We start from the raw sequence: 42,485 nt of genomic DNA, 5'->3' as shown, positions 1-42,485 counted from the left end.
GGCGCACAACTACCCAGTCGCCATCGCAAATCGCAGCGTCAACCATTGAATCGCCGGAAACCTTGAGCATGAACAGTTCGCCGTGGCCTACGAGCTGACGAGGCAACGAGAAAACATCTTCGACGGACTGTTCGGCAAGGATCGGACCGCCGGCAGCGATACGGCCAACCAGGGGAACCATGGTGGTGTCAGCGGAAGTGCTCAATTCAATGATCTTGGCGTCTTCGCTGGCATCTGGCTCGACCGGCTTCGAAACTTCGGCCTTCTCGGCGTCTTCGGCCAGCTGCAGAGGCAGCAGGATTTCCATTGCGCGCGGACGGCGTGGATCTCGACGGATATAGCCGAGCTTTTCCAGCTGGCTCAGCTGGTGGGTGACGCTCGAAAGGCTCTTGAGCCCTACTGCGTCACCAATCTCACGCATCGATGGTGGATAACCGTTCTTGCCGATTGACCGCTGGATCGTCTCCAGGATCTTCTTTTGGCGAATCGTCAGCGAACGTGCATTCGATCGGGGAGTGCGTTGTGAAGCTGACATGAGATTTTGCCTTCCCTAGCAATCATTCGAAAGTTCGTAAGTCCAAACTGTCGGCGCTAGATGGTGAGATGTTTTCATTGCTCGTCTACTTCGAAATCTTAGTAGATAAGCGAGCTTCTTTCAAAGATTTGTTCGAAAACTTCTGGACAAGTTCCGCAAACCTCTGTTAGAACAGATATACGAGGTTCGAACAAGTTTTCGAATCTACGCTTTCGAATACAAATTCGCATCACTTGAATTTCTTGAGGAGACAAAGTCATGGCAACCGTCGCACTTGACTCAAATCAGACCCAGGCACCACTGAAGATCCGCATCAACCGTCGCGGATGGGCCGTGCTTGTGGGTATGCCCATTTTCGCACTCACCATCGCCGCAGCTTTCTTCATCTCCATGTTTGCCTCTGACGCGCATGCCGCAGCCGATACTCCTGTTGGAGTCGGAACCGTTGATGTCACCGTTATTCCAGGGGATACGCTGTGGAGCCTGGCCCGGGATTACGCCACCGGTTACGACGTGACCTCGGCAGTGGGCCACATCGCCGAACTCAATGCCCTGACCGGCAGCGAAATCCAGGTTGGCGAAACCTTGTCGATTCCGGTCCTTGCCGGCTAGCTTCCCCAGCCTGCTTCGAGTTTGTTACCTGTGGCCGTAGCGGATTCACTGGCAGGCGCGCTGCGCACGTAGACTTGATGCGTGAATGACCGCAGTGAACTTTTGAGTCAGCTGCCCTTGCGTGAGAATCTCCGCGGGCTATCCCCTTATGGCGCACCACAAATTGACGTGCCCATCCAGCTGAACGTCAACGAGAACACCCATCCGTTGCCACCGACAGTCGTCGATGCCATTGCACAAGAGGTGGCCAAGGCGGCGGCAATGTTGAACCGGTATCCGGACCGCGAGTTCACCGAGCTTCGCGAACTCCTAGCCGATTACCTCGGCCACTCGCTCACCAAGGACAATATCTGGGCCGCTAACGGTTCCAATGAAATCCTGCAGCAAATCCTGCAAGCCTTTGGCGGCCCCGGCCGTGCCGTGATGAGCTTCGGCCCAACCTACTCCATGTACCCGCTGCTTGCCAGTGGTACTGACACGAAATATATCGCCGGTGAACGCGCCGCAGATTTCACGTTGTCCGCCGATTCCGCAGCCGCACAGGTTCGCGAGCACAAGCCGAACATCGTTTTCCTCTGCTCTCCGAATAACCCCACCGGCACGGCCCTTGGCCTGGACGTCATCACCGCGGTATATGAAGCCATGAGCGAGCATAACGGCATGGTGATCGTGGATGAGGCGTACGCCGAGTTCTCCTTGGCCAGCACCACCTCGGCGCTGAGCCTGCTCGAAGGCCGCCAGCGGCTGATTGTCTCGCGCACCATGTCCAAGGCTTTCGGCCTGGCCGGTGCGCGCGTAGGCTACCTGGCCGCTGCGCCAGAAGTCACCGATGCCATCCGCTTGGTGCGACTGCCGTACCACCTGTCGGCAGTGACCCAGGCAACCGCCATCGCGGCCTTGAAGAACATCGAGTTGCTGTTGGCCCAGGTCGAGGACATCAAGTCCCAGCGGGACCGCATCGTCGCGCGCCTGAAGGAACTTGGCCTCAAGCCATCGGTCTCCGACTCCAACTTCGTCTTCTTCGGTGGCGTCGAAGACCCCCACAAGATTTGGGAAGGCCTGTTGGAAGCCGGCATCATCATCCGCGACAATGGAATCCCGGGAACCTTGCGTGTTACGGCAGGAACCGAATCGGAAACCACAGCCTTCTTGGAACGACTTGCCGAACTGCTCGGCTCGCAGAAGTAATCAAAGACAAGCGAAGGAAGACATGTCTGCCGAATTGATTGGCGCACGTCGCGCCCGCATGGAACGCGTGACCAGCGAATCGTCCGTATTCGTTGAACTGGACCTCGATGGCACCGGTGTCTCTGAGATCAGCACCTCGGTGCCGTTCTACGACCACATGCTGACTGCGCTATCCAAGCATTCGCTCATCGATCTCACCGTGCGTGCCACCGGCGATACCCACATCGACGTTCACCACACCGTCGAGGACACCGCGATCACCATTGGCGAAGTACTGCGCGTGGCACTGGGCAACAAGGCCGGCATCCGCCGCTTCGGCACCTCCTACGCTCCACTGGACGAAGCCCTGTCCCGTTCGGTAGTCGATGTGTCGGGCCGGCCATACCTCGTGCACTCCGGCGAGCCTGCGGGCCAGGAATACCACCTGATCGGTGGTCACTTCACCGGTTCGATGACCCGTCACGTCTTCGAAGCCATCACTTTCCACGCACAGATCTGTGCTCACATCGAGGTGCTCTCGGGTCGCGACCCGCACCACATCGTTGAAGCGCAGTTCAAGTCCTTCGCGCGCGCATTGCGCGAAGCGGTAGAGCGCGATGAGCGCATGGGCGACAAGATCCCATCCACGAAGGGTGCACTGTAAGTGGAAAAGAAAACAGTAGTTGTCCTGGATTATGGTTCCGGCAACGTCCGCTCCGCTGTGCGCGCTTTGGAAGCCGCCGGCGCCGAAGTGGAACTGACCGCAGATCCGAAGAAGATCGTGGCCGCCGACGGCCTGGTAGTCCCCGGTGTTGGCGCCTACGCCTCGGTCATGGAGCAGCTGGCCAAAACCGGTTCCCTGCGCTGGATCGGTCGCCGCATTGCCGGGGGCCTGCCGGTTTTGGGTATCTGCGTGGGACACCAGGTCTTCTTTGAAGAAGGCGTGGAACACGGTGTGAAAACCGAAGGCATTGGCGAATGGCCGGGCAAGGTTGAACGCCTGCAGTCAGATGTCATCCCGCACATGGGCTGGAACACGGTACGCCCGCCGGAGGGATCCAAGCTGTTCGCCGGCATCGAGGGTGAACGATTCTACTTCGTGCACTCCTACGCTGTTCAGAAGTGGGAATTCGACGTAACGCAGCCAGCGATGACCCCGCCACAGGTGACCTGGTCGACGCACGGAACGCCCTTCGTGGCCGCCGTCGAGAACGGCCCGCTATCGGCAGTGCAGTTCCACCCGGAGAAGTCCGGGGACGCTGGCGCGCAGCTGCTTCGCAATTGGTTGGGGACGCTCTAGGCATGTGGACCCTTATTCTGGGCGTTGTCGGGGCCTTCCTGATTGGCGGAGCCATTTCGCTGAAGAGCCAGAAGGCCCATATCTCATGGATCATCGCGCTGTGGGTACTTGCAGGCCTGAGCCTGATCGCAGCCTGGTCCTTGACCTACTAATCACATTACTTCTTCACTAAGGACATCATGAGCGAGCAACCAATCCTCGAACTTTTGCCTGCAGTAGATATCGCTGGCGGACAGGCAGTGCGCCTGGTCCAGGGCGAAGCCGGTTCCGAGACCGGATACGGCGACCCGCTGCAAGCTGCGCTCTCCTGGCAGAATGCCGGCGCTGAATGGCTGCACCTGGTCGACCTGGACGCAGCCTTTGACCGTGGCAGCAATGTTGAGATTGTCCAGCGCATTGCCAAGGAACTGGATATCAAGGTCGAGCTCTCCGGCGGTATCCGCGATGACGCTTCACTTGACCGGGCCCTGGAATTCGGTGCTACCCGCGTCAACCTCGGAACCGCCGCGCTAGAGAACCCGGAATGGACCAAGCAGGCCATTGCCCGCCACGGCGACAAGATCGCCGTGGGCATGGACGTGCGCGGAACCACCTTGTCCGGCCACGGCTGGACCAAGGACGGAGGCGACCTGTGGGATGTTCTGGCCCGCCTCGAAGATGCCGGATGCGCCCGTTACGTCGTCACCGACGTGACCAAGGACGGCACCCTACGCGGACCGAACGTTGAACTATTGCGCGAAATCGCTGCCAAGACCAGCAAGCCGATTGTCGCCTCGGGCGGCATCTCCTCGCTCGAAGACCTCCGGGTCTTGCGCGAGCTGGTTCCAGAAGGCATCGAAGGAGCCATCATGGGCAAGGCGCTGTACTCGGGCCAATTCACCTTGCAAGAAGCGCTCGATGTAGCAGGTCGCCGCTAGGCCCCATGCTGCAGCAGGGAAAGACGATTCAGAAGCTCGCGCTTTTGAATCGTCTTTTTTTATTCGTGAAAGCGGATCCCGGTCTTTCCCTCCTCGGGCCCGCGACTGCGCGCAGGTGCTGGGAAAGAAATCTGAAATCATCGGATAGGGGTGTCCAAGCTCATGACTGCAGTTTTGAAACTTCCCTCCAACAACCCCGAAACCACCGATAGCATGGAGCTATGAGTACCGAGCAACCTGAATCTGCACCCAAACGCCACCTGCCGGGACATATTGTCGCTGCACTGGCGCAGGCAGGCTCTAGCACCGACTCTGCCGGTCAGGACTGGGAAGGCCGGGACCTGAGCGGTGAAGGCAACCCCCTGCATAATTTCGACAAGGACGACGGCAAGGCCGACGCCAACGTCGTTGCCGCACTGGCGGCCTTGCGCGATGGCAGCGCAGGGGAGGGCGAGGTACATAAATCCTTGTCCGAGGCACGCGTTTTCGTTGCGGTGGTAGCCCAGCTCGGCGAAGAAGCCATGACGGAACACGGCTTCGCATCCGACAAGGAAGCCGATATGGCGCTGGTGAAAATCAAGGCTCCAGATGGCCGCATGGCCCTGCCGATCTTCACGACCGTCGAACGATTGCAGGCTTGGCACAAGGAAGCTCGACCAGTGGCGGTTTACGCCCCGCGGGCGGCCCTCTCGGCAGTCAGCGAGGAATGCCAGCTGCTGGTACTCGATCCCGGAAGCGAATTCACCTTCGTGCTTCGACGACCGGGGGTCTGGAACCTGGCCAAGCAGATCGACTGGATTCCGAGTTATCAGAACCAGCAGATCGCCAACCTGGTGCAGGATGCAACCGAAGGCTTTGGCCAGTTGCAGACCGTCAAGGTTGCCCCGGGCAGGGGAGTCGGCTCACGCAGCAAGGACGGGCAAGTGGTCCTTGGCGGAGGTCCCGGACCGGAACTGAACTTGCAGTTTGTTTTTGCTCCCGGAACGAGCGAGAACGACGCTCGCGAGACGACTCGCGCAATCCACGGACGTTTGTCCCAAAACACCGAATTCGCTGAAGCAGTGGATTCCCTCGAACTCAGTTTGCACAGCGCGCCGAACTAAACCGGCGGGCTCCTTTCGACCAGACAAGGAACTTTCCGGGCATGAAAAGCTATTGGCAGATTTTGCGTCAACCGCAGATCTCACTTTTGTTGCTGATTGGCATGATTGCCCGACTTCCGCACTCCGCATTGAGCATGCTGCTGCTCCTGCATCTGGTGAACAACCTCGGCCAATCCTGGGTTTCGGCCGGTCTGGTCACGGCCGTCATGACCTTGGGCATCGCCATTGGCGCCCCGTGGCGCGGTGCCCGCGTAGATGTCTGGGGATTGCGCCGCGCGATGATCCCATCGGTGATCGTCGAAACACTCGTCTGGTGCACGGTGCCGCATGTTCCACTGGTCTGGGTGTACCCGCTGGCCTTCATCGGCGGACTCTTCGCGCTACCGGTCTTCTCAGTGGTGCGTACCGCGCTGGGCATCATGACCACCGGCGAACAACGCCGTACCGCCTTCGCCTTGGATGCCACCGCCACCGAACTGGTGTTCATCGTCGGACCTGCAAGCGCCGGCATTGTCGCCACCCAGATCAGCAGCGTCATTGGATTGAGCGTCATCGGCGTGACCTCGACGGTTGCCGGGTTGGCGCTGATGATCCTGAATCCGCCAACGCGCAGCGATGATCCCAAGGCGATCGCCTCGCGGGCCAACGTGCACGAGGAACGCTTGGGCGCGGAGGCCAGCTTCATTGCGGCCGCGCCGATGGGTGTACCCGAAGTCGAGGGCGAGCTGATCGCAGCCGGCATGAAGTCTGCCCGCGCCCGCATCAAGCAGCGTGGCCGAAACTTCAAGAACCGTTTCAACTGGGTCAGCGCTTCGGTCCTGGCGGTATTCATTGCCGCGGCAGGAGCAGGCATGCTGCTCACCGGCACAGAAGTGGCCATCGTGGCCGAACTGGACGCGTCGGCGCAGAGCCACCAGCTGGGTCTGGTGTTCTTCTTCTGGTGCGGAGCCTCGCTGGTCGGCGGCCTGATCTACGGGTCGATGAAGCGGGTTATTTCTCCACTGGTGCTGCTGCTGAGCATGGCCGTGCTGACGATCCCCATGTACTTCGCGTGGGATACCTGGTCGTTGGCGCTGTTCTCCGCGCTCCCCGGCTTCCTGTGCGCGCCGACGCTGTCGGCGGCCTCTGAGTGGCTCACCGACTTGGTGGCCGAAAAGCGTCGCGGCGAAGCCATGGGCTGGTATGGCTCTGCGATGACCGCTGGCACCGCGTTGGGATCGCCGATCACCGGCATATTCGTCGACAACCTCGGACCCGCCCCGGCCTTCCTTGGCATCGGCGCCATGGCTGCAGTGGTCGTGGTGATTGCCTTGATTGCGCAGCAGATCCGCCGCCGCGTTCGCCGCGCCCGCCGCCGTCGCCTGGAAACGGTCGCCTAGGCTGGTGGAGCTGCCCTGAGCCGCGAGTACATGTACATGTCCCTGCGTGCGGTGCCCACCTGTTCCCAGCTGCGCAGCAAGCCTTCACGCTGGAAGCCGCACGCTTCAGCGGCCCGCCACGACCCCTCGTTCCACGGCTCCACGTAGAGCTCGATCCGGTCGATTCCCGGATGCTCCAATGCCCAGGCGCCGAGCGCTGCCAACGCATGCTTGGCAATGCCGCGCCTGCGGTGCTCCGGTGCGATCCAGTATCCGATGCTGGCCCTGCCGTGGTCGGCATTGCGCAGCCACAAGCCGATTTGCCCAACGGCACGATCCGTGGCCGTTTCGGCTATGGCAAACGAATACCCGCTGCCCTCGGCCACCCGGCGGTGCTGGCGCGCGATGAATGCCGCATAGCCGGCTTCAGTTCCTTGCGCCGGGACCGTGGTGATTTGCGTAATGTAGGGGTCCGTGGAGGCCTGCCTCACGGCAGGAATGTCGCTGGGCTGGAAGGGGCGGAGCCGGAAAGCACCGGCGTCGATCACTGGTTGTTCGAGCATCTGCATGATTCCAACCTAGCTTGGTGATCCAAACAAGAAATGGACCCGTTTCCCTGGGGAAACGAGTCCATGATGTTAATCTCTTAAAATTCAGCCAATATTACCTAGTTGACCGGTCCGGTGAACTTCTCGCCCGGGCCCTTGCCTGGTGCATCCGGGATGATTGAAGCTTCGCGGAAGGCCAGCTGCAGGCTGCGCAGGCCGTCACGCAAAGGCGCTGCGTGCTGCGAGCCGATCTCGGGCGCACCGGCGGTGACTAGGCCTGCCAGTGCGGTGATCAGCTTGCGGGCCTCATCGAGATCCTTCAGCTCATTGGCATCTTCGCCCTCTGCAAGTCCGCACTTGACTGCTGCTGCACTCATCAGGTGGACGGCGGCCGTGGTGATGATTTCAACGGCTGCAACTTCTGCGATATCGCGCACCTGCTGGTCGACAGCGTGCTGGTGCGAGTTGGTGTCTTCGTTAGTCATACTGCTAAGCTTGTCACAGACCGACTCGATGCCGGTACTTCTCGCAGTTCTCCAGCTAGCACTGGATGAGGGATTCGTACTAGTATTGAGCCATGCAAGTGGAGGCCAACTCCCACCCGCTGTCGCCGTTTCCAGGCTTCCGGGTATTTCGGCAGGATTGCAGCAATGCATTCCCCAAGCGCTTACGCAGGAGCAATCCCGTGTTCGGCTTTGTCGTTCTTTTTGGCCTTCGCCTGCAATCGCAGACGGGGGCCTTCTTTGTTTGCGGTCATGGATTACGAATTTCAGGAGTGACACATCAGCGATCCACGCATTAATGAGCGCATTCGCGTGCCAGAGGTACGTCTCGTCGGCCCTAATGGCGAGCAGGTAGGCATCGTCCGTATCGAGGACGCGCTTCGTCTTGCTCTCGAGTCCGATCTGGACTTGGTCGAGGTGGCACCCAGCGCCAAGCCTCCAGTGTGCAAATTGATGGATTTCGGCAAGTACAAGTACGAAGCCGCTGTCAAGGCTCGCGAAGCTCGTAAGAACCAGACCAACACGGTCTTGAAGGAAGTCCGCTTCCGCCTGAAGATCGACACCCACGACTACGAGACCAAGGTCGGCCACGCACTGCGCTTCCTGGGCGCCGGCGACAAGGTCAAGGCCATGATCCAGTTCCGTGGTCGTGAGCAGCAGCGTCCAGAGATGGGCATTCGCTTGCTTGAAAAGTTTGCAGCAGACGTCGCCGAAGTTGGAATCATTGAATCCAGCCCGCGCATCGATGGCCGAAACATGGTCATGGTTGTTGGTCCGCTGAAGAACAAGGCAGAGGCTCGCCGCGAACAGCAGCAGAAGTCGGGTGGCCGCAGCGCGGCCAAGCGCAAGATCCGCACCGACGCTCCGGCTGAGACCGAGGGCCAGAATGTCGCAGCTTCCATGGATGATGAAGCCCGCGCCAAGTTGGAGCAGGCACGTCAGGCAGCTGAAGGCGACGCCTAGCCAAGCCTGTTGGGCTTTCGAGCCCGTCACCGTTCACGGTGAAGGATCTTCTTCCGGGAAGGTCCAACTACAAGAGAACAACAGCGGTCACCTTTATCGGGGCCCGCTTCGGATGATCCCCACCCGGTGCTTTACCGGGTGGAGCACGTAAGGAGAACGGCAGCTATGCCGAAGTTCAAGACTCACAGTGGCGCCAAGAAGCGCTTCAAGCTCACCGGTAGCGGTAAGCTCGCTCGCCAGCAGGCCAACCGTCGCCACTACCTGGAGCACAAGTCCTCGCGCGTTACCCGTCGCCTGGCTTCTGACCAGATCGTCGCTAAGGCCGATGTAAAGACCATCAAGCGGATGCTGGGCCTCTAAGCTCTCCCTTTCGCAATACGGGGAAGCAATACCCCACCACCCATAGATTTCACCCATCCCGCAAAATCGCGGGCACTGGGGAACTGACTTGAAGGAGTACACACGTGGCACGTGTGAAGCGGGCAGTAAACGCCCACAAGAAGCGTCGCGTCGTTCTGGAACGCGCAAAGGGTTACCGCGGTCAGCGTTCGCGCCTGTACCGTAAGGCCAAGGAGCAGCTGCTCCACTCGTTCGTTTACAGCTTCAACGACCGCCGTAAGCGCAAGGGCGACTTCCGCCGCCTGTGGATCCAGCGCATCAACGCTGCATCCCGCGCCAACGGCATGACCTACAACCGTCTGATCCAGGGCCTGAAGGCTGCTCAGATCGAGGTTGACCGTCGTATGCTCGCAGAGCTGGCTGTTTCGGACTCGAACGCTTTCGCTACCCTGGTAAAGCTTGCCAAGGATGCACTTCCAGCTGACGTCAACGCCCCAAAGGCTGCCGCTGCTGAGGTTGCTGCACCTAAGGCTGCCAAGGCTCCAAAGGCTGCTGCCAAGTCCGTCGAGGGCGAAGGCGTAGTCAAGGCCGTTGAAGGCGAAGACGCACCTGAGGGCTTCATCATCAAGGGCAACGCCGGCTCGAACAAGTACCACGTTCCAGGCTCGACCTGGTACGACCAGACCGAAGCCGAGTTCTGGTTCAACTCCATCGAAGCTGCCAAGGCTGCAGGCTTCGAACCAGCTGGCGGCGAATCCCGTCAGCAGATGAAGTAAATCTCTTCTCCCTTTGAGCTGAGGCTCAGGTAGGACAGATCACACCGAAGGGTGGGTCCCGCGCACAGCGCGGACCCGCCCTTTGCGTGTTTCTACCGGTATTCTCGAGACATGAGCAGTTTTCCTCCAGAAGTGATGTCCAATCCACGCGCCGAACGAGTCAAGGCCATCGCGCGTCTGGCCAAGAGCAAGGGGCGCGAAGCCACCGGCGAATACCTCGTTGAGGGCCCGCAGGCGGTACGCGAAGCACTCAAGGCCCATCTGGAGGACGACAACCTGGTCCAGGGCGTCTATGTTGTCGGCGGCTTTCTGGAGAGCCACGAAGAATTCGTGCAGCTGCTCGATAGCGCCAAGGTTCCAACCCGCATCGTCACCGGCGAAGTGCTGCACGCCATGGCTGACACCCAGACCCCGCAGGGCATTCTTGCCGTGGTCGCCATGTCCCAGCCGCAGCTGAGCGAGGTGCTGGACACCAAACCGAAGCTGATCGCCGTGCTCTGCCGCATCCAGGACCCGGGCAATGCCGGCACCATCCTGCGTGCCGCCGATGCCGCCGGAGCCGATGCGGTGATCCTGACCAAGGGCAGCGTGGATATCTACAATCCGAAGGCCGTGCGCTCCACCGCCGGCTCGCTGTTCCACGTACCGGTGCTGAACAACATCGAATTCGACCACCTGGTCGCCGCCGCGAAGACCACCGGAAGCCAGATCCTGGCCGCCGACGGCTATGCGGCGCACAACCTGGACACCCTGCAGGATGCCGCCGTGCTGCGTGCAAGCCAGCCAGGCACCGAAGCGCCAGAAGCACAGCCGGTGCTGGAAGCGCCAACCCTGTGGCTGTTCGGCAATGAAGGCCAGGGGCTGGAGGAGCACGAGAAGGACGCCGCCGACTACCGCGTGGCCGTGCCGCTCTACGGTGTTGCCGAATCCCTGAACGTGGGTACCGCATCCACCGTCTGCCTGTACGCTTCGGCCCGCGCCCAGCGCTCAGCGAATCGGAGCGCACTGGACTCCCATGGCAGCTGAACTCAAGCAAATTGTTGCCGTGGCCATCGTCGATGACCTGGCCCGGCCCACCAGGCTGCTTGCCGCGCGCCGCAACCGCCCTCAAGCCCTTGCCGGGCTCTGGGAATTCCCCGGTGGAAAAGTCGAACCCGGCGAGAGCGAAGTCCAGGCCGTGCACCGCGAGCTGCGCGAGGAACTCGGGGTGCAGATGCGTCTTGGCGCGCCCATCCCAGGCCCGCATCCCCAAGGGTGGCAGCTGAACGAGAAGGCCGCCATGCGCATGTGGTTCGCCCAGATCACCGAGGGCGAGCCAGCGACCCTGGACGGGCATGACCAGCTGGCCTGGCTGGAACTCGATGACTCGCTGTCCGCCGTCGTCCCGTGGATTCCGGCCGATGCGCCGATCGTGGCGGCATGCCTGGCCCAGGCACGTGCCGGGGCGCAGCACTAAACACCCGTAAGCTTGTTACCGCGCCAACTTCTGGCACTGTGCCTATAGCCGATATTTTGAGGAGCACTTTTCGTGAAGCGATTTATGAGCGTTATCGCTCTGGCCTTCGCCGCCGTCCTAGCACTTTCTGGTTGCGTCAACATGAACGCAGAAGTCAACGTCTTGGGCAAAGACAAGGTCGCCGGGGCCATGCAGTTGACCCTGCACAAGTCGACGCTCAATGGCGTCAGCTTTGAAGAAGTCCTCGAGAGCCAGATCGACATCGAAATGATGGAACAGCAGCTGGGGGACCAGTGGAGCTACAGCAACATCGATGATGGCGAAAACGTCGGCCTGCGCTTTGAAACCACCAGCCCGATGACCTACGTCCAGCTGGCTGACGCATTCCGCGTCTTCGGCTTCGAAATCAACCTGGGCGATGACGGGAAGGAATACTCCTTCTCGATGCCGGGCGACAAAGCCACCGTGGATTCTTCCTTCACCGAAGCGAACCTGCACGTCACCTTCCCCGGCGCAGTCACCTCGCACACCCCGGGTACCGTCGAGCACCACACCGTCACCTTCGACATGATCAAGGGCGCCGCCACCTACCAGGCTACCGCCAAGGTTGACCACACCATGTTCTACTCCGCAGTATTCGGCGGGGCGCTGCTGGTTTTGACCTTCGTCTTCGTTGCCGCTTTCGCGCCAAGGGGTGCCAAGGAATCGCATTAATGAGCAGCAATCCTGCTTCAAGGTAAGAAGCTTCACGCCAAGGGCCCGTCATCGGTGAAACGATCACGGGCCCTTAGCCATAGAATGGAAGCAAAGTGTTCTACGCGTAAGTACAAGATAAGAGTAAGGATCGATCGATCCCATGTCTGATCAGACAACTGAACAAGCTCCTGTCGGGGAGTCCAATGTTCCGCACCCAACCGATGAAGCCGGCATCCAGGGCGCGGTCGACGCCGCCCTGGCAGCCATCCAGGCCGCTGGCGACCTGAACGAGCTGAAGGAAGCGCGCCTGGCCCACACCGGCGAGAAGTCCGCGCTGTCCCTGGCCAACCGCCAGATCGGCAAGCTGGACAAGACCCAGAAGGCTGTTGCCGGCAAGCTCGTCGGCGGTGCCCGCGGACGGGTCAACAAGGCCCTGGCTGCCCGCACCACCGTGCTCGAAGAAGCCGAAGCCGCCCGCATCCTGGTCGAAGAAACCGTGGATGTCACCGCCGCCGCCCGCCGCCGCAGCGTTGGCGCCCGCCACCCGCTCTCGGTCCTGCAGGACCGTGTATCCGACATCTTCGTCGGCATGGGCTGGGAAATCGCCGAGGGCCCCGAAGTCGAATCCGAATGGTTCAACTTCGACGCGCTGAACTTCAAGCCGGACCATCCTGCCCGCGAAATGCAGGACACCTTCTTCGTGGAGCCTGCCGACGCGCACCTGGTGCTGCGTACCCACACCTCCCCGGTGCAGGTCCGCTCGATGCTCGAGCGCGATGTGCCGGTCTACGTGCTGTGCCCTGGGCGCACCTTCCGCACCGATGAGCTCGATGCCACCCACACCCCGGTTTTCCACCAGTTCGAAGGCCTGGCCGTGGACAAGGGCCTGACCATGGCCGACCTGCGCGGCACCCTGGAGCACTTCGCCCGGCAGATGTTCGGCGCCGAAGCGCAGATCCGCCTGCGCCCTGCCTACTTCCCGTTCACCGAGCCATCGGCAGAGCTGGACATCTGGCACCCAGGTGCCAAGGGCGGACCGCGCTGGATCGAGTGGGGCGGCTGCGGCATGATCAACCCGAACGTGTTGCGCGCAGCTGGCATTGATCCCGAAGAGTACTCCGGCTTCGCCTTCGGCATGGGCATCGAGCGCACGCTCATGTTCCGCAACGATGTCCCAGACATGCACGACATGATCGAGGGCGACATCCGTTTCAGCCAGCACTTCGGGATGGAGATCTAAGCAATGCGTATTCCACTATCTTGGCTGCGCGAGTACGCGCAGGTACCAGCCGACGCATCGGCTGAAGACGTCATGGCAGACCTGGTCAAGGTCGGCCTCGAAGAAGAAGATGTCCACCGTCCAAGCGATGAGCTCTCGGGCCCCATCGTGGTCGGCCAGGTGATTTCCCTGGAAAAGGAAGTTGCCTCCAATGGCAAGACCATCAACTGGTGCCAGGTTCGCGTGGTTCCAGAAGGCGCCGAGCAGACCCTGACCGGCAAGGGCATCGACCCCTCGGGCGTGCAGGGGATCGTGTGCGGTGCGCACAACTTCGTGGAAGGCGACAAGGTCGTTGTCACCCTGCCCGGCGCCGTGCTGCCAGGGGACTTCAAGATCTCGCCGCGCAAGACCTACGGCCACACCTCGGCGGGCATGATCGCTTCCTCCCGCGAGCTGGGCATCGGCGAAGACCACGACGGCATCATGGTCCTGTCCAAGCTGGGCCTGGACCCGGAACTGGGCACCGACGTCTTCGAGCTCTTCGGCCTGGATGACCAGGCGGCGGAGATCAACGTGACCCCGGACCGCGGCTACTGCTTCTCGATCCGCGGCGTAGCGCGCGAATACGCGCTGGCCACCGGCACCTCCTTCACCGATCCCGCATCGATCGTGACCGTTTCGGAAGCCACCGAAGCCGGCCATGAGGTAGTGCTCCGCGACGAAGCGCCGATCTACGGCGTACCGGGCTGCACCCGCTTCGTGACCCGCGAGGTCACCGGCATCAACCCGAGCCTCCCGACCCCGCGCTGGATGGCGTCGCGCCTGCAGCTGGCCGGCATGCGCTCGATCTCGCTGGTAGTCGATATCTCCAACTACGTCATGCTGGAACTCGGCGCGCCACTGCACTTCTACGATGCTGACAAGCTGGCCGGTGCGATCACCGTGCGCCGCGCCAACGCCGGCGAAAAGCTGGTGACCTTGGATGCCAAGGAACGCGAGCTGTCGGTCGAGGACCTGCTGATCACCGATGAGTCCGGCGCCATTGGCGTTGCCGGCGTCATGGGCGGCGCGGCCACCGAGGTCTCGGATTCGACCAGCCGCGTGCTGATCGAAGCCGCTCACTTCGACACCGTGTCCATCGGCCGTTCGCGCCGTCGCCACAAGCTGCCTTCCGAAGCCTCCAAGCGCTTCGAGCGCGGGGTGGACCCACGCATCATGCAGATCGCGGCCCAGCGTGCCGTGGACCTGCTGGTGCAGCTGGCCGGCGGCACCGAAACCACCAAGGCCACCGACGCGGGCCAGATTCCTGCCGACACCCAGATCCAGCTGCCGGCAGGTTTCGCTGGAGCCCTGATCGGCGTGGACTACACCGATGAGCAGACCATCACCGCGCTGGAAGGCATCGGCGCGAGCGTTGAGCAGAACGCCGAGGGCTTCCTGGTCACCGCACCAAGCTGGCGCCCGGATTTGGACATCAAGGAAGACCTGGTCGAGGAAGTAGCCCGCGTAGTCGGCTATGACAAGATCCCGGCGACCTTGCCTGTGGCCCCTCCGGGCCGTGGCCTGACCCGCGCCCAGTCCCAGCGCCGCCGCCTGCTGCAGGGCTTGGCAGCTGCAGGGCTGACCGAGGTCTTGAACTACCCGTTCGTTTCCGAAGCGCAGAACAGCACCTTTGGTGCTGCGCAAGCCGGTACCGAGGTCAAGGCCATTTCGCTGGCCAACCCGATTTCCAAGGAATTCCGCTTCCTGCGCACCTCGCTGCTGCCGGGCTTGCTGGAAACCGCTCGCCGCAACATCGGCCGTGGCTTCCGCGACCTGGCGCTGTATGAAGGAGGCCTCGTCTTCCTGCCAGGTACGCAGCTGGGCTCCTCGGTTCTGCCTCCGCTGGGTGAAAAGCCAAGCGATGAGGTCCTGGCCGAGCTGTTCAACGGCGTCCCTAACCAGCCATGGCACCTGGCCGCGGTTCTCACCGGCCGCGAAGCATCGGCTGCGGCCGGCTTCGCACCGCGTGCCTGGGACTGGGCCGACGCGCTGGATGCGGCGCACTGCGCGGCAGATGTCCTCGGCATTGAGCTTGAGGTTGCCCAGGGCAGCCACCAGGCCTTCCACCCGGGCCGTGTTGCAGTACTGAAGGTTTCCGGGCAGGTCGTTGGCTACGCCGGTGAACTGCACCCGCAGCTGCTCAAGGACCAGGACCTGCCAGCACGTACCGTGGCCATGGAACTGAATGCTGCCGCACTGATGGCTGCTGCACCTGCAGTGGTTGTTGCCCAGCAGCACCTGTCCGCCCAGCCGCTGGCTACCCAGGACGTGGCCTTGGTTGTCGACCAGGACGTCGTGGCTGGCGATGTGCTTGCCGCCCTTCGCGAAGGCGCCGGTGAACTGCTCGAAGACATCGCGCTGTTCGACGTGTACCAGGGCCAGGGCATCGAAGACGGCAAGAAGTCGTTGGCCTTCGGCCTGAGGTTCCGTGCCGCCGACCGCACCCTGACCGCCGACGAGGCGTCCGAGGCTCGTGCCGCCGCGGTGGCTGCGGCTACCGAGAAGTTCGGCGCTTCCCAGCGCTAGGCTTTTGGCCTGCCAGATGCCCTGCTGCTCTCCTGATGATCGGGAAGCGGCAGGGCATTTTGCTTTGTCGCCGTGCCCGGGTTGGACAGGTTGAGGACTACACTTGATCTGGGATATCCCGACAAGGCGACTAGATGAGGGAAGAGGCTTGAAGTGAAGGGATTGCGGTCATGCGGTGCTGTGCTGCTGGTGTTCTTCCTCGGGATCCTGGCCGTTGCCGTCCTCATCGCGGCAGGCTGGGCAGCGGTGCTGTTTATCCAGCGTGGCGCCGGAACCCACCTCGAAGAACCGGCGACCCCGAGCGCTACGGTAGAGGAAGAAGCACCCGATAGGCTCCGCCCATCGGAAACCTACACGCCCTAGCTGGCTGGCGGCACCGGTACAGTGGGAAGAACCCGTGTCAGCGTTATGAGCCCAGGGCCTTCCTTCGCCTGCGCGATGAACCCGTAACGGGCAAGCACTTTCAGCGAGGCGATATTCGAGGCATCGGCACGAGCGATAAATGCGCTTCGACCGGTTTCCTGCAATTGCGCGAGCCCCTCGCTGACTATTTCCTTCGCCAAGCCTTGGCCCCAGCATTCCGGGGCGATCCAATAGCCGATTTCGGTGGCATGCCTGCGTTCGGTAGCGGTGAAAAGTCCAACCGGAGAATTCTGGCGGCGCGCGATAAACCAGGAGATCTCCGGACTGCTCAGGGCATGATCCACGCGTTGCGCGGTGTACTCCAGGCTCCAAGTGCTTCCGTCGCCGATATGGGCCATGACGCGTTCGTCTGCAGCTAGGCGCGCAACGAAATCTGCATCCCCCTCGGTCATTGGCGTTAGCAGCAGTGAAGGACCCATGGGTTCAGCCTATGCGGGAACGAAGCGCGGGCAAACTTGTTTCATTGGCCGTAGCTTTCCCGAAAAGGTACAAGGCCAGCCCTAGATGCGGGATTCCGCTGCTGCTATCGCCAGACGCGAAGATGCGAGTTGATCTTCAGAGGCGTTCAGCCTCTGCCTTAGGGATAGGGAACTGCGGAAACAGTCCAGGGCTTGGCCGATCAGGCCCCGGTCGAAATAGAGCTTGCCATGGTGTTGCAGGGCAAAAGCTTCAAGGGTGGTGGCGACGTGTTTCTCTGCAGCGGAGGAGCAGTCCCTATTCTGAATAGACGCTCGCGCTGACTCAAAGATTGCCTGGGCGAGTTCGAAACGACCCTGCCAATGCAGAACATGGGCTAAGCGAAGCGCTGCAGCAACGCCAGAATAGGGCAGTGCATTGCTGCTCGCGAAATCCTGGCTGGCAAAGCCGCTTCGACGCAGGCAGCTCCATGCCAGCTCTTCGGCTTCTTCCAGTCGCCCGGTCATTCTCAGCCACCCGATGCGTTCTGCTTCGCCTGGTGTCCCGAGTTCTTCCAGATGGAGGATTCTTGCCTCCACGGCTGAAACGTCGGTAACAATTTCACGCAGCGTCTGTGGATCAATCGAATATTCCGCTGCAACGGATTCTTTGCTTGTCGAGTTGGCAGTCATGTTCGAATCCACATTTGCGCTCCGAACCTTTCAAACTCTTCCAATTACGGGGCCGATCCCTGTATGCGCGTAGCCACATGTTTTTCCAATTCTTCATCGACGCGAGCTCGCCATGAAGGCAACCAGCTTCTGATCTGCAAATTCATCACTGATGCACAGAGGTCTTGATCAACGCCGAAAAGATTAGCCAGATCAGCTATTGCAGTTTCCCAGTCTGTAGCCTGATCCACTATGGCAAAAACTTCATCACGGCGGTCTAATGCCATTTTCATTACTTCAAGGGTTTCTTCGGTGAGAGATTTCGCTGGATTGGCCATGACCCTATCCTGCCAGACCTTTGGGAACTGACGTGATTGGAATTTCGGGTGATTTAAGCCTGCACCGAACGCCCATCTGGAGGTCCCATTCATGGACAAGAACTAGATATCGGAGCATGCTAAAGGCATGAGAAAGGATGGACGTGTTGATGCGGTCACGCCGGATCCACGCTTGGCACAAGCAGAACAACTCAAGCTCATGCCTGTTGCGATAATGGGACTGCGCGCACAGCCACTGTCGGACGATGCGGGATACCTGAGTATTCAAGACAACTATGACGACCATGGTCTGTGCGATATGAGTGTGACTGTCAGCTACACCCTTTGGGATGCTGCGGATGATCGATCGAAATTCCTGGGTGGCTTGGAGCAAGGTGCAGTCGAAGGGGTGGTGCCTGGCTCCGTTCACCAGTACAAGCGGCCGCGGTGGCTGGAAGAATACGTCCGTCGCATGAACTATCCGCAATTATTTGAGGCCGTAAGAACTACATGGACGCGTGATGCAGAAGCAGCTCAGCCGTTGGCCGCAGCGCTGGTTGATCATGCCAACTACGTACTTATCAACCAATTTCGGCAGGAGCTCGGATTGCCTCAGGAATCGTCGGCGATACCGCCGATGATGTTGACCGAGAAGACGGTCAACGGCCACGCAGAGGTCCAGATTGAGGATAGTAAAACCGCAGGTGCTGAGATCGACACCGACCCGTACATCTACGCGGCCGGGGTGGAATTTCCTAGTGGCGCACTCATGACCGCGGTCCTGCCACGCAAGTACTTGCATCAGCTGGAGCTGCGATTTGCGGCTCGCCCGCAAGGAAAGGGATCAGCCGCCTAGAGGCGAGCATTTCTTTTGATAGACCGCTTCATGCTCGACCGGCACAAAGCCGATTTTCTCATTGATCGCATGCATCCAAGTATTCTGGTCGTCGCTGCTTGTTCTTACCCGGTGAATCGTCCCCAGACGTTTGGCAGCGTCCAGGCTAGCTGCCTTCACCGCTGTCCCGAGCTGATGTCCTCGATGCTGGCGAAGAACGAGCGTCCCGTCGATATTCGAAGGGCTCTCCGGTGCCGGCGCAACAACAAGGCAGGTCCACGCAGCCACGTCACCGTGCTTGTCCAGCGCAATGGATTCAATGGCCGTGGAACCTTGGGCGATCCATTGCGTGATTTCCTGAGCGTATTCTTCCGCGGAAACCGCTGACTCGCTCCAGCCTAATTCGCCATTTGGAGCCTGCGCATCTACGAGCCCCTTGATTTGTCCAACTTGTTTTCGCAGGTGCTCCGGAACGCCGTTGACGTGGGTCGAAACTTCGTAGCCACGAGTGGCTCCTTGGCACCAAGGAGTCCAGGAATCAAGGTCCAGCTCCAGCACGGTTTCAGTAGTAGCTACGTGGTAGCCAAGCGGGGCAACGAATTCCTGTTCCAGGGCACCAAGTTCAGCGGAAGTGCCGCGGTAGGCGCTGGAGACGAATCGTTTCACCGATGAAGGGCTAATCTCTTCAGCAGCGGAAACTAGCGCGCTTCCGATGGAACGCGACTGGTGGATGGGATCGACCCAAACATAGATCCACGACGTGTCGGGAGCGGAGTGGTGGGTCATCGATGCCGAGAAGCCGAGTAAGGAAGAACCTTCCCAAGCACCGCGGAGGTTCTTGCTCCATCCGTCAGCGGCACGCCACTGGAGCATTCGAGCCTCGACACCGATTCCTTGCCAACCAGGACGGGCCTTCTCGTTCGCGGCAGCCTCGATTCGGCTGGCAGCGCGAAGCGCGTCGTCGTCGAAAACGCTGAGGCTGCCAATTCGCATGCCAACATCTTATGGCCTCGCTTCGCTGACTTCCGCCAGGCGCTGCCGGAAGATGATAATGAACGGGAAAAATTCATGGGGCGCACGCGGCGCACCGAAAACGCTTCTAGGATCGATGCATGAGTACTACTTCGAATAGCATTCGTCGCGCCAGATCAGGCGATACCGCGGAGATCTACCGTCTGGCGCGTCTGTTTACGCCGAGTTTAGGGCTGGACGCAGAAGACTTTGAAAAGAATTTCCAGTCGCTGGTAAAGGATTCCAGCTGGTTCATCTGCGTTGCCGAATCTGTCCAGGGGCTATCGGGCTATGCGGCGGCCCAGGACTACGGACGGGGGCTGCGCGCCCCGTTCAGCGTTGGCCGATTGCATGACTTATTTGTGGCACCTGCCGCCCGGCGCACGGGTACCGGAAAGAAGCTGGTTGAAGAAGTTTTCCACTGGGCTAGGCAACGCACGGTTCCGATGATTTTGGACTGGCAAGCCACCCCCGAATCAATTGCCTTCTACGAGTCCTTCGGGATGGAAGCCGACTTCACCGGGGACTTTCCGCAATGCCCCGGATTCAGCCTGGACCTGCGCCCGCGGCAGTAGCTTCAAAACAAAAGCAGGGAACGGCGAAAGCTCGCCGTTCCCTGCTGAAATTCAAATACTTTACTTGGCTGCGCCAGCGGTAACTGGTGGCAGATCCGACCATGGGAAGGTAATCCACTTGTCGGTGCGGCGCCATTCGTAATCCGGGACCATGATGGTGCGCGGCTTGGTGTACAGGCAGACGGTCTTGACCTCGGCGCCCCAGGCGGACACCAGATCGACAACCTTTTCAAGGGTGCGGCCGGAGTCGGAGACATCGTCAACGATCAGGATCTTCTTGTCGCGCAGGTGGCCATCGTCCAGCATTGGAGGAAGAACCACTGGCTCCGGCAGGACGGTGCCGATGCCGGTGTAGAACTCCACGTTCAGCGCACCGCAGGCCTTGACGCCCAGAGCGTAGGAAATCGAGCCGGCCAGCAGCAGGCCGCCTCGTGCTACTGCCAGAACGATGTCCGGCTCGAAGCCGTCGTCGACAATGGTCTGTGCCAGTTCGCGGGAAGCTTCACCGAAGGTGTCCCAAGTGAGGATCTCGCGCTCTGGTTCTGAAAGGACGGATGCCCCGGAATCGTCAATGCTAGTCATTCTGCAATTTTAGCCCCGAATTTGGTGCGGTGCTGTCCAGTTCAAACCAATCGATCATTTTTTCCTCCCATGCCCGGAGGATTCCCATCCGTTGATTAGGCATGAATAGGCATGCAATGCACCTGCTTGAGGAATCCATCACTTTTCGGCGAATCCCGGTTGGAACAAGTGCGTTGCGGCCCCAATGCGCCGAAAGCCGTCTTAAGGATGATCGATGCCACACCCCGGCTCGCTAGGATAGGAGAAAGGCCATCAGCCGGAGATAACCCGGAACTCGAAAGAAGGAGACGCATAGTGGGCCCACGAACCCGGAGCATTCGACTAGCCGGTACCGCAGCGGCACTTTCCTTGGGGCTGGCTGGCGCCCTGCCTGCCGCGCAAGCTGCCACCGGTGTGCAGGTCGTGGCCGGGCAGAACCTGGAATCAGTCACCATCGAGGATTCCACCGGCAAGCTCAATGAGCAGCGGCTGCGTGATGCACTGGACGAGCTCGATTTCAACGAGCCCACGGACGTGGCAATCTACGCCCGCAACGGAGAATACTCCGATGACATCAACACCAAGACGCTGGAATACGCCAAGTCATCCCATCCGGAATGGATATCAGGGAAGCCCGAAGACTATGGCGACTACTGGGCCGACGGCCTGTTCATCATCACCTTGTCCATCGAAGGAGAAGGAGATGGACAGATCGGCACGTACTTCGGCGAAGACCGCAAGGTCTCAGAGAGCTCCATGGAGAGCATCCACGAAGCCGGCTACGACGACTTCAATCTATCCCGGTGGACCGACGGCGTCATTGCGGTAGCCGATCAGGCAGCCATGATCATGAATCGGCCCTGGTACCAGCACCCGGCCTTGTGGATATCCACGGGCGTCGGAGGCCTCGTGGCTGCCATTATCGGCGGCGTCGCACTGCACACTCGGTCAACGCGTCGGAAAACTTTCGCGGAAGAATTGCATCAGGGGACCTTGCACCTGACCAACGTCACGATGGACCTGGAAGAAACCGAATTGGCGGCTCGAACGCTGCCGTCGGCTTCAGGGCATGCAGCCGAGCTGGAGCAGCGCTTCACCAAGTTCATGGCCAAATACCGTGCTTGTTTTGCAGCGCAGCAGGCACTGGAAGACTCGGGCAAGAAGGAGCGGTCCGGCTCCGAAGGCGTTCGCTTCGCCAAGGAGTTCCGGGAAACAGCGCAGTCCCTGGACCTGACCGATGACGCCATCATCGCCGCGGCGGCGCTTTATACCCGTTCAGCATCCTGGGAAGAGGCGTGGCATGCACAGACCGAGCCGCTAGAAGAGGACCTCGACGAGATCAGGGAGTTGCTCAACGACGTAGAGCCGGAATTGATGGGCAGCGCGGCCGCCTTGGCTTCCTACCGGGAAATGGCAACCACGCAGCTCGGCGAACTGTCAGTGCAGCTGAAGGAAGAATCGATCACCGTGGATCAAGCGCTCGATGGATTATCGGAGTTGCGTGCCGAATTGACCGAAAAGCTGGATGTCTTCGCCCAAGCTCAAATCGAAGTGTATGCGGAAAGTGCCGAAGAGAAGGCCGACATGCAATCGGCATTGAAGAAATCCCGCTATGAATCCGGGGCATATGACGGCCGTTCCGGCACCATCCTGGACGTTTTGAATCCCGCATCGATGTATTGGCGCGTGGGTGGCTACCACCACGGATATTCCGCGGGCGTCAGCGCAGTGGCTGAGTCGCGTGAAGCAGCGAGCTCGTCGGGCGGAGTCTCCGGCGGATACTCTGGTGGCGGAAGCTTCTCCGGCGCTGGCGGATCTTCGCGCTTCTGATGGAAGGCAACGATATCTTCGCAGAACTGCTGCCGTCTTCGGTACATGTGGTCCAGTCGCGTACCGAGCTGGAAGACGGCCGATCCTACGGGGAAGAAGAACGGTACATCGCCGAGGCGGTGCCTGAGCGGCAGCAGGAATTCCGTACTGTCCGTGTCTGCGCTCGCCGAGCGCTGGCACAACTGGGCTATGCGGGCGTTGCCTTGGTTCCAGATCAAAAACGGGCACCGATCTGGCCAGCTGGCGTGGTGGGGAGCATGACCCATTGCGCTGGCTTCCGTGCAGCGGCAGTAGCCTCCACCAATGATATTCGCGGCCTTGGCATCGACGCTGAACTGCATGCTCCGCTGCCGGCAGAAATCCTCGACATCATCTTGCTTCCCGAAGAGCAGGTGATGGCCGCCGAGCTATCGGCGCACCATCCGGGCATCGCCTGGGACCGGCTGATTTTCAGCGCCAAGGAAAGCATCTTCAAGGCGTGGTTCCCACTGACCAGGCAGTGGCTGGATTTCCTGGAATGCGAGATTCGCGTCGATGCGCAGTCCCACCGTTTCCACGCCGGAATCCGGGCTACGGGACCGGTCGCCGCGCAGCATGCTCTCGCATCGATGAGCGGTCGCTGGATCGCCGAAGGACCGCGCGGCCAAGGGCTGCTGGGGACCTGCGTCATCGTTCCCTAGCAGCGGTGCACCGGGAACGGATCTAGAATTCTTCGCCGTGGGTAATCACCTTGGCCGCGCGGCCCACGATTTTCGGATCGGGGGAGCCTACCAGGTGGTGGTCCTTGCCCTTGTACTCGAAAAGGTTCAGCACGTGGCGCATCGCCTGCAACCGGGCGCGCTTCTTGTCGTTGGACTTCACCACGGTCCACGGTGCATGCTCCGTATCGGTCTTGAGGAACATTTCCTTTTTGGCTTGGGTGTACTTTTCCCACTTATCCAGGGACTCGAGATCCATGGGCGAGAGCTTCCACTGGCGCACCGGATCGATGCGGCGGATGGTGAATCGGGTCAGCTGCTCGCTGGCGGACACCGAGAACCAGAACTTCACCAGGTCGATGCCCTCGTCGACGACCATCTTCTCGAAGGCGGGAGTCTGCTCCAGGAAGTGGTCCACCTGGGTTTCGGTGCAAAATCCCATCACGCGTTCGACGCCGGCACGGTTGTACCAGGAGCGGTCGAAGAGCACGATCTCGCCCGCCGAGGGGAAATGCTGCACATAGCGCTGGTAGTACCACTGGGTGGACTCGCGCTCGCTCGGCTTTTCCAAGGCCACCACGCGGGCGCCACGCGGGTTCAGGTGTTCGGTGAAACGCTTGATCGTGCCGCCTTTGCCGGCCGCATCGCGGCCTTCGAAAACGATCATGATCCGGCGGCCATGGGCTTTCGCCCATTTCTGCAGTTTAAGCAGCTCGATCTGCAGTGCCCGCTTTTCAGCCTCGTAGGTGGCGCGATCCAGTTTCTGGAAATACGGGTAGTTCTCCCGCCAAGTATCGACGATGCTTCCATCGGCGCGGACGAGCACCGGATCGTCATCGTCGTTATCGAGGACGGAATAGCCCTGGAAGGCTTCATCGAGCAGGGGGATCTCTACAGTCATGCAATGACCGTAGAGCCATCCGGTGAACAGCTTGTGAACAAATGCTGAACAAGACCAAGCCAGAGGGTTATTTGTGATGAAGGACAACAGCCCTGCGGACCTGGCCGGAACATCATGGCACCGTGCGCCGATCAGGCAGGGAAGGGCGGAAGCGCCTCGGAAAACAGCCATGCGTCCAGGATGTCCTGGATCTCTTCCGCCGGTGCGTAGTGGCCCAATAGGTCAGCGAATTCCTGCGTGCTCACCGTCGAATGCTGATGCGTGGCGGTCCATTGGCGAAGCATCGTGTAGAAGTCCGTTTCGCCCAGCCGCCGCATCAGCGCATACAGGGCCAGCGCTCCGCGCTTGTACACCCGGTCATCGAACATGTCCTGGGGCCCGGGGTCCCCGACCATGAAGTCCTGCGGCAAGCCTTCGAGCATGGCCCACGCGTGGCGGGCACGCTCGTCCAACGCCATCACCTGGGCTTCTTCGGAGTACACCCATTCGCTGAAGCAAGCGAAACCCTCGTTGAGCCAGATATCCTTCCAGCGCCCCGGAGTCAGGGAGTTGCCGAACCACTGGTGCGCGAACTCGTGGGCGATCAGGCGCTGGGCTTCCCACTGCAGCGACAAGTGGTTCTTGCCGAAGATGCTCAAGCCCTGGGCTTCGAGCGGGATCTCCAGTTCGTCATCGACCACGACGATCTTGTAGCTCTCGAACGGGTACGGGCCGAATTTCCGCTCGAACAGCTCGGCCATCGCCGTCTGCTTCGCGAACGCGCCGCGCACCGGCACCTCGGTTCCCGGAACCGAGTAGGCCACCAGGTGGCCGCCTTCATCGAAAGGAATCTGGCTATAACGGCCGATCTGCACGGTGGCGAGGTAGCTGGCCATCGGCTCACGCTGCTCGTAGACCCACGTCTCGCGGCTGGCCGAACGGCGATGGTCCACCAGCTGGCCATTGGCCACGACGCGGTAGCCGGCATCCGCCGAGATCTCGAAGCGGTAGCTGGACTTGTGGCTGGGGTGGTCGTTGCACGGGTACCAGGTCGAGGCGCCTACTGGCTGGCCGGAGACCAGGATGCCATCGGTGAGCTCTTCCCAGCCAAGCTCGCCCCACAGCCCGTTTTCTGCCTGCGGGCTGCCGGCATAGCGCAGGTTCAGCTCCACGCGCTCGCCGGCTTTCACCACTGCTGGCAGGGAAACGACCATCCGGTGGTGCTTCTTTGCCACCGGCACCTTGCGCCCCTGGCAGGTGGCCTTGATGATCTTCAATCCGCTGAGGTTCAACGCGACCTCATTGATATCCTCCACGGCGCGGATGCGCAGCATGGCCCGGCCATCGAGCAGGTTGCTGGCGAGCTTGATGACCAACGACAGGTCATAGTGCTCCACCGTGTACGTCGGGGACCCATGGTGCTTGGTGTACTCATCGAGTATGCGGTGGGGCATCGGCGGGGAATCCTCAGGCTTGTTGGTCAGCCGGTTGCTCGGCTTTGGTCTCGGGTTCGATGTTCCAGCGTACCGCCGGATTACCGCGCCAGTAGGTATTTGCCGGAAGCACCTCGCCGCGCAGCACCAGGCTGGCTGGCCCGGTGGTGGTGCCTTCGGAGATCCGCGCGGCGGGCAGGATGACGCTGTGCGGGCCGAGCGTTGCCCCGGCGCCCAGGGACACCGCGTCGATGGACATGATCCGGTCGTGGAACAGGTGGGTTTGCAGGACACTGCCGCGGTTCACTGTGGCGTGGTCTTCCAATGTCACCAGGTCCGCTTCCGGGAACCAGTAGCTCTCGCACCACACGCCATGGCCGATCTTTGCCCCCTGCGCGCGCAGGAACCAGACCAAGGCCGGGGTGCCCGAAGCCAAGCGGGCGAACCATTGGGCGCAGACCAGCTCGGTGAAGGAATCCACCATTTCGGTGCGCCATATGAAGGAACTCCACAATGCGTGCTCGCCCGGGCGAATCACGCCAACCACCAGCCACTTGGCGGCGACCGCCACCAGGGCGGCGACTGCTCCGGCCAGGACCAGCACCGCGCCGGAAAGCAGGATCGCGACCAGCGGGTTGAAGTAGGCGGTCAAGGCGGACAGCGCCCAAAGCACGCCGCCGGCAATTCCGACCGTGGTGAACACCGCGAGGCCACGGGTCAGCTCCCACCCCGCCCGCATCGCCTTGAGCTTCAGGGTTGGGCGGTAGGTCAGATCCGATTCGCCTTCCACGGTGGTGCGGCGCAGCTTGTGCGGGGGCGAGCCGATCCACGAGGTGCCGGCCTTCATCTTCTTCGGCGTGGCCGACAGCACCGCGATCAGCGAGCGCTTGGGCACCCGGCGCCCGGCATGCAGGATGCCGGAGTTGCCCAGGAAGGCCTTCTTGCCCACGCGAACCGGGGCAATGTGCATCCAGCCGCCACCGAGCTCATAGGAAGCAACCATGGTGTCATCGGCCAGGAACGCACCCGAGGAAATGGTGGTCATCTTCGGAATCAGCAGCACCGTGGAGATCTCCACGTCGCGGCCCACCTTGGCACCGAGCAGGCGCAGCCAGATCGGGGTGAAGAGCGAGGCGTAGAGCGGGAAGAGCAGGTCGCGGGCGGTATCCAAGACGCGTTCGGTAGCCCAGGCCTGCCAGCCAACGCGGGAAGTGACCGGATGCCACCCCTCTGCCAGGCCGATGGAAAGCAGGCGGACAATAACGATGGTCAGCACCATGGTGGCCAGGAACCACACGGTGGCGCCCAGCAGCACGGCCGGAATGAACCGCCAGCCGATCTCGGCCAGCGATTGCGCGCTGCCAAGTACCGGGGCTATGGCCAGCAACGCGGCAATCACCGGAAGCCACTGTGCGAGGTTCAACGCCATGGAACCGATGCCGCCCAGAATACGGGGCAGCGCCTTGTGCTCCGGTTCCTGCGTTGGCCACTTCGGCTTGGCCTTGCCTTCGCGCTGCGCCGGCGAACCGGCATAGCGGGAATGGCTCCGGGCCTGGCCGTAGACCGCGGATCCCGCTTCAACGATGGTGTGCGCACCGATGGCTGCCCCGGGGGCCAGGGTGCTGCGGGCGCCGATGGAGGCGTGGGCGCCGATCTCAATGGTGCCCACGTGCAGCTTGTCCCCGTCGATCCAGTAGCCCGAGATATCCACCTCGGGCTCGATGGAGGCTCCGGGGCCGACTCGCAGCATGCCGGTGACCGGTGGCAGGGTGTGCATGGTCGCGGTGCGGTCGATCTGCGCACCGAGCATCCGCGCATACCAAGGCAGCAGCGGAGCGGACGCCAGGGACACCGGATCGACCACGTCGGCGATGTGCTGGGCCAGCCAGAGGCGCAGGTGCACCGAACCCGAGCGGGGGTAGGTCCCCGGCTTCAAGCCGCGGAGCAAGAGCTTCGTGGCCGCGATGGACAGGCCCATGCGCCCTACCGGGGTCACGAAGACCAGCCAGAGGCCGGCAAGCACGTACCACGGGGTCGGCAGGTGCGCCTCGAAAACACCGAGGAACACCAGCAACAGGTGTCCGAGCATGAGGTAGGTGAACCAGCGCAGGCCCGAGAGGATGAACAGCGGCCCGGCGGCCAGGGACTGCGCCCATTGGGTTCCCCGCTGGGTGCGCTCGACCGTGCGCGGCTGCGCCGGCGTCACGGATTGCTGCTGGCCGCCGAGGTATTCGAGCAGTGCGCCAAAACGCGGGTAGTCGTAGAGCTGCGCGACGGTCAGGTCAGGGTAGCGGGCACGCAGTGCCGAAACCAGCTGGGCCGCGGCCAGCGACCCGCCACCGGAAGCGAAGAAATCGGCGTCCAGGCCGGCGGCCGAAGCGCCCAGCGCGCCGCGCCAAGCTTCGGCAAGGAACTGCCCGGTCTCATCGAGCTCGGGCAGGCCGGAGCCCTCGGCAGCCAGTTCGGCGCCCGGCAACGGCCACGGCAGCGCATTGCGGTCCACCTTGCCGCTGGTCTTCATCGGCAGGCTGCCCATCACCGCCAGGATCGGCACCATCGGCGCTGGCAGGTCGGCAAGCAAGCGGGTGCGCGCTGCCCCCAGATCGTAGTTTTCCGCTGCCTGCAGGTAGCCGACCAGGACCTTGTTGCCGGTGGCGGTCTCGCGTACCGCTACCGCCGCGGAAGAAACTTCGGGAAGGGAGTTGAGCGCGGCGTCGATTTCGCCCAGCTCGATACGCCGACCGCCGATCTTCACCTGGTCATCCACGCGGCCGATGAAGATCAGCCCCAGCGGGTCATTGATGACCATATCGCCCGAGCGGTAGGCGCGCTCCCAGCCCAAGGTGGGCATCGGCGCGTACTTCTCGGCATCCTTTTCCGGATCCAGGTAGCGGGCCAGTCCCACGCCGCCGATGATCAGCTCCCCGGATTCCCCTTCGGCGACCGGGATCCCCTCGGTATCAACCACCGCCAGATCCCAACCGTCCAGCGGCAGGCCGATGCGTACCGGCACGCTGCCGTCCATGGTGGCGCCGCAGGCTACCACGGTCGCTTCGGTCGGTCCGTAGGTGTTCCAGACTTCGCGGCCTTCGGTGGCTAGCCGCCCGGCCAGTTCCGGCGGGCAGGCCTCGCCGCCGAAAATCAGCAGGCGCACCGAGTCCAGGGCCTGCGCCGGCCACAGCGCCGCCAGGGTGGGCACGGTGGAAACGGCGGTAATGGAACGGGAAATCAGCCACGGGCCCAGGTCCATGCCGCTGCGCACCAGGGCGCGCGGGGCCGGGACCAGGCAGGAGCCGTTGCGCCAGGCGATCCACATTTCCTCGCAGGAGGCATCGAAGGCGACCGACAGTCCGGCGAGCACCCGGTCGGTGGTGTTCAGCGGATCGCCGGGCAGGAACATCTTCGCTTCGGCATCCACGAAGGCCGCTGCCGAACGGTGGGTGACCGCGACGCCCTTGGGCTTGCCGGTGGAACCGGAAGTGAAGATGATCCATGCGTCATCTTCCAGTCCAGGCATTCGCGGGTTCGCAAAGGGCTTGGGGCGCTGGCTATCGGCCACGACGGTATCGCGTCCCTTGATGATGCCCGCGACTTCGGCCTCGGTGAACACGGTCTTGGCACGCTCGTCGGGGTCATCGGCATCGACCGGGACATAGGCGGCCCCAACCCACATGATCGCGAGGATCCATTCATACAGGTGCCGGGTGCCCGATTCAACGCGCACGCCGATGCGGTCGCCGGCGCCCAGGCCCTGGGCATGCAGCCGCCGGGCCTTGTTCTTGACCTCTTCGAGCAGCTCCGCGTAGCTCTCTACGCGTTCGCCGTCGTCAATGGCCGGCGCATCGGGATGAGCCTGGGCGGTGGCCTGCAGGATGTCCATGAGGGTGCGCGCAGCCGGCGCCAGGGTTCCGGAGGGGAACTGGGGTGGATGGATTGGTGCATCCGGCGCTGGAGTTCGTTCGTTGTCCATGCTGATCGGATCCGTCCCTTCACTAAGAGTGCAAGATGGGTCGCTGGGGGAGAGCGTCCCAGAAGTGAAGTGGATCCTGGAGGGGTGGAACGCAAGGGTTCCAGTCACCATTAAAGCGTGTTACGGGTTAAGAGCGGAAAAATTTGATTGAAGTGTCATGCATCTCTCAACTGTTGCGGACCGGCGGCAGCAACGAGCGCGCGGTGAATGCCGGCATCGCCCCGGTGCTCTCGGGGCAGATGCCGGCATGCCCAGCCTGCGGATGCCCGGCCATCGCTAGGGAACCAGGATGACCTTGCCGGTGGTGGCGCGCGATTCCAGCGCGGCATGGGCCGCGGCGGCTTCGGCCAGCGGGAACTCGGCGCCGATGCGCACATCGATGTCCCCGGTGGCGACCCAGCCGAAGATATCGCCGAAGCGCCAGTGCAGCTCCTGCTCGGTGGCCAGGAAGTCATCGAGCTTCGGCCGGGTCACGCTCAGCGAACCGCCGGCGTTCAGCCGCTGCAGGTTGAAGTCCGGGACCTGGCCGCTGGCCCCGCCGAAGAGCACCAGGGTGCCGCGCCGGCGCAGGGCTGCCAGCGAGGTCTCGAAGGTGTCCTTGCCGATGCCGTCGTAGACCGCGTGCACGCCCGCGCCGCCGGTGACCTGCGCGACGGTGTCCGCCACCTGGTCGTAATCCACCACGTAGTCGGCTCCGGCCGCCTTGGCCAGGTCCTTCTTTTCCTGCGTGGAGGCGGTGGTGATCACGGTGGCGCCCTTGAGCTTGAGCAGCTGGGTGAGGATCAGGCCCACGCCGCCAGCGCCCGCGTAGGTCAAGACGGTATCGCCGGAGCGCACCATGTAGCTCGAATGCACCAGGTAGTGCGCGGTCATGCCCTGCAGCGGCAGCGCGGCGGCGATGTTAAGGTTCACCGCATCGGGCACCTTGCCCGCGCGCTTGGCTTCCACCAGCGCGTACTGGGCGTAGCCCCGGGAGCCGGAGGCGGTGGCCACCCGGTCGCCCACCTGGTAATTCTGCACGCCCTCGCCGATCTGCTCCACCACGCCGGAGAATTCGCTGCCCGGGGTGAAGGGGTAGTCCACCGTGTACACGCCGCTGCGCTGGTAGGTTTCGATGAAGTTCACGCCGGTGGCCGCGACCTTCACCAGCAGCTGGCCCGGGCCCGGGGCAGGGACCGGGATCTGATCCGGGACCAGCCCGCTGGCATCGGTCGGTTCGTGAACCACAATGGCTTGCTGCTGCATAGTGCCGCGCTCCTTAAGCTGCGTGTTTCGATCCCGGCACGCGATGCCGGGACGGTCTCTAGGGCCAGTTTAGGACTTCGGAGCGCTGCGCGGGCACCGTGGGGCGGATGTCGGGTTACGTGACGAAGAATTTTATGAATATTTATTAGCCTGCATGAATAATTCGCGGTAGAATCAGGTCATGACGATTTCAGTAGCTGTTTCCGGCGCCAGTGGATACGCCGGTGGCGAGGTCCTGCGCATCCTCGCGGCCCACCCAGAAGTAGAGATTGGCGCGATCACCGCGCATTCGCAGGCCGGGCAGCGGCTCGGCTCGATCGCCCCGCACCTGCATGCGCTCGCCGATCGCGTCCTGCTGGACACCACCGTGGAAAACCTCGCCGGGCACGACGTCGTGTTCCTGGCGCTGCCGCACGGCGCATCGGCCGCCGTGGCCGCGGCGCTGCCCGAATCCACCCTGGTCATCGACGCCGGCGCGGACCACCGGCTGGAATCCGCCGAAGCCTGGGAGAAATTCTACGGCTCGGCGCATGCCGGCTCCTGGCCCTATGGCCTGCCCGAACTTCCCGGTGCGCGCGAAAAGCTGGTGGGCACCAAGCGCGTGGCCGTCCCGGGCTGCTACCCGACCGGCGCGCAGCTGGCCCTGGCTCCGGGCTTCGCCGCTGGCCTGCTGGAAGCCGACGACGTGGTCATCGTCTCCGCCTCGGGCACCTCGGGCGCCGGCAAGTCGCTGAAGCCCAACCTGCTGGGCAGCGAAACCATGGGCTCGATGAGCACCTACGGGGTGGGCGGGTCCCACCGCCACATCCCGGAAATGGAGCAGGGCTTCTCCCAGCTCGCCGGCGAACCGGTCACCGTCTCCTTCACCCCCACCCTGGCCCCGATGCCGCGCGGCATCCTGACCACCGCCACCGCCAAGGCCAAGCCCGAGGTGAGCGAAGCGCAGCTGCGCGAAGCCTGGTCCGCGGCCTATGCCGACGAGCTCTTCGTGCACCTGCTGCCCGAGGGCCAATGGCCGACCACCGGGGCGGTGCAGGGATCGAACCACGTCCAGCTGCAGCTGGCCTTCGACACCCACGCCAACCGCGTGATCGTCACCGCCGCACTGGATAATCTCACCAAGGGCACCGCAGGTGCCGCGGTCCAGTCGATGAACATCGCACTGGGACTGGAAGAAAACACCGGATTGCTCATGCAAGGAGTTGCACCGTGAGCCTCGCGCACACCAACACCCACCCATCCGCTGCCGCCACCGGGGTCACCGCACCGGCGGGCTTCGCCGCCGCCGGCGTCCCGGCAGGCCTGAAGTCCACCGGCAAGAACGACGTGGTCGTGGTCAAGAACCTCGGCCCGCAGTTCACCGCCGCCGGCGTATTCACCTCCAACCGCGTGGCCGCCGCCCCGGTGCACTGGTCCAAGCAGGTGCTGGCCGATGGCCGCATCGACGCCGTGGTGCTCAACTCCGGCGGGGCCAACGCCTGCACCGGCGCCGAAGGCTTCGTGAACACCCACAAGACCGCCGAATACGCCGCGCAGCTGCTCTCGGTTTCCGCCGGCGACGTGGCCGTGGCGTCCACCGGGCTGATCGGGATGCAGCTGCCCATGGACAAGCTGCTGCCCGGGGTCCAGGCTGCCGCCGGGGCGCTGGCCGACGACCAGAACGCGGCCGATGCGGCCGCCGCGGGCATCATGACCACCGACACCGTGCCGAAGCTGGTCTCCCGTATCGTCGGGGCACCGGGCTCCGGCCAGGTCATCATCGGCGGCATGGCCAAGGGCGCGGGCATGCTCGCCCCGGCGCTGGCCACCATGCTGGTGGTGCTCACCACCGATGCGGTGCTGACCTCCGCACAGGCCGATGCCGCGTTGCGCGCCGCCACCGCGATGAGCTTCGACCGCGCGGACTCCGATGGCTGCATGTCCACCAACGACACCGTGCTGCTGCTGGCCTCCGGCGCCTCGGGCGCCGCCCCGGACCTGGCCGAGTTCACCGCGGCGCTGACCGACGCCTGCTGCGAGCTGGCCGCGAAGCTGATCGAGGACGCCGAGGGCGCGCAGCACACCATCGCGATCCGCACCTTCAATGCCGCTACCGAGGCCGACGCCCTGGAAGTATCCAAGGCCGTCTCGCGCTCCAATCTGGTCAAGACCGCGGTCTTCGGCAAGGATCCGAACTGGGGCCGGGTGCTCTCCGAGGTCGGCACCACCAAGGCCGCGTTCGAACCCGATGAGCTGAACGTGTCGATCAACTCCGTGATGGTCTGCAAGAACGGCGGGGTGGGCGAGGACCGCAGCCTGGTTTCGCTCGAAGAACGCAACGTGTTGATCGAGATCGACCTGAACGCGGGCACCGAGGAAGCCACCGTGCTGACCAACGACCTGACCCACGACTACGTCCACGAGAACTCCGCCTACTCCAGCTAGGCAGAAACTAGGAACACTCCCATGGCCCACACCGCCCGCACCAACCTGGGCATCGCCCAGTCCAAGGCCGAAGCGCTCATCGAGGCGCTGCCCTGGATCCAGCGCTTCGCCGGGACCACGATGGTCATCAAATACGGTGGCAACGCGATGGTCAACGACGATCTGCGCCGCGCCTTCGCCGAGGACATCGTGTTCCTGCGCCACGCCGGGATCAACCCGGTGGTGGTGCACGGCGGGGGACCGCAGATCAACAGGATGCTCGACACCCTCGGGATCGACTCCGAATTCCGCGGCGGGCTGCGGGTGACCACCCCCGAAGCCATGGACGTGGTGCGGATGGTGCTCACCGGCCAGGTGCAGCGCGACCTGGTCGGCCTGATCAACTCGCACGGACCCTACTCGGTGGGCATGTCCGGCGAGGACGGTGCCACCTTGCAGGCAGTGCGCACCGGCACGGTCGTGGACGGCCTGCCCGTGGACCTGGGGCTGGTCGGCGAGGTCACCACCGTGCGCACCGACCAGGTGGACTCGCTGGTGGATGCCGGGATGATCCCGGTCATCTCCACCGTCGCCCCGGAGTTCGACGAATCCGGCGAGCCCACCGGCGCGGTGCTGAACGTCAACGCGGATACCGCCGCGGCCGCGCTGGCCACCGCGCTGGGTGCCGCCAAGCTGGTGATCCTCACCGACGTGGAGGGCCTGTACGCCGCCTGGCCGGACAAGTCCTCGCTGATCAGCTCGATCACCAACGACGAGCTGCGCACCATGCTGCCGTCGCTGGAATCGGGGATGATCCCGAAAATGGGCGCCTGCCTCAAAGCCGTCGACGGGGGCGTGGGCCAGGCCCACATCGTCGATGGCCGCGCCCCGCACTCGATGCTGCTGGAAATCTTCACCACCGCCGGCGTGGGCACCCAGGTGCTCCCGGCCACCGCACAAAAGAAGGACGCCAAGTGAGCGAGCACGCCGCTGAAACCACCTCCTCCGCCCTGGCTGGAACCGCTGAAGCTGCCGGGCTGGCGCAGCTGTCCTCGGCCGCCCTGGCCGAACGCTACTCCAGCTCCCTGCTCGGCGTCTTCGGCACCCCGCAGCGCGTGCTGGTGCGCGGGGCCGGCTGCCATGTCTGGGACGCCGATGGCCACCAGTACCTGGATCTGCTCGGCGGCATCGCGGTCAACACCCTGGGCCACGGGCACCCGCTGCTGGCTTCCGTGATCAGCAGCCAGCTGTCCACCCTGGGCCATGTCTCGAACTTCTTCACTTCCCCCAGCCAGATCGCGCTGGCCGAGAAGCTGCTGGACATCTCCGCCGCCCCGGCCGGCTCCAAGGTCTTCTTCGCCAACTCCGGCACCGAAGCCAATGAGGCCGCGCTGAAGCTGACCCGGCGCAACGCCGGCACGCCGCAGGCCCCGCGCACCAAGGTGATCGCCCTGGAGCATTCCTTCCACGGCCGCACCCTGGGCGCGCTGTCGCTGACCTACAAGGAAAAGTACCGCGCGCCCTTCGCCCCGCTGCCCGAAAACGTCAGCTGGATCCCGGCCGGGGACATCGACGCGCTGCGTGCCGCGGTGGACGAAACCGTCGCGGCGGTCTTCATCGAGCCGATCCAGGGCGAAGCCGGCGTGAAGATGCTCTCCGCGCAGTACCTGCAGGCCGCCCGCGACATCACCCGCGAAGCCGGCGCCCTGCTGGTCTTCGACGAGGTGCAGACCGGCATGGGCCGCACCGGGGCGTTCTTCGCCTCGGCCCCGGTGATCCCGGATGTGATGACCCTGGCCAAGGGCCTGGGCGGAGGCTTCCCGATCGGCGCGATGATCGTGTTCGGCGAGCAGAACACCGCCTGGCTGGCCCCGGGCGACCACGGCACCACCTTCGGCGGCAACCCGGTGGCCTGCGCCGCCGGCCTGGCCGTCATCCACACCATCGAATCCCAGAACCTGCTGGCCCATGTGCGCGCCACCGGCGATTGGCTGCGCGAGCAACTGGCAGGCGTCGAGGGCATTGCCGCCGTGCGCGGCGCCGGGCTGCTCACCGCCTTCGAACTGGCCGCCGCCAACGCGCCGAAGCTGGTCGCCGCGGCGCTGGATGCCGGATTCATCGTGAACGCCACCGACGAGAAGACCATCCGCCTGGCCCCGCCGCTGGTGATCACCACCGAGCAGCTGGGCACCCTGATCGCGGCCCTGCCGCAGCTGATCAGGGCCGCCAGCTAGCGGCCGGCAGCAACTTCGCGACCACCCCCTGCGACAGCAAAGGACTAACACCATGAGCGCAACCCGCCACTTCCTGACCGACCTGGATTTCACCCCCGACGAGCAGTCCAAGGTGCTGGACCTGGCCGCGGCGATGAAGGCCGACAAGTACGGCTACCAGCCGTTCGCCGGCCCGCAGAGCGTCGCGGTCTTCTTCGACAAGACCTCCACCCGCACCCGCGTGTCCTTCCACGCCGGCATCGCCGAACTCGGCGGCTCGCCGCTGATCATCAACTCCGCCGATTCGCAGCTGGGCCACAAGGAGTCCATCGCCGATTCCGCCAAGGTGCTCGAGCGCATGGTCTCCACCATCGTGTGGCGCACCTTCGCCCAGTCCGGCCTGGAGGAAATGGCCGCGAACTCTTCGGTTCCGGTGATCAACGCGCTGTCGGACGACTACCACCCCTGCCAGCTGATCGCCGACCTGCTCACCGTGCGCGAGCACAAGGGCAAGACCGCCGGGCTGACCATGGCCTACCTGGGCGACGCGGCCAACAACATGGCCAACTCCTACCTGCTGGCCGGGGTCACCGCCGGCATGCACGTGCGCATCGCCGGCCCCGAGGGCTACCTGCCCGAAGCCCGCATCATCGAGGCCGCGCAGCAGCGTGCCGCGCTGACCGGGGGATCGGCCACGATCACCACCGATGCCGCCGCCGCGCTGCAAGACGCCGACGTGGTCGTCACCGACACCTGGGTGTCCATGGGCCAGGAAGCCGAGAAGGCCGAACGCCAGCAGCTGTTCACCGGCTACTCGGTGACCGCCGAAGCCATGAAGCTGGCCAAGGACGACGCGATCGTGCTGCATTGCCTGCCGGCCTACCGCGGCTACGAGATCGACGCCGAGGTCATCGACGGCCCGCAGTCGGTCGTGTTCGACGAGGCCGAGAACCGCGTGCACGCGCAGAAGGCCGTGATGGCCTGGCTGATGGTCGCCTCCGGCCTGGCCGAAGATCCACGAGTGGAGCTCTAGGATGTCCGCCCAGCCAAGCACCAAAACCGCCCGCCAGGCCCGCATCCGCGCGTTCCTGGGCAACAACTCGGTCAAGTCCCAGGCCGAGCTGCTCGGCCTGCTCAAGGACGACGGGCTGGAAGTCACCCAGGCCACGCTCTCGCGCGACCTGGTGGAAATCGGAGCGGTGCGCATCCGCGACAACTCCGGGCAGCTGATCTACGCGGTGCGCCAGGAAGGCGGGGACCGTTCCCCGAAGACCGCGATCACCCAGGAAGTGCTCGACGCGCGCCTGGCCAAGATCTGCGCCGAGCAGCTGGTCACCGCCGAGGCCTCCGGGAATATCGTGGTGCTGCGCACCCCGCCGGGCGCGGCGAACCTGCTGGCCCTGGCCATCGACCACTCGCAGATGCCCTCGATCCTGGGCTGCATCGCGGGGGATGACACCATCATGGTCACCACCCGCGTGGCCGACGGCGGTGCCGAAGTGGCCGCCCGCTTCCTGCAGCTGGCCGAACCGCGCTGACCGGCGCCGCCAGTCCATCGGGCGCTTGCCGCCGCGAACTTCTCCACAGTCCGCGGCGGCTTTGCCATGCCGGTCGAGATGGCGCCCGATGATCGGGGCATGGAACCACTTCAGAGCGCCAGCGCCACGAGCACCGCGGGACCCGCACTGGCCGCCAGCCTGGGGACCGTGGCGCAGCAGCTGGCCAGCGGCACCCCGCTGGACGCCGCCAGCTTGCTGCGCGCCGAAGCCGCGTGCCTGTTGCTGTTCCAGAACCTCTGCGCCCAGGCCTCGGGCTGCGCCGATCCGCGCCTCGCGCTGGCCCACGCCCACTTCGCCGAAGCCTTCAGCCGGCAAGCTTCCCGCACCGTCGTCATGGCGGCAAGCCAGGTGGAGACCAGCGCCGCCCACGCCCTGGACCTCGCCGAATTCGACCACCTGCGCGCGGGCACCACCGATTTCAGCGCCCCTGCGCAATTCGCGCCCGGCCGCACCCTCTACCTCGATGCGGCCACCGTCCTGTCCCAGATGCTGGATGTGAATTATTTCGAGGCCGACCGCCGCGTCAAGGACGCCCATCTGGTCCACGCCCGCAAGGATATCGCCGGCGCCGCCTGCGCCCCGCGTTTCACCCTGCTCGCAGAACACTTCGCCGGCACCCCCGCCCCAGGCACGCCAGTCGCAGATCCGTCCACGGAGGCCTTGCTGTCGCCGGCCGGCTGGGCTTTGCCTGGCCTGCACAGCACGCCGGATCCCCGCGAGGTGCTGAAAACCGCCCGCGCGCTGGACAAGTTCGAACCCGAAGACACCACCTTCGACGGCCTGCCCACCACGGCCACTGCCAAGGCCGCCGACGGCACCTTGCTGGAGGAGCATGCCGCCGCGCACCTGAGGGAAGACCAGATCCGCATCCGGCAGAAGCGCATCAATGGCTTGATCAAGGAGTACAAGGACGCGCACGACCAGGCTCCGACCCCGAAGCTGGGCCTCTTCCGCGGCAAGGTGGTCAACGGGGTCCATGAATTCATCGTCCGTGTCCGGGAGATCGACGCGGAACTCTGGGAATCGCTGATCACGCAGGCCGACAACAAGCGCACCAAGGCCGGCGCCGCCGCCCGCCAGGCCGCAGGCGCCGCCAGTGACAGCCCTTCCGGCGATGAGCACGGCAATACCGCAGAGCCGCCTTCCAGCGGACACCCCGGCCCGGAGCCCGACCCCGGCCCGGAGCCCGACCCCGTCCCGGAATCCGACGGCGGCGAGCATGCGCCTGATGGCAAGGCCGAGTGGGAAGAACCCGCGGAGCACCTCTGGAACAGCGACCAACCTGCTCCGGACTGGGCGGGCGTTGGCCCGCCAGCTCCTGCGGATGATGCCACGCCAGATCCCGACCCGCCGAACCCGCCGGGCACACCACTGCCGGGCTTGCCGGCAACTTGTTCGGTGCCCGAACGCCGGCTCAATGCGCTGAACGCAATCCTGCGCAATATCGGGCCCGACAGCCAGGGCAAGCGCATCACCCCCGAAATCGTGGTGCACGCGCGCTTCGAGGATCTCCAGGATCTCGCATCGCTCACCGGCATCAGCGCGCACGGCGTGAGAATTTCCGCGCCCCAGTTGCGCACCATGCTGTGCGAAGCCAAGGTGATCAGCCCGATCTACAACGCGGACGGGGTGATCATGGATATCGGCCGCGACGCCCGGCTCTTCCCGCGCTGGATGAAACTTGCCGCCCGCGACCGGGACGGCGGCTGCCTGGTCCCAGGCTGCACGGCAGACCCGGCACTGATCGAATTCCACCATTTCAAGCCGTGGGCCAAGGGCGGCCATACCCGACTCCAGGACTGTTGCCCGCTCTGCGCGCTGCACCACACCATGGTCCACAGCGGCTACCTGAAACTGGTCAAGATCAAGGGCCTGCCCCATGTCATCCTGCCCAAGCATCTGGATCCGCAGCAGCTGCCGCGGCGCAACACCTATTTCGCCCGCACCTAACTGCCCGACCTCGCAAAACTGCCGCACCCTCGACTAGGAGTGCGCGGCAGAATTCGTGCGTTAATGCCATTCGGATCCGGTCAGGCGGCAATATCCTCCACGGCATCCAGCGAGAAGGCCCGCTCGAAGGCGGCCTGGACCTCATCGGTATGCGCGACCAGGATGATCTTGTGGATCGGCGAAATATGCTTATTGGTCTCGATCCACCGGCTGATCGCTGCATGGGCGATGCTGGCAACCTGCTCAGGATCCCACCCGAACGCCCCTGCGCCAATCGCCGGGAACGCGACCGAGTGGGCCTCGTGGCGGGCCGCGACATACAGGGAGTTCACGAAGCAGTCATCGAGGATCTTGGGGTTCGGCTTGATCAGCGCCAAGTTGGGGGCCGCGGTGTGGACGACCCACTTGGCATGCAGGTTGCCGGCCTTGGTGACGACGGCAATGCCCGAAGGAATCCCGTCGGGGTACCGGTTGGCCCGAATTTCCCGGCAGGCGGCCAGCAGGCTGGGACCAGCAGCTGCATGGATCGCGCCGTCGACGCCGCCTCCACCGAGCAGCGAAGGATTGGCCGCATTGACGATGGCATCAACATGAAGGGTGGTGATATCACCCCGGTACAGCTGGATTTCCATTGGGTACCTCCGAGGAACGTTCCGTATCGGCTCTATGATCACACCATACGCCCGGGCGCTGAGTACTGGAAGAGGCAAAACTTAAGGTTTCCTGCGTGTTCCGGAGCCTAGCCAGGCCCCGCAGAGCAGGCCGCAGCGATAAGCATGTGATGCATGAATCGGCACACCGTTGCATAAATATGAGTTACATTGCATAAAGCTTTGCTAGAGTAGGGTGCAACGTCAATTTTCTCCGGCAGAAAGGAACGGGCCATGGCCTCGTCAACAAATGAAGGATCGCTCTGGGGCGGTCGCTTCTCCGGCGGCCCAGCGGATGCAATGGCAGCGCTGAGCAAGTCCACCCACTTCGACTGGCGCCTGGCCAGCTACGATATTGCCGGATCCCGTGCCCATGCCAAGGTGCTGAACCGCGCGGGCCTGCTCACCGATGCCGAGCTGGCAGACATGATCGCCGCCCTGGACCAGCTCGAAGCCGACGTCATCTCCGAGGCCTATGTCGCAGCGCCAACCGACGAAGACGTCCACGGCTCGCTGGAACGCGGCCTGCTGGAGCGCGCCGGCACCGCCCTGGGCGGCAAGCTGCGCGCCGGCCGGTCGCGCAATGACCAGATCGCCACCCTGGGCCGGATGTTCCTGCGCGACCACGCGCGGATCATCGCCCGCGGCGTGATCGACACCCTTGACGCGATGGTCGAGCAGGCCAAGGCGCACCCCTATGCGCCGATGCCCGGCCGCACCCACCTGCAGCATGCCCAGCCGATCCTGCTCTCGCACCTGCTGCTGGCCTACTCCTGGCCGCTGCTGCGCGATGTGCAGCGCCTGGTCGACTGGGACAAGCGTGCCGCCGTGTCGCCCTATGGTTCCGGTGCGCTGGCCGGCCAGACCCTGGGCCTGGATCCGAACTTCGTCGCCGCCGAGCTGGGCTTCGACTCGGCCGTGCACAACTCGATCGACGGCACCGCCGCCCGCGACGTGTTCGCCGAATTCTCCTGGATCGCGGCCATGATCGGCGTTGACCTCTCGCGCGTCTCGGAGGAGGTCATCCTCTGGGCCACCAAGGAATTCAGCTTCGTGAAGCTGCACGACTCCTTCTCCACCGGCTCCTCGATCATGCCGCAGAAGAAGAACCCCGATATCGCCGAGCTGGCCCGCGGCAAGGCAGGGCGCCTGATCGGCGACCTGACCGGCCTGCTGGCTACCCTCAAGGCCTTGCCGCTGGCCTACAACCGCGACTTGCAGGAAGACAAGGAACCGGTGTTCGACGCCGCGGACACCCTGGAAATCCTGCTGCCGGCGGTCGCCGGAATGATGGGCACCTTGACCTTCAACACCGAGCGCATGGCGGATCTGGCCCCGCAGGGCTTCGCCTTGGCGACCGACATCGCCGAATGGCTGGTCCGCCAGGGCGTGCCGTTCCGCGATGCCCACGAGCTCTCCGGTGCTGCGGTGCAGCTGGCCGAATCGCGCGGCGTGGAACTGTGGGACCTGACCGACGAGGAATACGCCGGCATCTCCGAGCACCTGACCCCGGCGGTGCGCGAGGTGCTCTCCACCGAGGGTTCGCTGAACGCCCGCAACGGCCAGGGCGGCACCGCCCCGAGCGCGGTCGCAGCGCAGCTCGCCGAGTTCGAGCGCCAGCTCGACCAGATCAAGGCCTGGGCCAAGTAGCACCAGGCAGGGCCAAGCGGCCGCCGCGCGGGAAGAATCCTGCCCGGCGGCCACTTGCGCGTTAACCACGGCTTCGAGCCCTTGCGCATTTGCGCCCGGTTCGCGCTAAAGTGTGATTCATGACTCGACTCCTGGCCCCTGCCGAACTCATCGCGCAGGTCACCACCGCATTGGATGAACTTTCCGTACAGGTGCGGGAGGTTCCCGACACCCAGTACAGCAAGCCCAGTTCGCTGCCGGGCTGGAGCACCGCCCAGCTGATCGCGCATCTGGCCTCCTTCGCGAAGGCCGCCGTGCGCCAGTTCGATAACGCCGGAGCCCAGCGGCCGCCGCTGATGTACGACGGGGGCGCCGAGGGCCGGATCGAGGCGATCAACATGACCGCGCTGATGCGCCCGGAGTCCCTGCGCGCCTTGGCCGCCGACGCGTTGGCCCAGTTGCGCGCCACCCTGCCTGGTGCCGAAGCCACGTGGGAGCAGCCGGTGGGGTACCGCCCGGGGGCCAAGGCCGCGGACCTGATGTACGCGACCTGGCGAGAGATGCTGATCCACGCCACCGACCTGGACGAATTCCTGCGCCCGGCCGCCAGCTGGCCGCCGGCATTCAGCGCGCATCTGTTCCGGGCGCTCGAAGCCCGCGTTCCGGAAGGAACCCGCCTGGTGCTGCAGCCGCATGGCAAACCCCGGATGGTGCTCGGGGACGGGGCGAAATCGTGGGTGCTCTCGGGCGCCGATTTCGACTTGGCCGCATGGATGGCCGGACGCCCTGCGGCCGGGCCGGTGCAGGTTACCGCGGCCGCCGACGGGGCCGCGGACCCGCAGCTGCTGCCCTGGCCCAGCGATCGCTTGATGAACCGCTAGCCTGGATGGTTAACCGCCGTACCGCATGGACACCGCCCAAAATGTGCTCATGATTATGCACGATCGTGCGGCGTGCGGCGCGCGGAGGGACTAAAATTACTAGGCGTGACTACTTCTGAGAGCATTAGCGACCTGCTGGATCGACTGTGCGAGATCGTGCCCGACTACCCGCAGCCAGGGATCTCCTTCAAGGACCTCACCCCGGTCTTCGCCGACCCGACCGGCCTGCGCCGCATGGTCGACGAGCTGATCGCCCCCTTCGAGGGGCAGTTCGACATCGTCGCGGGCCTCGAAG

43 protein-coding genes and 1 pseudogene are annotated in these 42,485 nt (G+C 63.6%); 31 read left to right on the top strand and 13 right to left on the bottom strand.

Translation table 11 applies throughout. The annotated features are described in order from the left end of the window. The coding region (lexA, locus tag ACNPN0_RS16670; RefSeq protein ID WP_448938343.1) for a transcriptional repressor LexA at positions 1–535 on the bottom strand (535 nt) is incomplete at its 3' end. Between the two features lie 258 nt (positions 536–793). On the opposite strand from lexA, the gene ACNPN0_RS16665 reads away from it, so the two are divergent. From ACNPN0_RS16665 to ACNPN0_RS16630, 8 genes are all read left to right on the top strand, one after another. Beyond that, positions 794–1,147: a LysM peptidoglycan-binding domain-containing protein gene (locus ACNPN0_RS16665; RefSeq protein ID WP_105658156.1), complete on the top strand. Its 354-nt coding sequence runs from the start codon at positions 794–796 to the stop codon at positions 1,145–1,147. A gap of 81 nt (positions 1,148–1,228) precedes the next feature. Beyond that, a complete protein-coding gene (locus tag ACNPN0_RS16660) occupies positions 1,229–2,335 on the top strand; it encodes a histidinol-phosphate transaminase (protein WP_105658155.1) in 1,107 nt (368 codons plus the stop codon). 22 nt (positions 2,336–2,357) lie between these two features. Then, on the top strand, positions 2,358–2,978 hold the full coding sequence (gene hisB / locus ACNPN0_RS16655) for an imidazoleglycerol-phosphate dehydratase HisB (protein WP_013348471.1): 621 nt from the start codon (positions 2,358–2,360) through the stop codon (positions 2,976–2,978). Further along, on the top strand, positions 2,979–3,614 hold the full coding sequence (gene hisH / locus ACNPN0_RS16650; RefSeq protein WP_105658154.1) for an imidazole glycerol phosphate synthase subunit HisH: 636 nt from the start codon (positions 2,979–2,981) through the stop codon (positions 3,612–3,614). It begins immediately after the preceding gene. A 2-nt stretch (positions 3,615–3,616) separates the two neighbouring features. Beyond that, on the top strand, positions 3,617–3,766 hold the full coding sequence (locus ACNPN0_RS16645) for a hypothetical protein (protein WP_166650645.1): 150 nt from the start codon (positions 3,617–3,619) through the stop codon (positions 3,764–3,766). Positions 3,767–3,793: 27 nt separating this feature from the next. Beyond that, entirely contained in the window at positions 3,794–4,531 is a 738-nt protein-coding gene (priA, locus tag ACNPN0_RS16640; protein WP_332498699.1) for a bifunctional 1-(5-phosphoribosyl)-5-((5-phosphoribosylamino)methylideneamino)imidazole-4-carboxamide isomerase/phosphoribosylanthranilate isomerase PriA, read from the top strand. A 221-nt stretch (positions 4,532–4,752) separates the two neighbouring features. Next, positions 4,753–5,634: an SseB family protein gene (locus ACNPN0_RS16635; RefSeq protein ID WP_105658152.1), complete on the top strand. Its 882-nt coding sequence runs from the start codon at positions 4,753–4,755 to the stop codon at positions 5,632–5,634. Between the two features lie 41 nt (positions 5,635–5,675). Next, positions 5,676–7,013 carry an MFS transporter gene (locus tag ACNPN0_RS16630; protein WP_448938342.1) on the top strand — a complete coding sequence of 446 codons (1,338 nt, stop codon included), beginning with the start codon at positions 5,676–5,678 and terminating at the stop codon, positions 7,011–7,013. Here ACNPN0_RS16630 and ACNPN0_RS16625 read toward each other — a convergent pair. Together ACNPN0_RS16625 and ACNPN0_RS16620 are read right to left on the bottom strand one after the other, a co-directional pair. After that, positions 7,010–7,555: a GNAT family N-acetyltransferase gene (locus ACNPN0_RS16625; RefSeq protein ID WP_388023859.1), complete on the bottom strand. Its 546-nt coding sequence runs from the start codon at positions 7,553–7,555 to the stop codon at positions 7,010–7,012. The two genes, ACNPN0_RS16630 and ACNPN0_RS16625, sit on opposite strands and share 4 nt — an antisense overlap. 104 nt (positions 7,556–7,659) lie before the next feature. Next, entirely contained in the window at positions 7,660–8,025 is a 366-nt protein-coding gene (locus tag ACNPN0_RS16620) for a DUF1844 domain-containing protein (RefSeq protein ID WP_013348478.1), read from the bottom strand. Positions 8,026–8,355: 330 nt separating this feature from the next. On the opposite strand from ACNPN0_RS16620, the gene infC reads away from it, so the two are divergent. The 9 genes from infC (at position 8,356) to ACNPN0_RS16575 (ending at position 16,423) form a co-directional block, all read left to right on the top strand. After that, positions 8,356–9,006, top strand: a complete 651-nt coding sequence (gene infC, locus ACNPN0_RS16615; RefSeq protein ID WP_388023856.1) for a translation initiation factor IF-3 — start codon at positions 8,356–8,358, stop codon at positions 9,004–9,006. A gap of 165 nt (positions 9,007–9,171) precedes the next feature. Next, complete coding sequence (rpmI, locus tag ACNPN0_RS16610) at positions 9,172–9,366, top strand: 50S ribosomal protein L35 (protein WP_013348480.1); 195 nt, start codon at positions 9,172–9,174, stop codon at positions 9,364–9,366. 104 nt (positions 9,367–9,470) lie between these two features. Next, positions 9,471–10,121 carry a 50S ribosomal protein L20, sunset domain variant gene (gene rplT, locus ACNPN0_RS16605; protein WP_105658148.1) on the top strand — a complete coding sequence of 217 codons (651 nt, stop codon included), beginning with the start codon at positions 9,471–9,473 and terminating at the stop codon, positions 10,119–10,121. A 111-nt stretch (positions 10,122–10,232) separates the two neighbouring features. Next, positions 10,233–11,147 carry a TrmH family RNA methyltransferase gene (locus tag ACNPN0_RS16600; protein ID WP_105658147.1) on the top strand — a complete coding sequence of 305 codons (915 nt, stop codon included), beginning with the start codon at positions 10,233–10,235 and terminating at the stop codon, positions 11,145–11,147. Further along, entirely contained in the window at positions 11,137–11,577 is a 441-nt protein-coding gene (locus ACNPN0_RS16595) for a (deoxy)nucleoside triphosphate pyrophosphohydrolase (RefSeq protein WP_105658146.1), read from the top strand. Before ACNPN0_RS16600 ends, ACNPN0_RS16595 begins: the two co-directional genes overlap by 11 nt. Positions 11,578–11,649: 72 nt before the next feature. Then, on the top strand, positions 11,650–12,291 hold the full coding sequence (locus tag ACNPN0_RS16590) for an LppM family (lipo)protein (protein WP_332498698.1): 642 nt from the start codon (positions 11,650–11,652) through the stop codon (positions 12,289–12,291). 142 nt (positions 12,292–12,433) lie between these two features. Next, a complete protein-coding gene (gene pheS, locus ACNPN0_RS16585; protein WP_105661889.1) occupies positions 12,434–13,513 on the top strand; it encodes a phenylalanine--tRNA ligase subunit alpha in 1,080 nt (359 codons plus the stop codon). 3 nt (positions 13,514–13,516) lie between these two features. Further along, positions 13,517–16,060 (top strand): phenylalanine--tRNA ligase subunit beta, encoded by a 2,544-nt coding sequence (pheT, locus tag ACNPN0_RS16580; RefSeq protein ID WP_332487929.1) that lies wholly within the window; start codon positions 13,517–13,519, stop codon positions 16,058–16,060. A gap of 153 nt (positions 16,061–16,213) precedes the next feature. Beyond that, complete coding sequence (locus tag ACNPN0_RS16575) at positions 16,214–16,423, top strand: hypothetical protein (RefSeq protein WP_105658142.1); 210 nt, start codon at positions 16,214–16,216, stop codon at positions 16,421–16,423. Here the strand turns inward: ACNPN0_RS16575 and ACNPN0_RS16570 are convergent. From ACNPN0_RS16570 to ACNPN0_RS16560, 3 genes are all read right to left on the bottom strand, one after another. Further along, positions 16,420–16,902 carry a GNAT family N-acetyltransferase gene (locus tag ACNPN0_RS16570; RefSeq protein ID WP_133832945.1) on the bottom strand — a complete coding sequence of 161 codons (483 nt, stop codon included), beginning with the start codon at positions 16,900–16,902 and terminating at the stop codon, positions 16,420–16,422. The genes ACNPN0_RS16575 and ACNPN0_RS16570 overlap by 4 nt on opposite strands. A gap of 81 nt (positions 16,903–16,983) precedes the next feature. Beyond that, positions 16,984–17,571, bottom strand: coding sequence for a hypothetical protein (locus ACNPN0_RS16565; protein ID WP_133832944.1), 588 nt, complete (start codon positions 17,569–17,571; stop codon positions 16,984–16,986). A 44-nt stretch (positions 17,572–17,615) separates the two neighbouring features. Then, positions 17,616–17,888 (bottom strand): hypothetical protein, encoded by a 273-nt coding sequence (locus tag ACNPN0_RS16560; protein WP_133832943.1) that lies wholly within the window; start codon positions 17,886–17,888, stop codon positions 17,616–17,618. Between the two features lie 127 nt (positions 17,889–18,015). On the opposite strand from ACNPN0_RS16560, the gene ACNPN0_RS16555 reads away from it, so the two are divergent. Continuing rightward, positions 18,016–18,723, top strand: coding sequence for a hypothetical protein (locus tag ACNPN0_RS16555; protein WP_332487934.1), 708 nt, complete (start codon positions 18,016–18,018; stop codon positions 18,721–18,723). Here ACNPN0_RS16555 and ACNPN0_RS16550 read toward each other — a convergent pair. Next, positions 18,712–19,695, bottom strand: coding sequence for a GNAT family N-acetyltransferase (locus ACNPN0_RS16550; RefSeq protein ID WP_133832941.1), 984 nt, complete (start codon positions 19,693–19,695; stop codon positions 18,712–18,714). The two genes, ACNPN0_RS16555 and ACNPN0_RS16550, sit on opposite strands and share 12 nt — an antisense overlap. Before the next feature lie 119 nt (positions 19,696–19,814). On the opposite strand from ACNPN0_RS16550, the gene ACNPN0_RS16545 reads away from it, so the two are divergent. Then, complete coding sequence (locus ACNPN0_RS16545) at positions 19,815–20,288, top strand: GNAT family N-acetyltransferase (RefSeq protein WP_133832940.1); 474 nt, start codon at positions 19,815–19,817, stop codon at positions 20,286–20,288. A gap of 60 nt (positions 20,289–20,348) precedes the next feature. Here the strand turns inward: ACNPN0_RS16545 and ACNPN0_RS16540 are convergent, their stop codons facing one another. Beyond that, positions 20,349–20,870 carry a phosphoribosyltransferase gene (locus ACNPN0_RS16540; protein WP_105658140.1) on the bottom strand — a complete coding sequence of 174 codons (522 nt, stop codon included), beginning with the start codon at positions 20,868–20,870 and terminating at the stop codon, positions 20,349–20,351. Positions 20,871–21,164: 294 nt separating this feature from the next. On the opposite strand from ACNPN0_RS16540, the gene ACNPN0_RS16535 reads away from it, so the two are divergent. Then, the gene (locus ACNPN0_RS16535) at positions 21,165–22,679 is read left to right on the top strand and encodes a DUF5129 domain-containing protein (protein ID WP_332727530.1); all 1,515 of its coding nucleotides are present in this window, start codon (positions 21,165–21,167) and stop codon (positions 22,677–22,679) included. Further along, entirely contained in the window at positions 22,679–23,359 is a 681-nt protein-coding gene (locus ACNPN0_RS16530) for a 4'-phosphopantetheinyl transferase family protein (protein WP_332730553.1), read from the top strand. Before ACNPN0_RS16535 ends, ACNPN0_RS16530 begins: the two co-directional genes overlap by 1 nt. A 22-nt stretch (positions 23,360–23,381) precedes the next feature. Here the strand turns inward: ACNPN0_RS16530 and ppk2 are convergent, their stop codons facing one another. The 4 genes from ppk2 to ACNPN0_RS16510 all read right to left on the bottom strand — a co-directional run bounded on the left by ppk2 (position 23,382) and on the right by ACNPN0_RS16510 (position 30,905). After that, positions 23,382–24,278 (bottom strand): polyphosphate kinase 2, encoded by an 897-nt coding sequence (gene ppk2, locus ACNPN0_RS16525; RefSeq protein WP_105658137.1) that lies wholly within the window; start codon positions 24,276–24,278, stop codon positions 23,382–23,384. 131 nt (positions 24,279–24,409) lie between these two features. Next, positions 24,410–25,711, bottom strand: coding sequence for a M1 family metallopeptidase (locus tag ACNPN0_RS16520; RefSeq protein WP_105658136.1), 1,302 nt, complete (start codon positions 25,709–25,711; stop codon positions 24,410–24,412). Positions 25,712–25,724: 13 nt separating this feature from the next. Then, the gene (locus tag ACNPN0_RS16515) at positions 25,725–29,660 is read right to left on the bottom strand and encodes a Pls/PosA family non-ribosomal peptide synthetase (RefSeq protein WP_448938955.1); all 3,936 of its coding nucleotides are present in this window, start codon (positions 29,658–29,660) and stop codon (positions 25,725–25,727) included. A 276-nt stretch (positions 29,661–29,936) separates the two neighbouring features. Then, positions 29,937–30,905, bottom strand: a complete 969-nt coding sequence (locus ACNPN0_RS16510; protein WP_332487946.1) for a quinone oxidoreductase family protein — start codon at positions 30,903–30,905, stop codon at positions 29,937–29,939. A 181-nt stretch (positions 30,906–31,086) separates the two neighbouring features. Here ACNPN0_RS16510 and argC point away from each other — a divergent pair, with 181 nt between their 5' ends. The 7 genes from argC (at position 31,087) to ACNPN0_RS16475 (ending at position 39,030) form a co-directional block, all read left to right on the top strand. Beyond that, positions 31,087–32,118: an N-acetyl-gamma-glutamyl-phosphate reductase gene (argC, locus tag ACNPN0_RS16505; protein ID WP_133832936.1), complete on the top strand. Its 1,032-nt coding sequence runs from the start codon at positions 31,087–31,089 to the stop codon at positions 32,116–32,118. Further along, a complete protein-coding gene (gene argJ, locus ACNPN0_RS16500) occupies positions 32,115–33,329 on the top strand; it encodes a bifunctional glutamate N-acetyltransferase/amino-acid acetyltransferase ArgJ (RefSeq protein WP_448938340.1) in 1,215 nt (404 codons plus the stop codon). The genes argC and argJ overlap by 4 nt, the downstream gene beginning before the upstream one ends. A 21-nt stretch (positions 33,330–33,350) precedes the next feature. After that, a complete protein-coding gene (argB, locus tag ACNPN0_RS16495; RefSeq protein ID WP_332487952.1) occupies positions 33,351–34,286 on the top strand; it encodes an acetylglutamate kinase in 936 nt (311 codons plus the stop codon). Next, positions 34,283–35,542 (top strand): acetylornithine transaminase, encoded by a 1,260-nt coding sequence (locus ACNPN0_RS16490; RefSeq protein WP_402696337.1) that lies wholly within the window; start codon positions 34,283–34,285, stop codon positions 35,540–35,542. Before argB ends, ACNPN0_RS16490 begins: the two co-directional genes overlap by 4 nt. Positions 35,543–35,594: 52 nt before the next feature. Then, positions 35,595–36,554 carry an ornithine carbamoyltransferase gene (argF, locus tag ACNPN0_RS16485; RefSeq protein WP_105658130.1) on the top strand — a complete coding sequence of 320 codons (960 nt, stop codon included), beginning with the start codon at positions 35,595–35,597 and terminating at the stop codon, positions 36,552–36,554. 1 nt (position 36,555) lies between these two features. Then, entirely contained in the window at positions 36,556–37,059 is a 504-nt protein-coding gene (locus tag ACNPN0_RS16480; protein WP_332487954.1) for an arginine repressor, read from the top strand. A 99-nt stretch (positions 37,060–37,158) separates the two neighbouring features. Further along, on the top strand, positions 37,159–39,030 hold the full coding sequence (locus ACNPN0_RS16475) for an HNH endonuclease signature motif containing protein (RefSeq protein WP_448938339.1): 1,872 nt from the start codon (positions 37,159–37,161) through the stop codon (positions 39,028–39,030). A gap of 80 nt (positions 39,031–39,110) precedes the next feature. On the opposite strand, the gene ACNPN0_RS16470 is transcribed toward ACNPN0_RS16475, so the two are convergent. Further along, positions 39,111–39,662: a macro domain-containing protein gene (locus tag ACNPN0_RS16470; protein ID WP_105661899.1), complete on the bottom strand. Its 552-nt coding sequence runs from the start codon at positions 39,660–39,662 to the stop codon at positions 39,111–39,113. 252 nt (positions 39,663–39,914) lie between these two features. Between ACNPN0_RS16470 and argH the strand changes: the two genes are divergently transcribed. The 3 genes and pseudogenes from argH to ACNPN0_RS16455 all read left to right on the top strand — a co-directional run. Beyond that, positions 39,915–41,330, top strand: coding sequence for an argininosuccinate lyase (argH, locus tag ACNPN0_RS16465; RefSeq protein ID WP_105658126.1), 1,416 nt, complete (start codon positions 39,915–39,917; stop codon positions 41,328–41,330). 119 nt (positions 41,331–41,449) lie between these two features. Beyond that, a complete protein-coding gene (locus ACNPN0_RS16460; protein WP_448938338.1) occupies positions 41,450–42,190 on the top strand; it encodes a maleylpyruvate isomerase family mycothiol-dependent enzyme in 741 nt (246 codons plus the stop codon). A 105-nt stretch (positions 42,191–42,295) separates the two neighbouring features. Next, positions 42,296–42,485 (top strand): annotated as a pseudogene (locus ACNPN0_RS16455) (adenine phosphoribosyltransferase); the annotation flags it as partial.

The organism is Glutamicibacter sp. AGC84 (assembly GCF_053543575.1).
The sequence above is the reverse complement of the archived record's forward strand: the minus strand, read 5'-3'. Positions and strand labels throughout refer to the sequence as shown.

What these genes read in the sequence shown, in the direction of transcription:
- ACNPN0_RS16665 (WP_105658156.1), top strand. Translation starts at nt 794, where the DNA reads ATGGCAACCGTCGCACTTGACTCAAATCAGACCCAGGCACCACTGAAG.
- hisB (WP_013348471.1), top strand. Translation starts at nt 2,358, where the DNA reads ATGTCTGCCGAATTGATTGGCGCACGTCGCGCCCGCATGGAACGCGTG.
- ACNPN0_RS16645 (WP_166650645.1), top strand. Translation starts at nt 3,617, where the DNA reads ATGTGGACCCTTATTCTGGGCGTTGTCGGGGCCTTCCTGATTGGCGGA.
- priA (WP_332498699.1), top strand. Translation starts at nt 3,794, where the DNA reads ATGAGCGAGCAACCAATCCTCGAACTTTTGCCTGCAGTAGATATCGCT.
- ACNPN0_RS16635 (WP_105658152.1), top strand. Translation starts at nt 4,753, where the DNA reads ATGAGTACCGAGCAACCTGAATCTGCACCCAAACGCCACCTGCCGGGA.
- ACNPN0_RS16630 (WP_448938342.1), top strand. Translation starts at nt 5,676, where the DNA reads ATGAAAAGCTATTGGCAGATTTTGCGTCAACCGCAGATCTCACTTTTG.
- ACNPN0_RS16625 (WP_388023859.1), bottom strand. Translation starts at nt 7,555, where the DNA reads ATGCTCGAACAACCAGTGATCGACGCCGGTGCTTTCCGGCTCCGCCCC.
- ACNPN0_RS16620 (WP_013348478.1), bottom strand. Translation starts at nt 8,025, where the DNA reads ATGACTAACGAAGACACCAACTCGCACCAGCACGCTGTCGACCAGCAG.
- rpmI (WP_013348480.1), top strand. Translation starts at nt 9,172, where the DNA reads ATGCCGAAGTTCAAGACTCACAGTGGCGCCAAGAAGCGCTTCAAGCTC.
- ACNPN0_RS16600 (WP_105658147.1), top strand. Translation starts at nt 10,233, where the DNA reads ATGAGCAGTTTTCCTCCAGAAGTGATGTCCAATCCACGCGCCGAACGA.
- ACNPN0_RS16595 (WP_105658146.1), top strand. Translation starts at nt 11,137, where the DNA reads ATGGCAGCTGAACTCAAGCAAATTGTTGCCGTGGCCATCGTCGATGAC.
- pheS (WP_105661889.1), top strand. Translation starts at nt 12,434, where the DNA reads ATGTCTGATCAGACAACTGAACAAGCTCCTGTCGGGGAGTCCAATGTT.
- pheT (WP_332487929.1), top strand. Translation starts at nt 13,517, where the DNA reads ATGCGTATTCCACTATCTTGGCTGCGCGAGTACGCGCAGGTACCAGCC.
- ACNPN0_RS16570 (WP_133832945.1), bottom strand. Translation starts at nt 16,902, where the DNA reads ATGGGTCCTTCACTGCTGCTAACGCCAATGACCGAGGGGGATGCAGAT.
- ACNPN0_RS16565 (WP_133832944.1), bottom strand. Translation starts at nt 17,571, where the DNA reads ATGACTGCCAACTCGACAAGCAAAGAATCCGTTGCAGCGGAATATTCG.
- ACNPN0_RS16560 (WP_133832943.1), bottom strand. Translation starts at nt 17,888, where the DNA reads ATGGCCAATCCAGCGAAATCTCTCACCGAAGAAACCCTTGAAGTAATG.
- ACNPN0_RS16555 (WP_332487934.1), top strand. Translation starts at nt 18,016, where the DNA reads ATGAGAAAGGATGGACGTGTTGATGCGGTCACGCCGGATCCACGCTTG.
- ACNPN0_RS16550 (WP_133832941.1), bottom strand. Translation starts at nt 19,695, where the DNA reads ATGCGAATTGGCAGCCTCAGCGTTTTCGACGACGACGCGCTTCGCGCT.
- ACNPN0_RS16545 (WP_133832940.1), top strand. Translation starts at nt 19,815, where the DNA reads ATGAGTACTACTTCGAATAGCATTCGTCGCGCCAGATCAGGCGATACC.
- ACNPN0_RS16540 (WP_105658140.1), bottom strand. Translation starts at nt 20,870, where the DNA reads ATGACTAGCATTGACGATTCCGGGGCATCCGTCCTTTCAGAACCAGAG.
- ACNPN0_RS16530 (WP_332730553.1), top strand. Translation starts at nt 22,679, where the DNA reads ATGGAAGGCAACGATATCTTCGCAGAACTGCTGCCGTCTTCGGTACAT.
- ppk2 (WP_105658137.1), bottom strand. Translation starts at nt 24,278, where the DNA reads ATGACTGTAGAGATCCCCCTGCTCGATGAAGCCTTCCAGGGCTATTCC.
- ACNPN0_RS16520 (WP_105658136.1), bottom strand. Translation starts at nt 25,711, where the DNA reads ATGCCCCACCGCATACTCGATGAGTACACCAAGCACCATGGGTCCCCG.
- ACNPN0_RS16515 (WP_448938955.1), bottom strand. Translation starts at nt 29,660, where the DNA reads ATGGACAACGAACGAACTCCAGCGCCGGATGCACCAATCCATCCACCC.
- ACNPN0_RS16510 (WP_332487946.1), bottom strand. Translation starts at nt 30,905, where the DNA reads ATGCAGCAGCAAGCCATTGTGGTTCACGAACCGACCGATGCCAGCGGG.
- argC (WP_133832936.1), top strand. Translation starts at nt 31,087, where the DNA reads ATGACGATTTCAGTAGCTGTTTCCGGCGCCAGTGGATACGCCGGTGGC.
- argB (WP_332487952.1), top strand. Translation starts at nt 33,351, where the DNA reads ATGGCCCACACCGCCCGCACCAACCTGGGCATCGCCCAGTCCAAGGCC.
- argF (WP_105658130.1), top strand. Translation starts at nt 35,595, where the DNA reads ATGAGCGCAACCCGCCACTTCCTGACCGACCTGGATTTCACCCCCGAC.
- ACNPN0_RS16480 (WP_332487954.1), top strand. Translation starts at nt 36,556, where the DNA reads ATGTCCGCCCAGCCAAGCACCAAAACCGCCCGCCAGGCCCGCATCCGC.
- ACNPN0_RS16475 (WP_448938339.1), top strand. Translation starts at nt 37,159, where the DNA reads ATGGAACCACTTCAGAGCGCCAGCGCCACGAGCACCGCGGGACCCGCA.
- ACNPN0_RS16470 (WP_105661899.1), bottom strand. Translation starts at nt 39,662, where the DNA reads ATGGAAATCCAGCTGTACCGGGGTGATATCACCACCCTTCATGTTGAT.
- argH (WP_105658126.1), top strand. Translation starts at nt 39,915, where the DNA reads ATGGCCTCGTCAACAAATGAAGGATCGCTCTGGGGCGGTCGCTTCTCC.
- ACNPN0_RS16460 (WP_448938338.1), top strand. Translation starts at nt 41,450, where the DNA reads ATGACTCGACTCCTGGCCCCTGCCGAACTCATCGCGCAGGTCACCACC.